43 protein-coding genes are annotated in these 56766 nt (G+C 41.3%); 27 read left to right on the top strand and 16 right to left on the bottom strand.

The window, feature by feature from the left end:
• Positions 1-2: 2 nt before the first annotated feature.
• The 5 genes from ACRD64_RS21215 to metH all read right to left on the bottom strand — a co-directional run bounded on the left by ACRD64_RS21215 (position 3) and on the right by metH (position 8453).
• Positions 3-1415: an LPP20 family lipoprotein gene (locus tag ACRD64_RS21215; protein ID WP_430935839.1), complete on the bottom strand. Its 1413-nt coding sequence runs from the start codon at positions 1413-1415 to the stop codon at positions 3-5.
• A gap of 11 nt (positions 1416-1426) precedes the next feature.
• A complete protein-coding gene (locus ACRD64_RS21210; RefSeq protein WP_430935837.1) occupies positions 1427-1894 on the bottom strand; it encodes a regulatory protein RecX in 468 nt (155 codons plus the stop codon).
• Positions 1894-3264 carry an NAD-dependent succinate-semialdehyde dehydrogenase gene (locus ACRD64_RS21205; RefSeq protein ID WP_430935835.1) on the bottom strand — a complete coding sequence of 457 codons (1371 nt, stop codon included), beginning with the start codon at positions 3262-3264 and terminating at the stop codon, positions 1894-1896. The genes ACRD64_RS21210 and ACRD64_RS21205 overlap by 1 nt, the downstream gene beginning before the upstream one ends.
• A gap of 392 nt (positions 3265-3656) precedes the next feature.
• On the bottom strand, positions 3657-4610 hold the full coding sequence (gene metF, locus ACRD64_RS21200) for a methylenetetrahydrofolate reductase [NAD(P)H] (protein WP_430935833.1): 954 nt from the start codon (positions 4608-4610) through the stop codon (positions 3657-3659).
• A 105-nt stretch (positions 4611-4715) separates the two neighbouring features.
• Positions 4716-8453, bottom strand: a complete 3738-nt coding sequence (gene metH, locus ACRD64_RS21195) for a methionine synthase (RefSeq protein WP_430935831.1) — start codon at positions 8451-8453, stop codon at positions 4716-4718.
• 502 nt (positions 8454-8955) lie between these two features.
• On the opposite strand from metH, the gene ACRD64_RS21190 reads away from it, so the two are divergent.
• The 4 genes from ACRD64_RS21190 to ACRD64_RS21175 all read left to right on the top strand — a co-directional run bounded on the left by ACRD64_RS21190 (position 8956) and on the right by ACRD64_RS21175 (position 16855).
• On the top strand, positions 8956-10428 hold the full coding sequence (locus ACRD64_RS21190; RefSeq protein ID WP_430935829.1) for a hypothetical protein: 1473 nt from the start codon (positions 8956-8958) through the stop codon (positions 10426-10428).
• A 47-nt stretch (positions 10429-10475) separates the two neighbouring features.
• Positions 10476-11984: an MBOAT family O-acyltransferase gene (locus tag ACRD64_RS21185; protein WP_430935827.1), complete on the top strand. Its 1509-nt coding sequence runs from the start codon at positions 10476-10478 to the stop codon at positions 11982-11984.
• A gap of 309 nt (positions 11985-12293) precedes the next feature.
• Complete coding sequence (locus ACRD64_RS21180) at positions 12294-16088, top strand: sensor histidine kinase (protein ID WP_430935825.1); 3795 nt, start codon at positions 12294-12296, stop codon at positions 16086-16088.
• Positions 16089-16150: 62 nt separating this feature from the next.
• Entirely contained in the window at positions 16151-16855 is a 705-nt protein-coding gene (locus ACRD64_RS21175; protein WP_430935823.1) for a zinc metallopeptidase, read from the top strand.
• Positions 16856-17117: 262 nt separating this feature from the next.
• Here ACRD64_RS21175 and ACRD64_RS21170 read toward each other — a convergent pair whose 3' ends face one another.
• The 6 genes from ACRD64_RS21170 to ACRD64_RS21145 all read right to left on the bottom strand — a co-directional run bounded on the left by ACRD64_RS21170 (position 17118) and on the right by ACRD64_RS21145 (position 23965).
• Positions 17118-17318: a hypothetical protein gene (locus ACRD64_RS21170; protein ID WP_430935821.1), complete on the bottom strand. Its 201-nt coding sequence runs from the start codon at positions 17316-17318 to the stop codon at positions 17118-17120.
• Between the two features lie 417 nt (positions 17319-17735).
• Positions 17736-18308: an FMN-binding protein gene (locus tag ACRD64_RS21165; RefSeq protein WP_430935819.1), complete on the bottom strand. Its 573-nt coding sequence runs from the start codon at positions 18306-18308 to the stop codon at positions 17736-17738.
• An 83-nt stretch (positions 18309-18391) separates the two neighbouring features.
• Positions 18392-19585: a hypothetical protein gene (locus ACRD64_RS21160; protein ID WP_430935817.1), complete on the bottom strand. Its 1194-nt coding sequence runs from the start codon at positions 19583-19585 to the stop codon at positions 18392-18394.
• Between the two features lie 336 nt (positions 19586-19921).
• Positions 19922-21211: a nucleotide sugar dehydrogenase gene (locus ACRD64_RS21155; protein ID WP_430935815.1), complete on the bottom strand. Its 1290-nt coding sequence runs from the start codon at positions 21209-21211 to the stop codon at positions 19922-19924.
• 141 nt (positions 21212-21352) lie between these two features.
• Positions 21353-23020 (bottom strand): hypothetical protein, encoded by a 1668-nt coding sequence (locus tag ACRD64_RS21150; protein ID WP_430935813.1) that lies wholly within the window; start codon positions 23018-23020, stop codon positions 21353-21355.
• A 3-nt stretch (positions 23021-23023) separates the two neighbouring features.
• On the bottom strand, positions 23024-23965 hold the full coding sequence (locus ACRD64_RS21145; RefSeq protein ID WP_430935811.1) for a glycosyltransferase: 942 nt from the start codon (positions 23963-23965) through the stop codon (positions 23024-23026).
• Positions 23966-24297: 332 nt separating this feature from the next.
• Between ACRD64_RS21145 and ACRD64_RS21140 the strand changes: the two genes are divergently transcribed.
• Entirely contained in the window at positions 24298-25305 is a 1008-nt protein-coding gene (locus ACRD64_RS21140) for a DUF4097 family beta strand repeat-containing protein (protein WP_430935809.1), read from the top strand.
• A 155-nt stretch (positions 25306-25460) separates the two neighbouring features.
• Here ACRD64_RS21140 and ACRD64_RS21135 read toward each other — a convergent pair whose 3' ends face one another.
• Positions 25461-26279, bottom strand: a complete 819-nt coding sequence (locus tag ACRD64_RS21135) for a prohibitin family protein (protein WP_430935807.1) — start codon at positions 26277-26279, stop codon at positions 25461-25463.
• Positions 26280-26424: 145 nt separating this feature from the next.
• Here ACRD64_RS21135 and ACRD64_RS21130 point away from each other — a divergent pair, with 145 nt between their 5' ends.
• A complete protein-coding gene (locus ACRD64_RS21130) occupies positions 26425-27294 on the top strand; it encodes a DMT family transporter (protein ID WP_430935805.1) in 870 nt (289 codons plus the stop codon).
• A gap of 771 nt (positions 27295-28065) precedes the next feature.
• On the opposite strand, the gene ACRD64_RS21125 is transcribed toward ACRD64_RS21130, so the two are convergent.
• Complete coding sequence (locus ACRD64_RS21125) at positions 28066-29502, bottom strand: MATE family efflux transporter (RefSeq protein ID WP_430935803.1); 1437 nt, start codon at positions 29500-29502, stop codon at positions 28066-28068.
• An 863-nt stretch (positions 29503-30365) separates the two neighbouring features.
• On the opposite strand from ACRD64_RS21125, the gene ACRD64_RS21120 reads away from it, so the two are divergent.
• Positions 30366-30749 (top strand): hypothetical protein, encoded by a 384-nt coding sequence (locus ACRD64_RS21120; protein WP_430935801.1) that lies wholly within the window; start codon positions 30366-30368, stop codon positions 30747-30749.
• A gap of 156 nt (positions 30750-30905) precedes the next feature.
• On the opposite strand, the gene ACRD64_RS21115 is transcribed toward ACRD64_RS21120, so the two are convergent.
• A complete protein-coding gene (locus ACRD64_RS21115) occupies positions 30906-31622 on the bottom strand; it encodes a DUF6261 family protein (RefSeq protein WP_430935799.1) in 717 nt (238 codons plus the stop codon).
• A 521-nt stretch (positions 31623-32143) separates the two neighbouring features.
• Here ACRD64_RS21115 and ACRD64_RS21110 point away from each other — a divergent pair.
• The 4 genes from ACRD64_RS21110 to ACRD64_RS21095 all read left to right on the top strand — a co-directional run bounded on the left by ACRD64_RS21110 (position 32144) and on the right by ACRD64_RS21095 (position 39323).
• Positions 32144-33208 (top strand): toll/interleukin-1 receptor domain-containing protein, encoded by a 1065-nt coding sequence (locus ACRD64_RS21110; protein ID WP_430935797.1) that lies wholly within the window; start codon positions 32144-32146, stop codon positions 33206-33208.
• A gap of 88 nt (positions 33209-33296) precedes the next feature.
• A complete protein-coding gene (locus ACRD64_RS21105) occupies positions 33297-34307 on the top strand; it encodes a hypothetical protein (RefSeq protein ID WP_430935795.1) in 1011 nt (336 codons plus the stop codon).
• A 44-nt stretch (positions 34308-34351) separates the two neighbouring features.
• Positions 34352-34762, top strand: coding sequence for a hypothetical protein (locus ACRD64_RS21100; RefSeq protein WP_430935793.1), 411 nt, complete (start codon positions 34352-34354; stop codon positions 34760-34762).
• Positions 34763-34973: 211 nt separating this feature from the next.
• On the top strand, positions 34974-39323 hold the full coding sequence (locus ACRD64_RS21095) for an acyl-CoA dehydratase activase (protein WP_430935791.1): 4350 nt from the start codon (positions 34974-34976) through the stop codon (positions 39321-39323).
• A gap of 400 nt (positions 39324-39723) precedes the next feature.
• Here the strand turns inward: ACRD64_RS21095 and ACRD64_RS21090 are convergent, their stop codons facing one another.
• Positions 39724-42696: a PEP/pyruvate-binding domain-containing protein gene (locus ACRD64_RS21090; protein WP_430935789.1), complete on the bottom strand. Its 2973-nt coding sequence runs from the start codon at positions 42694-42696 to the stop codon at positions 39724-39726.
• Between the two features lie 129 nt (positions 42697-42825).
• On the opposite strand from ACRD64_RS21090, the gene ACRD64_RS21085 reads away from it, so the two are divergent.
• Positions 42826-43227, top strand: coding sequence for a thiol-disulfide oxidoreductase DCC family protein (locus ACRD64_RS21085; protein WP_430935787.1), 402 nt, complete (start codon positions 42826-42828; stop codon positions 43225-43227).
• Between the two features lies 1 nt (position 43228).
• On the opposite strand, the gene ACRD64_RS21080 is transcribed toward ACRD64_RS21085, so the two are convergent.
• A complete protein-coding gene (locus ACRD64_RS21080; RefSeq protein ID WP_430935785.1) occupies positions 43229-44014 on the bottom strand; it encodes a PhzF family phenazine biosynthesis protein in 786 nt (261 codons plus the stop codon).
• 359 nt (positions 44015-44373) lie between these two features.
• On the opposite strand from ACRD64_RS21080, the gene ACRD64_RS21075 reads away from it, so the two are divergent.
• From ACRD64_RS21075 to hisIE, 15 genes are all read left to right on the top strand, one after another.
• Positions 44374-44565, top strand: coding sequence for a hypothetical protein (locus ACRD64_RS21075; protein WP_430935783.1), 192 nt, complete (start codon positions 44374-44376; stop codon positions 44563-44565).
• A gap of 260 nt (positions 44566-44825) precedes the next feature.
• On the top strand, positions 44826-46241 hold the full coding sequence (locus ACRD64_RS21070) for an anthranilate synthase component I family protein (protein WP_430935781.1): 1416 nt from the start codon (positions 44826-44828) through the stop codon (positions 46239-46241).
• Between the two features lie 78 nt (positions 46242-46319).
• The gene (locus ACRD64_RS21065) at positions 46320-46892 is read left to right on the top strand and encodes an anthranilate synthase component II (RefSeq protein WP_430935779.1); all 573 of its coding nucleotides are present in this window, start codon (positions 46320-46322) and stop codon (positions 46890-46892) included.
• A gap of 41 nt (positions 46893-46933) precedes the next feature.
• Complete coding sequence (gene trpD, locus ACRD64_RS21060) at positions 46934-47929, top strand: anthranilate phosphoribosyltransferase (RefSeq protein ID WP_430935777.1); 996 nt, start codon at positions 46934-46936, stop codon at positions 47927-47929.
• Positions 47930-48006: 77 nt separating this feature from the next.
• On the top strand, positions 48007-48816 hold the full coding sequence (trpC, locus tag ACRD64_RS21055) for an indole-3-glycerol phosphate synthase TrpC (RefSeq protein WP_430935775.1): 810 nt from the start codon (positions 48007-48009) through the stop codon (positions 48814-48816).
• Positions 48817-48858: 42 nt separating this feature from the next.
• Positions 48859-49461, top strand: a complete 603-nt coding sequence (locus ACRD64_RS21050) for a phosphoribosylanthranilate isomerase (RefSeq protein WP_430935773.1) — start codon at positions 48859-48861, stop codon at positions 49459-49461.
• A gap of 69 nt (positions 49462-49530) precedes the next feature.
• A complete protein-coding gene (trpB, locus tag ACRD64_RS21045) occupies positions 49531-50718 on the top strand; it encodes a tryptophan synthase subunit beta (protein WP_430935771.1) in 1188 nt (395 codons plus the stop codon).
• A gap of 4 nt (positions 50719-50722) precedes the next feature.
• Positions 50723-51355 (top strand): LysE family translocator, encoded by a 633-nt coding sequence (locus tag ACRD64_RS21040; protein ID WP_430935769.1) that lies wholly within the window; start codon positions 50723-50725, stop codon positions 51353-51355.
• Positions 51356-51422: 67 nt separating this feature from the next.
• Positions 51423-52196, top strand: a complete 774-nt coding sequence (gene trpA / locus ACRD64_RS21035) for a tryptophan synthase subunit alpha (RefSeq protein WP_430935767.1) — start codon at positions 51423-51425, stop codon at positions 52194-52196.
• A 257-nt stretch (positions 52197-52453) separates the two neighbouring features.
• Positions 52454-53320, top strand: coding sequence for a formyltetrahydrofolate deformylase (purU, locus tag ACRD64_RS21030; RefSeq protein ID WP_430935765.1), 867 nt, complete (start codon positions 52454-52456; stop codon positions 53318-53320).
• 7 nt (positions 53321-53327) lie between these two features.
• Entirely contained in the window at positions 53328-53855 is a 528-nt protein-coding gene (locus ACRD64_RS21025; protein ID WP_430935763.1) for a TlpA family protein disulfide reductase, read from the top strand.
• A gap of 56 nt (positions 53856-53911) precedes the next feature.
• Positions 53912-54511 carry an imidazole glycerol phosphate synthase subunit HisH gene (gene hisH, locus ACRD64_RS21020; protein WP_430935761.1) on the top strand — a complete coding sequence of 200 codons (600 nt, stop codon included), beginning with the start codon at positions 53912-53914 and terminating at the stop codon, positions 54509-54511.
• A gap of 105 nt (positions 54512-54616) precedes the next feature.
• Positions 54617-55342, top strand: coding sequence for a 1-(5-phosphoribosyl)-5-[(5-phosphoribosylamino)methylideneamino]imidazole-4-carboxamide isomerase (hisA, locus tag ACRD64_RS21015; protein WP_430935759.1), 726 nt, complete (start codon positions 54617-54619; stop codon positions 55340-55342).
• Positions 55342-56100, top strand: coding sequence for an imidazole glycerol phosphate synthase subunit HisF (gene hisF / locus ACRD64_RS21010; protein ID WP_430935757.1), 759 nt, complete (start codon positions 55342-55344; stop codon positions 56098-56100). Before hisA ends, hisF begins: the two co-directional genes overlap by 1 nt.
• Before the next feature lie 106 nt (positions 56101-56206).
• Positions 56207-56766: bifunctional phosphoribosyl-AMP cyclohydrolase/phosphoribosyl-ATP diphosphatase HisIE (hisIE, locus tag ACRD64_RS21005; RefSeq protein WP_430935755.1), on the top strand; the 560-nt coding region annotated here is incomplete at its 3' end.

The raw sequence follows: 56766 nt of genomic DNA, 5'->3' as shown, positions 1-56766 counted from the left end.
ATCTAAAGATTCACCTGTTCCATTTTAGGAAATATTTCATCTATAATTTTTTGCTTGGCTTTTTCCCTAACGTTTTTAAGTGCATATTCATAACTTCGGGGTTGCATCCCTCTTAGCCTATCAAAGCCGTCGGCGAAAATTTCCATTTGCGATTTATTATCGGTAACCGTCATATGAAAATCGGCAAACACAATAAATACGGAATACCCCTTACCCTGTCTCTCGCCGCCTTCAATGAACTTAGCATCAATAGAGACAGTGAAATCGGCATTTGTTTTATCCTCGGTAATGTTAAAATAGCTTTGTGCCAACTCGGAACGAATTGATTTGCCTAAAGCGCCATTTGCCGTTTTTTTATCAAATACAAGCTCGTTGATCACAACAAAAGCGGTGGACTTTTGAACCTCAATATTGAAAATGGTTTTAGGTAAATACCCATCATGAAAGAAAGCTTTTAAAAGTACTTTGTCTTCAAGGGTTTCTTCTTCAAGGAACAAATCCAAATTGAACTCAGCGGTAATTTCCTGGCTCTTTCTTTTGGAGATCAACCGGATAATGTCACACCTGGCCTTTCCGTCTCGGTCCGTTGTGCCGGTTTTGGTTAATTCGCCTTTCCCTTTTGTAAATGAGAAGACCAATGGTAAATTCGTAATAGGACGACTGTCTCCTAATTCGTCAGTATAACTGGCCTGAAGCGAAAGAGGGACCTTTATTTCCTTGCTAAACTGCACGACAAACGAAGACTGCGCCGCTTCTAAATTAATTTTCCGGAATGCTTCTTGTATCGCACTAAAAATATCGGATCCCAGATTTAGGTTTCCATTGATATCTCTGTAGGTTAAATCCTCGTTGGCATGCGGTTTAATGGCTTTGATAGCTTGTACATAAAACAGCAAGCCTTCATAAATATTGCCCTTCTCAACAGCTTTTTTACCATCGTAATAATAGGTGGCGCACATCTTTTTCGCATAATCCAGTTTTTGCTTCTTGCGCATGGCATATTTGTCCTTATTCAGGCGAACCATTACCCAATATTCCTTTTTGTTTTCCCATGTGAGTACCTCATAACCTTCCAGTGTTGCCTCTACCGATTCATGTGTGCTTGCTTCAAATTCCTCTTTTACTTGATAGTTGTTTTCGAATTGTCGAAGGATTGAATTGGAAGAAATGGTCACCTTAATTTCAGAACTTAATTCTTTCAATGCCTTGTTTCTGGCCTCGGTGCGATAGCTTGCTTCACCGCCTACTTTTGATCTCATGGCCCTTCCGTAATAGTAATTAGCATCAGTAGGACGCTGCTTAACCCAAGATGGTTTTCTTTTGGCTTCCACCGTGGAGAAGGAGAGAATTGCAGGAAGTGCCATTAGGCACAGCATAATCCTGCCAATAAGTATCTGGGAGTTAAAGGTGTTCATAGGTTAATGTTTTATTTGTTATCATTCATTATTTCTGAATCCAAAACTTGATAAATCAAATCAGGTTCAAAGCCCCGCGATGATGCGTATCGAATTAATGAAGCCTTTATCTTGAATTTGTCATCGTCTTTTATCCTTCTTCTCTTTTGTATCAATAATTGCGCCAAAGCATTTTTATATTCTTCATCATTAATTAGTTCCAGTGCCTTGTCCACTTGCTGCCCGGATAGTCGTTTAGACTTGAGCTGCCATTTAATTTTTATTTTTCCCCAGCGGTTAAACTGAAATTTATCTTTTACATAAAACTTGATGTACCTTTCCTCGTCGATAAACTTTTCTTTGGTCAGCTGGTCGATTACCATATTGGCAATGTCCGCACTTACTTTCCAGTCATTTAACTTTTTCTCGATATCAAAAATACACTTTTCCTGTCGGGCACATATGTTTGATGCTTTTACTAAGGCCTCTTCAAATGTCATTATTTTATATATATCGATTTAATATTGACGAATTCATACAAGCCATAAATGGAGAGTTCTCTGCCATATCCGCTTTCCTTTACTCCTCCAAAAGGCAGGCGAGGGTCCGATTTCACAAAGTCATTCACGAAACAACAACCTGCATCAAGTTCGTATTCTGCTATGTATTTTCCTCGGTCTAAATCAGAGGTGAAAACAGCGGCTCCCAGTCCAAAACTAGTGTCGTTGGCAATTTTAATGGCTTCCTGTTCTCCCTTTGCCTTCATTAAGGAAGCTACCGGGCCAAATAGTTCTTGGTTGTAAGCAGGCATCCCGGCTTGCACATTCGACAAAACCGTAGGCGGATAATAGAACCCTTCAATATCGTAATTAATCTCACCCCCGCAGAGAAGATTAGCCCCTAACGAAACCGATTTATTTACCTGGCTCATCAAATCCTCGCGGATGTTTCCTCTTGCCATGGGGCCTAGCTGGTTGAACTCGTTGAAAGGATCGCCCATCGTTGCCGATTTCATCTCCTTCACAAACTTATGTTCAAACTCTTCATATATTTTCTCGGTGGCAATAAAGCGTTTGGCTCCTATGCAGCTTTGTCCGGTATTTAGCAATCTCCCCTTGATGCACGCTTCTACGGCCAAGTCCAGATCTGCATCGTTTAAAATAATATATGGGTCGCTGCCTCCCAGCTCCAGGACACATTTTTTAAGATAAGTTCCGGATGTTTTTGCCACGGCCTGTCCGGCTTTGGTGCTTCCGGTTAACGTGACGGCAGCGATGCGTTTATTGGCAATCATCCGCTCTACTTTTCTGTTTGAAGTGAGCACCGAACGGAAGATGTCATCCGGAAAATCCGATTCCAGGAACAAGTCTTCGATGGCAATAGAGCACCCGGGAACATTGGAGGCGTGCTTTAAGACCATGGTGTTGCCGGCCAGGATGGATGGAATCGCGCACCTGAACACCTGCCATAACGGAAAATTCCATGGCATGATGGCCAGGATAACACCAATGGGCTGAAACGAAACATACGATTCCGTTGCTTCGGTAGTAACGGGCCTGGGTTTTAGGAACTCATCAATATTATCGCAATAATAATTGCATAACCAAATACATTTGTCAATCTCTGCGCGTGATTCCACGATGGGTTTTCCCATCTCAATTGTAATGGTAAAAGACAGCCCTTCTTTCTTGATTTCTAAGAGCCGGGCTAAGTTTTTTACGTGATCGATGCGTTTTTGTATAGAAGTCTTCCGCCAGGATTTAAACGCGTTTTTTACATCGCGGATAGTATTGTCGATCTCTTCCCATTGTGATTCCGGGTATTCGCGAACAATTTCACCGTTAGCGGGATTGATAGATTTAAGTAACATAGGTGCATAAGTTTTATGCGGTAAATATGATAACTATTACCGATATTCCGGATAAAGTTAATACTAAAAAATAACAAAATATTTAGCCTGGAAAGCTGAACTGATAAAAATTTATTTTTCAACCTATTGCGATAAACGTGTTATGTTAAGCCAAGATCTGTCATATGGAATTTGTCAAATTCAAAAGGACAATGTTGGTTTATAACTTTTCTGCAATTGTCAATATTTTCGCCACTTCGCAGAAGTTAATATGCAATAGAGAATGCATATTTAGGGCAATGTCGTTTAGTTAAGAATCCGGGTTGTACGGAGAATATATTCAAAGAAGAATTAATTGTATAAAAAAACCGACCCGGAATAAGAGTCGGTTTTTCGTATGATTATGTTGTCTTTTAATATACCGCTTCGGCTACTTTTCTGGTGCTTTGTGTAGCCATCATGGTATAAAAGTGAATAATCGGCACACCTTTCTTTTTAAGGTCAAGTGATTGCTGAATGCACCACTCCACGCCTACTTGTTTTACCTGGTCGTTGTCTTTGCACTTTCGCAGTTCTTTAGCAAAATCTTCCGGTATTTCACAGCTGAATATTTTAGGTAAAACTGTTAGTTGGTTAGCGGTTGTAATAGGTTTGATACCTGGAATAATAGGAACCGTAATGCCAATAGCCCTGCACTTATCCACAAAATCGAAATATTTTTGGTTGTCGAAGAACATTTGGGTCATCACATATTCGGCACCTGCATCCACTTTGGCTTTTAAGTAGGCTAAGTCAGAGTCCATATTGGGCGCTTCTTCGTGCTTTTCGGGATAACCGGCTACCCCATAAGCAAACGGGGTATCAAAAGCATCGTTACTAGTGCCATCCAAATAAATACCTTTGTTTAAATCGTTCACCTGCTGCGCTAATTCAATGGCATATTGATTGCAATCTTCGCTTCTTTCAGGATACTTTTCCTTGTGGGTGTCGTCACCACGCAATACAAGGATGTCGTGAATACCCATGAAATTCAGGTCGATAAGCGCATATTCAGTCTCCGATTTGGTAAAACCGCGCGAGATGATATGCGGAATTACCTTGATGCCATATTTGTTTTGGATGGACGCAGCTACGGCTACCGTTCCGGGACGTTTGCGTACTATCTTTTTTTCGACATATCCATTGTCGTTAACGGCAAACTTATACTCCTCGCGGTGCGAGGTAATATTGATAAATTGCGGGTTGAATTCTTTTAGTGTATCGATGGTTTTAAATACCTTATCGATGTTGTTTCCTTTTAAAGGCGGCAAAAGTTCGAACGAGAACTTGGTTTCTTTATCTTTTAAAACTAACTCTGCAGCTGTCATTTATATTTGTCTTATTAATTTTATTTTCTCCACAAACGTTTTATCAATGCAACGGCAAATATATGCCTGTGGCTGCTACCTGCAAACTGATAACTGTTGTTTTGCTTATTTATAACTCAGATTAATAGGAATCCATTTTTCCATTTCTTCCACGGAGATACCTTTCCGTCGGGCTAAATCCTCTACCTGATCTTTACCTACTTTTCCAATTCCGAAATACATGGCTTTAGGATGTCCAAAATACATACCGCTTACGGATGCATTCGGGTACATGCTAAAATGTTCCGTTAGGGTAATGCCTACGTTTTCTTCTACATTCATTAGATCGAACAGTAAGCGTTTCTCGCTATGATCGGGGCAGGCAGGATATCCCAATGCCGGTCGGATGCCGCGGTAACGTTCGCGAATAAAGTTCTCGGTATTGAACTCTTCGTCCGGGGCATAACCCCAAAACTCTTTGCGAACCCTGAAGTGGAGAAGTTCCGCAAAGGCTTCAGCCAGGCGGTCCGCCAATGCTTTTAGCAGGATAGCACTGAAATCGTCGTGGTCGTCCTCGTAGGCCTTTTCCCATTTTTCAATTCCAATACCTGAAGTTACCGCAAATCCTCCGATATAATCTTTTACCCCTGATGAAGCCGGAGCAATAAAATCGGAGAGAGAATGGAAGGCCTTTTTCCCCGGCTTGTCCTGCTGCTCGCGCATTTGATGAAACCTTGTTATTTCTTCGGTCCGGGTCTCGTCGGTATAAACAATTACATCATCGCCATCACTGTTTGCCGGGAACAACCCGAACACAGCTTTAGGTGTCAGCATCTTATCCTGCTCAATTTTGTTGAGCATGGCTTGGGCATCTCTCCAAAGCTTTAAAGCTTCCTCGGCTTTGGCCCGGGCATTTTCTGTTTTGTATTTATTCAGCCATTCATTTTCTTGACCAGCTGTTTCCACTGCTTCAATACCATCGTAATTTCCGGTCAGATTCCAAGCCTGATAAAAGAAAGTCCAATCAATATACTTGCGGATCTCAGCTACCGAATAATCATCGAACACTTTAATGCCTATCATGTTGGGCTTGCTGACTTCATTCTGGTTCCAATTGATCTTATATTTCTGTTCCCTGGCTTTTTCGATCGGAGCAATATTCGCTTGTTTTTTGTTGGCATTCCGCTCTCTTAGTCCGGCATATTCTTCACGGGTATGTTTCGAAAATTCTTCTTTTCGCGTTTTCGAAAGCAAGGCACTTACCACCTGTGCGCTTTTCGATGCGTCTTTTACATGAACCACAGGCTGGTTATACTCGGGTTCGATTTTTACTGCCGTATGTACTTTTGAGGTGGTTGCGCCACCTATCAAAAGAGGAATCTCAAAGTTTTGATTCTTCATTTCCCTGGCTACATTCACCATCTCTTCCAGAGAAGGGGTGATTAAACCACTTAACCCAATAATATCTGCATCCTGCGCAATCGCTTCCTTCAATATTTTTTCGGTCGGAACCATCACTCCCAAGTCAACCACCTCATAATTGTTGCAGCCCAAAATAACGCCCACAATATTCTTTCCGATATCATGGACATCACCTTTAACGGTAGCCATTAGTATTTTACCATTGCTGGAAGAGGCTCCGGTTAAAGTTTTTTCTTCTTCGATAATGGGTTGAAGAACAGCCACCGCCTTTTTCATTACTCGGGCGGTTTTAACTACCTGGGGCAGGAACATTTTACCGTCGCCAAACAGGTCGCCCACCACATTCATTCCATCCATCAATGGTTGCTCAATAATATCCAACGCAGTCGGGTATTTTTCTAAAGCTTCTTTTAAATCCTCATTGAGATAGTCCGCGATTCCTTTCACCAGGCAATGTGTCAGCCGCTCTTCCAGGTTCCCTTCGCGCCATGCTGCTTGTTGGGTTTCTCCGGCTTCTTGTTGGGTGTTTTTGACGGTTTCGGCATAATCAACCAATCGGTCGGTAGCATCCGGTCGTTTGTTGAAAACCACATCTTCCACATAAGCCAGCAATTCTTTGGGGATATCGTCATATACCTGAAGCATAGAAGGATTTACGATCCCCATGTCCAGACCTTCTTTGATGGCATAATATAAAAATACGGAATGTATGGCCTCACGTACCACGTTGTTTCCTCGGAACGAAAACGACAGGTTGCTGATCCCGCCACTGATATGGGCATGAGGCAAGTTTTCCTTAATCCATTTACATGTCTTGATAAAATCAACCGCATAATTGTTATGCTCTTCAATGCCGGTGGCGATGGCCAGTACATTGGGGTCGAAGATGATATCTTGTGGGGGGAAATTTACCTTTTCGGTCAGCAATTTGTAGGCTCTTCCGCATATCTCTTTCCGTCGCTCGAAGTTGTCGGCTTGTCCTTTTTCGTCGAAGGCCATTACCACTACTGCAGCACCGTATTTTTTGATGGTCGCCGCTTGATGCAAAAATGCTTCTTCTCCCTCTTTCAGACTGATGCTGTTCACTACGGATTTTCCTTGCAGACACTTTAGCCCTGCTTCTATGACTTCGAATTTGGATGAATCCACCATCACGGGAACCCTTGATACATCCGGATCCGACATGAGCATATTCAGGAAGGTGACCATCTCCTCCTTGGATTCTAACATGGCATCGTCCATGTTTACATCAATAATCTGTGCGCCGTTTTCTACCTGGTGACGGGCAATGTCGACTGCTTCTTCGTATTTCTTTTCTTTGATAAGGCGCAAGAATTTTCGGGAACCAGCCACATTGCATCGCTCACCAATATTTATAAAATTGGTTTCCTTGCGCATCTGCAATGATTCTAACCCACTTAGGTGTGTAATCCTGGGCGGGTCCACTTTCTTGTGTGCAGTATATTTTTGCGCCGCTTGGGCCAATGCCGCAATATGTTCAGGGGTGGTTCCGCAACAGCCACCTAAAATATTCACTTTGCCTTCGTCAAGCCATTTGCTGATTAGCTCCGACATTTGTTCGGGCGTTTGATCATACTCACCAAACTGGTTAGGCAAACCGGCATTGGGATGGGTACTAATGTAAAAAGGTGCTTTTTGTGCTAACTCGGTTACATAAGGCTCTAGTTCTTCGGCACCCAACGAACAATTTAAGCCGATACTTAATATATCCATGTGCGAAACCGAATCGATAAAAGCTTGTAAGGTCTGTCCCGACAAAGTTCTGCCACTGGCATCGGTAATCGTACCCGAAACCATTACTGGCAACTTTTTGCCCAATTCAACAAACACCTCGTCAATGGCCAATAGTGCCGCCTTCGCGTTAAGCGTATCAAACACCGTTTCGATCATCAACAAATCGGAACCTCCTTTTATAAGTGCCTCAACCTGCTCTTTGTAGGCTGCCTTTACCTCATCAAAAGAGGCGGCTCTGTATCCAGGATTGTTCACATCCGGTGATAGTGACAACGCTTTGTTCAACGGGCCTATGGAACCACATACGAATCTTGGTTTCTCGGGCGTCTTTAACGTGTATTCATCAGCTACTTCACGTGCAATCTTGGCCGATTCGTAGTTGATATCCCAAACCGCTGCCTGCATATCATAATCGGCCTGCGAAATTGTTGTGGCGTTAAAAGTATTGGTTTCAATAATATCGGAACCGGCCTCCAAATACTTGGCGTGAATTTCTTTGATTATTTGCGGTTGGGTGATGGAAAGAATATCATTGTTCCCTTTGATAGACATATGGTAATTTTTGAAACGTTCCCCCCTATAATCCTCTTCCTCGAGTTTATAGGTCTGAATCAAACTTCCCATAGCACCATCTAAAATCAGGATGCGTTCCTGAATTGCCTTATATAACTGTTGTATTCTATCCATATCAATAATCTACTTGGAGACTTTAACCGCTGAGCGTTGCAAATGTTCGCGTTACAAAAATATGACTTCTGTCATTATCAAACGAAAAACGAGGTGCAAAAATAGCAAAATATACTGATTTGTAAGTTATATAAGCAAAGTTTAATGTACTGGAGGGTTTAAGGTGGCACAAAGTAAAGGGATAAGCTTTACGACCAACGTTGTACATTGTATTTTCGGATGTGAATGGGTCTAATAGGGCTTTCGAACATTTTAGTTTTACATCCAGAGGAAAGTTTCTATGGAAAACTGTATTCAATCAAGATATTTCCAGTAAAAGTCTATTCCAATGATTGATAAATTTCTTTCTGTATGCTAAAAAGAACCCAAATAATTAATGGCTCAAAATGCAATTAGTTATTGTGTATTGGGCTTTTTTGTGTATATTTTTCTTTTCAATAATTTCATTTTTTCAAGGAATATTTTGTGTGTATGTTTGCGTAAAATGTAATGAAATGAAGGTATGATAAAACCTCCCAAAATATTTTTATACTACATTATCGTTCTGGTATTATTTGGGGCGTTGGGTTATTTCATTCCTAAAGAAGGAATAGAGCTGGGTGAATCCGGTTATAAAGTCCGTTGGATTTCTTTTGATAATTTGTTAAAGAAAAACATACCTACAGAATCAGTGACAGAGTCAGATCCAATAGAGATAGATTCACTTCAAGTTGTTGATTCCTTGGAGTTGGCCGGCGTTCGAAAAGAAAAAAAGGATTCTGTAAATTTAACTATTGTTTCCAAGCCTGATTCGTTGGCAGAAGATAGTATCATTCAAAAACTTAAACTACAATACCCTTCCGCGTTTAAGAGGATGTTGTATTCCTTTTATCAGGAAATTGAATCAGCGGATGAGCTAAACAGGGTAATTCGAATTATGCACATGGGCGATTCGCAAATTGAAGGCGATCGCATCTCAAAATATTTGCGGGAGAGTTTTCAACGGCAATTTAAAGGATCCGGTCCGGGTTTGATCCCGTTGTATGATCCGAAAAAACAATTTCCTACTGTCTGGATCAATAACAAGGGAGCTTGGAGCGAACATCTGGTGTATCAATATCCCCGGATCATCGAAGGTAATCAATACGGAATCATGGGCAAAGTGGCCAAGATTGATCCGGCAATCGCCGGATCACGCGTCGAGGTAAGTCAATCGTCCATGGCGCAGCCCAGGGCTACAAATTATTATAAGTCGCGATTGTTTTTGAAAAATATTGAAAAGCCTTTGGTTATTGATGCGTATTGGGGGAATGATTTAATTAGTTCTGACTCACTACAAGTAGATGATGGGATTACAGAAATCAATTGGACCTTCAAGCGTGCCCCACGCAGATTCTCCCTCAGTTTTGAGTCTGAACAAAGCCCTTTGTTTTTGGGAATGAGCCTGGACAGTTTAAGTGGAGTGTCAGTGGATAATATTTCTATGCGGGGACAGTCTTCCCCCAGACTCGATAAAACGGATACTTTATTGTACAAATCCATGGCCGAATATATGAACATAGGTTTGGTGATATTGCAATACGGTACCAACATGGTTCCTACTGTGACAGAAAATTATGATTTTTACAGTTTGACTTTTTATCGTCAGTTAGAGATTTTGAAAAAAACCATGCCGGGTGTTCCGGTGTTGGTCGTAGGTGTAGGCGACGTGGGTAAGCTAATTGACGGTAAAGCACACTCGTATAAGCACATATTCAAAATTAAGGAAGCCCAAAAAGAAGCCGCCTTTAAGGCTGGATTTGCCTTTTTTGATCTCTTCGAGGCCATGGGTGGTGAAGGATCAATATTAAAATGGGTCAACGGCGACCCTAAATTGGCAATGTCCGATTACACCCACTTTAGTAAACCTGGCGGCAAAAAAGTTGCCGATTGGTTATATAAAGCCATTATGAGTGAGTATGAGGATTACAAAAAAAACTTACTTTCGACAAAGTGAAAAGGAAAACCATTACTTTTAGTTTCAAATTAACAAGCTAACTACGTTTGGAATATATTATAGGAATATTAAGATATAACCCCAATGCAGGTTTTGTTTTTACACATTATCTGTTTTGGGTTTTCTTTGGTGTGGTGCTGTTGGGTAATGCGCTTTTGTTCAAGCGCAGCGTTTTGCGCAATGCATTCCTATTTGTTGCCAGCATTTTTTTCTATTACAAAGCAGGGGGTTATTACTTTTTTCTGTTGTTTTTTTCGACCATTGTTGATTATTCCATTGGCCTGGGAATTGGGAAGGCTAAAAAGAAGAGCGTCCGGAAGCTTTTAGTGGTGCTCAGCTTACTGGTAAATCTGGGGGTATTAGGTTATTTCAAATACACTTATTTTTTTGCCGACTTTCTATACCAGGTATCAGGAATCCAGGTGAACGTGGTCAATTATTTTTCCATGTTTACCAATGCGATTTTTAATACTAGTCTGGATGCAACGTATATCCTTTTGCCCGTGGGCATTTCCTTCTTCACTTTTCAAACCATCAGTTATTCTATCGATGTTTATCGAAAGCGGATTAAGCCGGTTAAAAATATTCTGGACTTCGGGTTTTACGTTTCCTTTTTTCCACAATTGGTAGCAGGACCTATCGTAAGAGCGTGGGAGTTTATTCCGCAATTGCATAAAAAGTATGTGCTGTCCGAAAAAAGATTTTGGTCGGCTGTATGGTTGATCTTGGGCGGATTGTTCAAAAAAATGGTCATCTCTGATTATCTCTCGGTGAACCTGGTTGATAGAGTCTTTGATGCGCCTATGATGTATAGCGGCATTGAATTGCTGATGGGCGCATACGCCTATACCATGCAAATATATTGCGACTTTTCCGGATATACCGATATCGCTATTGGAGTGGCACTTATCCTGGGTTTTAAACTACCCGATAACTTTAATCTTCCTTATGTGGCCACCTCCGTTACGGATTTTTGGAGAAGGTGGCATATCTCCCTGTCATCCTGGCTGCGCGATTATTTGTACATCCCACTTGGGGGAAACAGGCGCGGGACTATTCGCAGAGGAATTAACCTGATGATTACCATGTTGCTGGGAGGGTTATGGCATGGCGCAGGCTGGTTGTTTGTCATTTGGGGGGCTTTGCATGGATTGGCCTTATTGCTGGAGAAAATGCTGCTTGGAGCATTTAAAAGAATTCACCTAAAAATACCAAGGTTTATCGGGTTTTTGTTCACATTTCATTTTTTGGTGTTTACATGGATTGTGTTCCGTTCGCCCGACCTGGAAACCTTGCAATTGTTTTTTATACGATTAAAAACCGCCTTTTCTATTTATGACATCAAGCAATTGTTTTTGTCATACTCAAATGTGTTGTTTGTGATGTTTTTGGGCTATATGATTCATTGGTTGCCATCCGAATTGGAAAAATTAATAAAATACAACCTTATTAGGGCAAATGTTGTTATAAAGATGATAATAGTAGTTGCTTTTTGTGTAATTATTTACCAATTTAGCCTTATGGATATAAAACCATTTATATATTTCAGGTTTTAGTCCGGTTTCATTGTCTTTCTTTTAACCTGAACTATTCATAAACACACTCAAATATGAATACTGTTCCGGTTAGCCACAAATAGCTGAAGTAAATCTTTGGAAAAAAGTTTTACTGAAATTCAGTCCCTGTCGGAGACAGATTAATTCTTGAATTATTTGGGTTAAGCCTTTTGATGTATCCTCAATACAGATGTTGTTTTGGATGGTTATGGGAAACTGTTTTTTTTATTGGGATTAATTGAGCTGTGTCTTTATACTTTGGTTTTTTATGAGGTTATTGAGATGTGGATTCTGAATGAGTTAACGCATATGAAGTTAAGATTTATACATATTATTTTTATTATTTCAATGTTACCGCATGTCTTGAGCGGTCAACATCACTTTTTCCGTCAATATTCCCTGGAGGAAGGCTTGCCTCAATCTGAGGTGAATGATATTGCCGAGGATAAATTCGGCTATTTATGGCTGGGGACCAACGGAGGAGGTTTGTGTCGTTTTAACGGTATTGACTTTGAAGTGATGACAAAAAAGGACGGGTTGCTCGAGGACCTGGTCATGGGATTGTATTCCGACAATAATTACGATTTATGGATTGGCTCTCCCAAAGGTGTCACAAAATATAACGGAAAGGATTTTAAGTATTACATAAAGTCAGATACCGCCATTTTTCAGGATCGTATGCAGTTTCTTGAGATGATGGATGGTTCGTTGTGGTTGATGGCCAGGAGTGTATCCGGTAATAGAGTGATCTACCATTTTTCGGATCAAGGCGTGCGTGATTTTACCCGTGATAACGCCGAGGTTTTTAAAGACAAAAAAATATTTTTCATGTCGGGATCTGGCTCCAAAAAAATTATGGTGTCAACCAACGAAGGCGTTTATGAAATTGAGAATGGCGAGATTAAGCAATCGGATATCCATAAAAAGTATGGGTTGGAGGATCGAATACTGATTCCTCTGCTACAGGATAAATACAGAAACCAATGGGTGCTTTCCTTCGGGAAGGAAAACAGTAAACAGGATTTGTTACTGTTAGCCCTGGATGGAAAGATAAGAAACATGGAATGGCCTAAGGAGATTTCTTTGGATAGGGTGTTTCGGACCTATGAAGATCGGAACGGTGGGGTATGGATCGCTGTGGCTTCGGGAGGAATTGTTTGGTTTAATGACAACAGAATCAAGCTGTTCAATAAAACGAACGGTTTAAAGACGTCATTGGTTACTTCTTTTGGCGAAGACCGGGAAGGGAATATGTGGTTCGGCACCAGTGGTTCCGGTCTTTTTAAATATGGAGGCGAGAAATTTGTTTCTTTTAATCAGGAGAGTGGGCTGGGAGGAAATATTATAAGAAGTATTTTCCAGGACCGCAACGGGAATGTTTATATGGGCGACGACAACAACACCATTTCGGTTTTCGATGGCGAAAAGGTAGAATTGTTGGAGGCCTCGGCGGAGGCAGATATGGCTCAAGCCCGAAAAATGGTTGAGCTTAAAAACGGCCATATACTTGTTGCAACACTGGGCGGTCTGTTCGAATATAACAAAAAGAGTTTTGTACCTGTAGAAAAGAAATATGGTTTAAAGCCTCGAACCCCGGTTGTTGATATGGTTCAGAATGGAGATACTATCTGGATGGCTATTTACGGAAAAGGCCTGGCCAAGCATGTTTCGGGAAGTAAAAACGAGTGGTTCACACCGCATAATTCAGGACTGACTTCTCCCTTCATTACTAACCTGTTCATCGATTCTAACCAGAATATTTGGATTTCTACTACCAAAGGAGTGTTCAAATACGACAATGAAAGTTTTACGCATTTTTCCGATTTGAACCAGCTCAACTCGTCGTGGGTGTTGCAATCGGCAGAGGATAAAGTGGGCAACATATGGTTTGCCACTTTTACCGGTGGCTTAAACAGGTACGATGGCGAAAAATTCACTTATTTTGATACTTCCACAGGGGTCAGGTCGGACAATATTTATTCTGTCATTGCCGATACGGAAGGAAATATTTGGGCAGGAACCCAAAATGGGGTGGATAAATTAACACTGGATCAAACAGGAGAATTGGTTTCCATCCAAAACTTTGATAAAGATGACGGTTTCATTGGTATCGAGAACAACGGTGGATGTAACCTGTTGGACAGGGAAGGCAGGTTGTGGTTTGGTACGATAAAAGGTGCCATGATGTATAACCCGGATGCCGAGCGGCCCAATTATTTGGAACCGCCCGTATACCTTCGTGAGGTGTTGCTCAATTTTCAGCAGCCCAAGTGGGATTTGGATTCAATTAAGGCAGAATACGATTCTATAAGCCCTTGGTTTTCCTTACCGCAAAACTTAAGCTTACCGTACAACAGAAGTCACTTGTCCTTTGTCTTTGACGGATTGAGTTATACTGTGCCGGAGAAAATAAAGTACAAATGGAAGTTAGAGCCGATAGAGCAGGAGTGGTCGCCCGACAATGATTTTAACATGGCGTTTTACCCCGCCCTGAGCCCGGGAAGATATACATTTAAGGTATTGGCATGTAATAATGACGGGGTTTGGAATGAAGAAGGAGCATCCTATTCTTTTGAAATCAGGCCTGCGTGGTACCAATACAGCATTGTTCGGATTTTAGGAATTCTGTTTGTTGTAGGGTTGGTGCTTTGGTTCATTAGGATGAGGATTGCCAAGGAAAAGAGATTAAAGGATGAACTTGAGGCAAAACTGGTAAAAAACAAGCTGGAGATCCAAAAACAACAAGCAGAGATTAAAAGCCAAACGGAAACATTGGTGGATCAAAAAAAACAGTTGGAGCAGCAAGCCAAGTCGTTAAAAGATAGTAACAAGGATCTTGAGCGTTTAACCAGCATTGGTCAGTTGGTAACTTCTAAACTGTCTATGGACAGGATTTCGGAACTACTGTACCAATCGGTGTCGAAGGTGATGAGCACCGATGTTTTTTTGATTGGAATGTACAATGCGGGCGAGAAGTCGATAGATTTTACGCATAATTATTTGATGGGGGAGCGACAGCCATTTCTCAGGTATTTGATCGAGGACAAAGAACGCCTGGCGGTGTACTCCTTTACCCATGACAGGGACATTCTTATTCGTGATTTTTATAACGAATACAAGCAGTATATATCTGAATTAAGACCTGTCCCGAATGGGGAAGAATCAGAGTCGGCGATATATATTCCACTAAAAACCTCGCATGAGGTGATCGGGGTTATTTCTGTTCAAAGTTTAAAGAAGAATGCCTATACCTCATATCATTTTAACTTTATAAAGAATATCGCCAATTATGCTTCAATCGCACTCGACAATGCCATTAAATATCAATCCTTAGTTCAGGAGCAGAAGGTATTACAGCATAAGCACGAAGATGTTTTGGGAGAAAAAGATGTTTTGGATAAGCAAAAGCAGCTTTTGGAAGAATTGAATGTGGAGAAAAGCCAATTGTTTTCCTTGTTTGTTAAGGGAATACAAGAACCTTTAAATCTATCTATTGGTGATATACAAAGTTTCCTGAAGAAATCCGATAATTGTACCGAGGAGCAAAGAAACTTCCTGAGTGGCATGCTAAAGATTTTAAGGAAGCAGAACGAAGTGGTTAACAAAGTGCTGGAAGTGAGAAATATTGAAAACGACAATTACACCTACCAACCGCAGCGATTTGAGCTGATGCCTGTTCTTCAGGGGATTGTCAATGGTTTAGATGGAGAGGCCCGCGATAAAAACATTCGGGTTAACATTAGTTCCAAAAAGTTTGATGTTTGGCTGGATATGAATTTATTAGTGAAAATAATCGAAAACCTGCTTTCCAATGCCATTCGGTTTTCACCGGAAAACACAGATGTTCAATTAATAGCCATGTCGGATCATAAAAACGTGAAAATTGAGGTACACGACAATGGGCCCGGACTCCAGGAAGAGGAGAAGGAGAAAATATTTAAAAAGTACAGCAGATTGAGGAACATGAAAGATGATGTGCAGCCCACTTCCGGGTTGGGGTTGTATATCGTGAAAAAGTATGTGGATGTCATGAATGGCAGTATTCGCTGCGAAAGTGTCAGTGGATTTGGTACTTCTTTCATTGTAGAGTTTCCTTTGGCATAAAAATTCGGCAGTGGCAAAGTTTTTGAGATAAAAAAAATAGTAAATTTAAAAAAACAAGAGATATGTATGATCCAATCTTATTATTGATATTTGGCGCTTTTTTAGTCTTGAGCTGGATAGTGAGTTCAAGGTTGAAATCTAAATTTAGAAAGTATGCCAAAGTTCCCATGTCGTACGGAATGGCTGGGAAAGATGTTGCAGAGAAAATGTTGAGAGACAATGGTATCTACGATGTGAAAGTGGTTTCGGTGCCAGGTCAGCTGACCGATCATTACAACCCCGCTAACAGAACTGTGAATCTTAGCCCGGAGGTTTATTCCGGTCATGGAGTTTCCTCGGCGGCAGTGGCAGCGCACGAATGTGGTCATGCCGTACAACACGCCCAGGGATATGCCCCTCTTGAGTTGCGTTCGGCGCTGGTTCCTTTGCAAAATGTTAGCGGTAGGGTATTGAATTTTATTTTTATAGCAATGATTTTTGGCGCCTTTTTGCTTCCGGGACTTTTACCGTATAAACTGGCATTACAGATTATTATCGGTTGTTATACCATTTTTACCTTGTTCGCATTTATTACCTTACCTGTTGAGATAAACGCAACCCAAAGGGCCTTGGTGTGGTTAAACAGCAGCGGTGTGGCAACAGGTGCTGTTCACGACAAAGCTAAAGATGCATTAAAATGGGCGGCGTATACATATGTGGTGGCAGCATTGTCATCCTTGGTTACCTTGTTGTACTATGTGTTAAGGTATATCGGTTTGGATGATTAAGTAGTGGCTATCAGAAAACGCCAACAACTGCGTTACGCTTGTCAGGAAAATACGCTTCCCGATGATGGTTGTTATGGGGTGTTCAATAACTGAATGAGGCCTCTTTTTCGAAACGAAGAAGAGGTTTTTTTATGCGTTAGATTAACAGCTCTATAAAGTCTTATCTGGGGTATGGGCATAAAAAAACTTCCCGTCAATTGTTACCTTGAGGGAAGTTCAGAAGTGTGGTTTAGGGCTGAGTAAAATACCCGGATTTGATGGATTAGAATGCGTTAACTTGGTTATGTGATGCATAAATCAGTTTACCTTGGTTAATCATTGAAGTTACATAATTCATCCCTTTGGTTTGAGATATTCTAAGTGTTTTGAATATTTCACCAATGTGAACAGGTTGTTTCTCACTAACAAAGGAAATAATTTTATCCTCTAAGTTAGTCTCGGTTCTCGCTTTTTCCTTAATCATAATGTATAAAAATTTAAATGGTTAATAATAATCTCTATTTTTTGTATACCTTGTTTTCATCATATCAATAATGAGTCCAAAAATTATTTTCACGGCAATTTTAAATATGTTTTTAAACACCTGTAGTGCGCAGGTATTGTACTTAAGTTACAACTATAAAGTTATAATAGAAAGATGCTAAGTCATTATAAGTTTGAGGAGTGTGCAGCTTTTTGTGACGAACGTACGGACGTTAAAAAAACGTTATGGTTGCGTTAAGAAATGGTTTTCTTTAGGAATAGATTATTTGCCCATAATTTTCACATGTTGTAGACATTAGGGGGCAATGTGTGGAATAATAAGAGAGTACGACTATGTTAAGTTACATTTTCGCTACCTATTGATCGCTAGCCATCATATGGAAAAAATCAATTGGAATTAATAGTTGGAAGTACTGACGGGGCTGCTGTTTATATAACTAATCAGCATTTTTGTTTTTTCGCTAATATCTTCCGTAATGGCATGGACCGAAATAGTGGCGCCGGAAATGGAGTCTATGTTTTTTCCAACTTCTAATTCTTTTTGATGGTTAAACCCCCTGAACTGTTTGAGCCACCCTTTTGCCATGACCTCATGTCCGTGAGTGGCTGCATAATTGAAAATTTTTACCAGCTCAATATTGGCATGCTCATCGTAAAATATAAAATAATCGAAGTATTCCGAAGGGCCGTAGGCATCCTGGTCAATAGAACATCCCCCTACTCTGCAACTGTTTACTCTACCAACATACACTATCTTGTTGTCGGTGCCCGGTACTTTAAAAAATTTACCTTGGTAAGGAAGTTCAGCGTGAACGCCAATTTCAATAAGATCATTAATATCACGATTCCACGTTTTTTCTATCTCCTTTTTCAAAGATTTGTGTGCATAATCAATTTTAGATTGACCCGCATTTGCAAAGAAAAAAAAGGACAAGAACAGTAGGGTTAATATCAAATGGAATCTCATCATGATTAATTGTTTTTAATTCGTATAGAAATTTGCCCTGCACATTTTTATTGGGCAGGACAAACTATTTTTCTTCACTTAGTTTTTTAAAACATCAAGCCAAAACCAGCATTAAAGGTTGCGTTTGCTTTGTCATCGGCATCGGTTTTTACAAATTGCAAATCGGTTTTAAAAGCCGCATTTGGAGCAACTTTCCAGGTAATTCCTGTTGTTATTACATTAGCTGCGTAGGCCTTATTTCTTGTGGCGCCTTGTTCAACCGAGTTGTGGGTGTCATATTTCTCAACTCGTACAAACGGAATAAGTTCAGATTTAATTTCACTTATCGTACTGAATACATTGTAACCGGCTTCGGCATAATACCCAAGCATTGACTTGCCAAGGTCCTTTCCGGTAAACTCGTTATATTCTTTTGTGTTCCCTAAGCTATTATAATATAATTGGCCTCTTAACTGTAAACCACTGTTCGAATATCTAACGTCAGCTCCGATCATAGAAATATTTACAACGGAAGAATCTGCCATGGCCATCATGTTTTTATCGTCTTTCTCGATTCCATCATAGAGGGTACTTTGCGATTTTCCGAAATAACCCGATAACCCGATGTTCAGCCCTCTAATGCCAAAATACTCCACCTTGGCAGCCAGGTTGGGCGAGCTGATATATGATTCAGCACCTTTTTGGCGACCTTTTCGGAGCCCATCCTGACCTCTAAATTTACCGCCGCCGTTATCCTCGTCGTAACCGTTAAAGCCGTTCATAATGTAAGCCTGGTAACGGATATTGGCCGGAACAACTACACCTGTAAAGCCAGCTCCTATTTCCCTCCAGGTTGTGGGGGCAATCAACTTGTCCACATGTGGACGTTCAACACCGTTAAAAGTGTTGGGTTCGTGATATTCATTGATAATGCCCATTGGAGCCAATAATAATCCCGCACGTAAGTTTAGTGCGTTATTGATTTTATATTGCAAAAAAGCTTGTTCAACATACACTTCACTAACATGTTCAAATTCAAGTTCGGTGATAAATTGGGTTCTTTCGTTAAACTGGTATCCAAATAACATCACTACACGATGAACGTCTAAAGTACCGTTGTTTTTTATATCCGAATCTAAAGCCTGATTATAGTGTACTTCGGCATAACCGCCAATGGTGAGCTTGCCATCAGTCTTCATCAATCTTTCCGCTGTATTTAAATACCTGTTGTTATCGGAATTTTGTGCGTTAAAAGTAAAAGAGCAAACAATGAATGCCATAAATAGATAAAGAGTTTTCATTCAATTACGTGTTTTATTTATTAGTATTTATACCTGCGTAGGGCGGTGTTAAATTTTATGGAATCAAAGATAGGCCAGGGGGAAGCTTCCGGAAATCCCAAGAATTAGGTATACCTATGCTTAAATGTAGAACGGGTTTATGTAATGTTCGAAAAGTACATGAGGGTGAAATATGTAACGTTCAGGTATACAGTGATGTGTGTGCGTTAATGTGCAGGAGGTGGACTATAAATTATATAACCATATTTAGGGGGGTGGATGTATACTTTCGGTGGCTTTATGGTACAAAAAAAGCCCAGTCAACAACTAGGCTTTAAATGATTTGAATGGGTTCGTTTACAAACTCCAATATTCCAATTCGTTTATTTTTCCACGGAATACACCTTTGATGTCTACAAAGACAGCATTGTGATTGGTGATACTTTTAAAGTAATCCTCGTCAAGGTCAAGATATTCTTTATGGTTGACAGCTAAAATAACCGCTTCGTATTTTTTAGTTATTTCCGGGATTAACGCATAGCCATATTCCTCAAGTAACTCGCGGGAATCGGCGTAAGGGTCCACCACGTCAACATGGGCACTGTACGAAACGAGCTCCTTATATACATCGGCTACTTTCGAATTACGGATGTCGCTTACATTTTCCTTAAAGGTAGCACCCATAATTAATATTTTGGCGCCGTTTACGTTATGTCCTTTTTTAATGAGTTTTTTAATGGTGGTCTCGGCTACGTAGCTACCCATCGAATCGTTGATAACCCTTCCGCCATCAATAATTTTGGAGTGGTATCCTAAGGCATTTGCTTTGTAAGTTAGGTAGTATGGGTCTACACCAATACAGTGTCCTCCCACCAAACCAGGGAAGAATTTCAGGAAATTCCATTTGGTGCCAGCCGCCTCCAATACTTCGTAGGTATTAATATCCATGCGGTCAAAAATTAACGAGAGTTCGTTCATCAAAGCAATATTTACATCGCGTTGTGTGTTTTCAATAATTTTTGCGGCCTCAGCTACTTTTATCGAACTGGCCTTATGGATGCCTGCTTTTATAATGGATGCGTACACTTCGGCTATGATATCCAGTGATTCGGCATCGCTACCGGAAACGATTTTCAGTATTTTGGTTAAGGTATGCTCTTTGTCGCCCGGATTGATCCTCTCCGGGGAATATCCCACTTTAAAGTCAGTGCCAAATTTCAGTCCCGATTCCTGTTCCAGGATGGGTACGCAATCTTCTTCGGTGCAACCCGGGTAAACGGTTGATTCGAAAACTACGATATCTCCTTTTTTTAACGCTTTTCCTACTGTTCTCGAAGCGCTCAGCAATGGGGTCAGGTTGGGTAGGTTATGTTCGTTTATGGGCGTAGGAACCGCAACAACATGAAACGTGGCTTCCTTTACATCTTCAATTTGGTTGGTAAACTCGATATCGCAACCATCAAAGTCTTCTTTGTTCAGTTCCTTGCTGGGGTCGATGCCTTGCCTCATCAGGTCGATTCGATCCTGTTTGATGTCGAAACCTACCACTTTCATATTCCTGGCAAACTCAAGGGCGATAGGTAAGCCTACATATCCCAGGCCGATAACGGATAGTTTAGTCTCTTTGGCTAATAATTTATCTAACATGCTGTAAGGTTTTGTGAAATTTCGTCTTAATTTCGTCTTAATAATTTAGTTGTGCTAACGGGTTTTGAATAATGTACGTTTTTCTTTGACTGAGCTTTGAAAAAATATGATGGACAAATTAAGATTCGTTGATGTCTATGGTTAGAATCCAAAGTTAAGTCCAAAAACAATCATCTTGTTGTCACCAACATAAGGTGGAGGAGTATACAGTTCTTGGTCTTCCCCTGAAATATGATAGTTTTCAACCTCTGCATACGCATAGGCATCGTTTATTATTTGGTATAATACTCTAAGTTGAATAGCGCCCTTTTTGTATTTAACATCTTCCATAAATGAATACCCGGTTCGCCCGTCCCCCCACAGGTTTTCAATGGCTCCGCTTTCTTCCAGTATTTTTTGGTTGTCCTTGCCCTTCCTGCAATACGTGTACGACAGCTGAATATCCAGACCGCGAATGGGTTTGTACCGTGCCGATAAAAATATTTCATCGGCATTGTCTCTTAAATAATGTCCCAAAGTATACCTGTTGCTTTCGTAGGTTAACGACGGAATAAAATGGGTATAGGTAAAGGGGTTGGTTCTGGTGTATTCTGCGGTTAGGCTTAAATCCGGAAGTATGTCCGTCGCCCTGGCACCAAGTTTTAAACTGACGAAATTGGAATGTTCTTCTTGGTTGAACATGTCCGATACCGAAATTTCATCGACAAAAATACTGGCATACAAGTGCGTGTTCTTCAGGTTTCTGCTGCTGATGTCGAAAAACATTTGGGTGTTATGCCCGGCGCTGTTGCGCGAACCATTATAGCTGTGGTCTGCCGATTTGTAAAACAGGAAAGGAATAAGATAGGCGGCATTCACATCGCCATCGCTATATACAATGCTGTTACCGATGGAGAAGTACAGTTTTTTCCAAGGCTGGACCGTGATTAAGTTGGCCGCTATAAATTTGTTGGAGTATACGCGTCGGGTGTCGTTATATAAATTATACGAGGCAGCGCTGTCCACCACTTCTGATGCCAACCAGCCGTGCAGATAGTTGATCTCAAGCCATGTTGCAGGTTTCAGGTTGAATTTAATATGGGCAAAACTTGGCGTGTGCCCGGAAAAAATGTTGGAACCATTGTAATTGTTTCCCCAGGTGAAATGATCCTTTACGACTCCTATATTACCGGTTTTCCAGCTATAAACCAAGCCACCCCTGGCTTCGCTGTAGTCTTTTTTATCTGCCCCTAATTTGTATACGGCGCCCCTGTGTTGCGTTAAATATTCCGGCGATCCGAAGGTGTCGCTTTCGTAGTTGTCCCGCAAACTACCGTAAAACGCAAGGTTTTGGCCAACATAACCAAAAAAACGCGCACCATTCCACCGGTGTTGTTCAAAACCATTTGAGTTGGCATAACCACGGCCTCCGAAAATAGCGTTGACCGATAATTTGAAAGTTGTATCGCTATAATAAAAAACGTCGAATCGTTTATTGAAATCTTTGTTAGAATATAACTCTTTGTTGAAATCTTTCAGGTAAAATCCTACCTCTTCTTTTTGACGGGAAGTAAGTTTGTTGTTGTTTCCGGCTTCCGACAAAAAAAGAGCGATTTGCTTACGCGAATAAGGTTTTACGCAACTGTTAACGTTTATGGTGCCTTTGTTGGCCAGTTCGTCGATAAAATCATAGACTGCCTCATTGTCCAGGTGATACGGGTTGCTTTGTCCATTTAGAGCTTGAAAAAAAAACAAGGAAAGTACGGTATAAAACAATAAGGTTTTAGGACGAATTATCATGGTTTTAATATGACTTGAGATATCTCCCATTTTTTACACATGTTCTTTCAGAACTTCCTGATAAACATCTAACAGACGTTTCGAAATAAATTCCACATCCATGTGTTTCACCTTGTCCCTGCCGTTTGTTCTTTTGCCAAAGTGAAGCGCGGTGTCCAGTGCATTGGCGATTTCTTCCGGATCACTTTCCACAATAAAGCAACCATCCACTTCCCTGGTCATGTCGGCAACGTCTCCCACATCGGTTGAGACGATGGGCAGCGAGCATGCCATGGCTTCTTTAATCACATTGGGCGAACCTTCCCACCTCGACGTCAAAAGCAAAACATCTGCGGCGTAATAATACGAAGGAACCTTATCGATCTCCACATTGTTCACGATGGTTAATTCTACGTCATCGGTTTCGATGTGGGAAAAGGATTCTCTGGCCAACGAGAAGTTCTTTTCTTTTCTTTGGGGATCAGACACCCATAAAACATGTGCCGCCGAGCTGAAACCGGCTTGCCTGCGCGCTATTTCCCTGTCGATAGGTTTAAATCGTTTGAAATTGATTCCGTTAGGGATGATCTTGGCATTTTTAATTTTTAAAGTGTCAAGCATATTCTGAGATTTTACGATGGTACAATCCCAAAACAGATTGGCAAATAATCGGGTAATTCTGGATGCCGTTTTTTCGAGCCTGTAATCAGAACCCATCAATGAAACGATCAACGGCTTTATCCCGGCAAAGGAAGCGGTAAAACCCGAATAGCCAAATTGGGCATGGATTAAATCGTAATTACCTTTTTTTGCAAACTTCCTGAGTTTGCCTATGTGCGAAATATAATTCCACATGCCAACACCGGGTATATCATAATACTCCACGGTAGCACCGGTTTTTGCTATTGAGTTTCCCTGGGTGGTCACCAAATGAGTTCGGGCCGATATTCCCTGACTGCTATATACATATAGAATTTTTAGCTTGCTGAAATCCACTTCTTAACAATTAGATAATTGTAAAAATAACTAATTTACTTATAAAACAAGGGTTTATTGAAAGTTTGAGCTGATTCATACCTTATAAATTTTGATTTTAATGGTCGCATGGAACTTGCAAGTAAATTTTAACCATGCACCAGGGTTCAAATCTTTAATAATATCTTACAAGTTCTGTTTTTTTTTAATAAGGTATGCTTTATATCAATATTAGGGACTTTTCTGTGCTCAAGACTTAAACTACAAATTAAAGTAAAAGTTGAAACTTAAAAAAACACATCGCGTACCAATTTTAAATAAAACCAGCATTATTAATATTATATATGGTACTTATGAGAAAATTTGCAACGGGTATGCTTTGCACGATGCTTTGCATCTATAGCTTTGCGCAGGAAATAGCGACCCAAAAACAAAATGTATTCCGGGGGGTTCATAAAGTGGTGGTGAATGCCGATTTCTGTTCCCTAAAGTTAACTGGGCACCGTTCCGATGTAGTAAATTTTAACGGGGTAATTATATCTCAGGAGAATCTGGAAGCCTACGGTTTTGAAGTTAATCAGCAGGATGACACTTTAAATATTAGGGTTACAAAACCGGAACATTGGAAATCGCATTGGGGAGAAGTAATTTTAAAGTTGCCCGAAGGTATCGTGATTGAAGCCATAACACAGTCAGGGAAAGTTGAGGCGACAAGCGTAAAGGGTATTCGTTTACATGTTCTGTCTAAATCGGGTCATGTTTTTTTGAGCTCCGTAGAAGGAAGCGTTACTGTCACCTCACCGGCAGGAGATCTTAAAGCTGAGGGTTTTTCGGGGGTTTTAAAGGCAAAAACCAAAACCGGGACAGTGAACGTAAAAGGTTTTAATGGGAATTGTGCTATTGAATGCCATAAAGGGCCGATTCATATTGCGGATGCACAGGGTACACTATTTGTTGACGGTGGCACAGGTAACCTGGAGGTGGAAAATGTGAAAGGTGACATTACCTTGAAATCCACCAGTGGTGATACTAAACTGTCTATTGCCAAAGGAAATATATCGGTTAAAACATTCGATGGGGATATGAAACTGTTTAATACCAGCGGGGTTTACACCGTGCAATCTTCGACAGGGAATATAACGGGGACAAGAGTTGTTTTCACCGCACCTTCGTCTTTTGCCTCAACAGAGGGAAATATAAAAGTTCAAATGAATACGAAAGAAAATCTGGCTTTCGAACTAAAGTCGAGCCACGCCTACGTAAGAGCCATGGGGAAATCGAAAAAGAAATCGCTGAAGATAGGCAAGGGCGACATCCTGATTACTGGAACCAGCACCACCGGTAGTCAGGCCTACTACTAACCGTATCGCGGTAACGAATATTTGGTTGAGCCTGGTTCATCGTTTTGCTATGCTGTTTTTAGGCATGCTGCTGACGGTGCACACAGGGCAAGTGACTTTAAAAACAATGCTGAGACACGGAAAAGTTTTTTCTTATTCCGTGCCTCAGTGTTCTTTTAGTTGTTCCCTAGAATCATGGGTAAGCCATCTTCGCCGGAGCCAATGACTACTACTTTGGTGTTCGGCGACTCGGCCAATTTTAAGGTGGCGTCGATGCCTTTTTGCTTAAGAATGTTAGGCGTTAAACTCGCGCTGATAATGCGGTTGTAATTAGAAATTCCTTGTGCCTCAATTTCCCTACGTTCTGCTTCGCTTCGTTCTTTGTCCAGTTTAAACTGATAGGCCAAAGCTTCCTGCTCCTGCTGCAGCTTGTTTTCAATGGCGGCTTTAATCTGTGCAGGTAATTGAATGGAGCGAATAAGTAATGCCCTCATTTCAATGTGGTTTTTCTTAAGTACTTCCGATGTTTCCAGCTCAATTAGGTCTTCAACTTCTTTACGTTTTGTGGAAAACAGCTCTTCGGCGGTGTAGCGTCCGGTTATACTACGCACCACTGAACGTACCTCCGGAATAACGAGTACATTGATGTAATCCGTACCAAATTTTTGGTGCAGCTGTCCGATTCTATCATAAATGGGGTTAAAACGAACGGTAATGTCCATGTTAATCGACATACTGTTTTTGTCTAAAACATCCATGGTTTCCTCGCGGGTCTGCTCTTTTACCTTGTAAACAATAACCTGGTTCCAAGGGGCAATAACTGTGAGTCCGGCCACTTTAATGTTGTCCACATCCAAACCTACGGTGTACGGCTTAAAAATAACGGCACGCTCGCCAGGTTGAATAATATGAAACATTCTGCTTCCAAAAATAACTAATAGAACTATGGCTCCTAAGAGCAAGCCTATGATAATAGGTGATACTTTACTATTCATATTTCTTGTTTTTAAGTTTTCGTATTGCGATTAAACAATTAATTATCAAATCTACGAAATAAAATTAAGCTCTATGCTGAAGTCATCAACTTACTGATGGGAATCGGTAATTTAACTATATTTGTTTCGCAAGTAAAACTCAATTATGCAACAGCTTAAAGGATATTTATTGATTTTGGCTTCGGTTATCTCTTTTGCTATCATGTCTATACTGGTAAAGATGATTCCGCAAGTAAATTCAACCATCACTACGTTTACACGATTTGCCGTAGGAGTGGGGATTTTGGGGATGCTTGCCATGACAAAAAAGATAAAGCTGAATTTTATAAACAGTCCTTTTTTATTGTTGCGAGGTTTTACCGGGGGCTTGGCGGTTTTTATGATGTATTATTCCATCGTTAACCTGGGGGTTGGTAAGGCAACCGTTTATGTGTATTCGTACCCGGTATTTGCGACTTTGTTAAGTGTGATTGTTTTTAAGGAAAAAGTGCGGTTGGTGCAGTGGCTGTTTGTTCTGATGGCCTTTGCCGGGATTTTTATGCTTTCGGTGAAGGAGGGCGTGGATATTACCCAAATTACGGTATTCGAGCTGATTGCAATGGGAGGCGCTTTGTTATCTGCCATATCTGTTATATTGGTGAAGAAATTGCATGACACGGACTCTTCTTATGCCATCTTTTTTGCGCAAAGTATTGTGGGTTTCTGGCTGTTTTTGTTTCCGGCCAATATCTCCAGCCATCATGGCGATTTATCTGTGGGTTATATCTTGATCGCGCTAGGGGTCATATCCGCCATTGGTCAGTTGGTCATGACCGAAGGGTATAAATATGTTCCGGTTTCCCGAGGCTCGTCCATGCATATGATGGTGCCGGTTTTGAATATAATTATTGGGTACTTTTTCTTTGAAGAGGTCTTGAGCATAAAGGAACTCACAGGTGCCGTTTTAGTGGTGTTGGCCTGTGTAGGCGTGATCGCGACTAAAGGGCTAAAGTTTAAATTCTTTAAGCCCTGGTAGGTTTTCTAATGCATATTGCGGGTTTAACAGGGAAAAGAATTTTACCGCAGAGGATAAATGTGGTATATCCAGGTTGCGCCTGTAAAGTTGAGTCCGGTAAGTTGGCTGTTGTATCACCATACCTTTTGAGTAACCGCAGAGGTCGCGGAGATGTTTTGGCTGCGCTAAAACATGTTGTTGACTGTCGTGAGTATTGTTCTGTACGACAAGAGATATGCGAGCCGTCAGGATATTCACCGATTTTGACGCAGTTAAGATCCTCTGTGCACCCAGTGCTTCTTTGTTGAAAGGTGCGGTGATGAATTGATCCACTGGATAACTGTCTATAAATCTTTTGTAGAGATGATAGTGAAAATAATTCTCTGTGTTACAACTTAAGCGCCTTGTCTTTAAAGTTCAGCAGATAAAAAAAGGGCATAAAAAAAGTTCCTACCTCGATAAACTGTTGCCTTTCCAACGAGACAACTTACCTTTATCCGGCAAAAACCTTTTGTTTTCCGATGTAAAAGTAGGTGTCCGGTATTAATTCAACTTCACCTTAAAGTTAAGGAATTGGTAAATAGTCATTTGGGGAGAAACGAAATCCCGTCACCTGAAGTTTAATTTCGACGGGAGCTTACTGGAGAATAACTAGGTTCCGCTTACGTGACGTAGTAACCCCCATCCCTGTCCCTGCGGTGCAGTACTTCCCCCAAGCATCAGGGCTTGAGGGCAGAGCCTGTTTTGCTTGATGCCAGTAGCCACCTACTATCAGCCAACACCCACGGGCTATCAAACCTCCGTTTTCTTCCACCTTCCCTTTTTAAACAAAAAATAGGAGATAGATGTCATGATGGCTTCGGCAATGATGATGGCGAAAAAAGCACCTTTGTAACCCATTGAGGTATGCATGGCCAGGACGTAAGCCACAGGAATTTCAATCATCCAAAACGCTACCACATTTATGCGCGTTGGCGTTCTGGTGTCACCGGCCCCATTAAACGATTGCACCAAAACCATTCCCAAACCGTAAAATATAAAACCAAAGCTTACTATCCTGAGGCATTCGGCCCCAATTGTAACTACGGCCTCTTCTTGTGTAAATAGTTCGATAAAAAAGGTAGGGGCCCAAATAAATACGATGCTCAATATTCCCAAAAATATCATATTGGCACGGGCGGTAAACCAAACCGACCTTTCGGCCCTGTCCGGTCGCTGCGCGCCCAGGTTTTGTCCCACCAGGGTGGAGGCGGCATTGCTCAGTCCCCAGGATGGGAGCAAAACAAATATAATGATACGTATGGCTATGGTGTAACCAGCCACGGCCTCGCTGCCAAAGGATGAAACAATACGCACCAAACCGATCCAGCTGGAGGTGGCTATGAGCGACTGGAATATACCGCCCGAAGCAATGTTCAATACCTGGGCTATTTTTTGCCGGTCCAATCGCAGCTTATCCGGGATCAGCATTACCCTGGCCGAACCTTTAAACAGGATGTAAAACTGGTATAGCACGGCTACACCACGGCCTATATTGGTGGCCCAGGCGGCACCTTCGATGCCTAATTTTGGGAACGGCCCCAGCCCTAATATTAACATGGGATCAAGAATAATATTTAACCCATTGGCAATGACCAGCACCCGCAAGGAGATGGCGGCATCTCCAGCGCCCCTGAATATGGCATTGTTAATGAAAATAAGCATGATGACCACATTACCGCCCAGCATAATGGTTGGGTAACCGCTGAATTGTTCAATCAACATATCGGACGCTCCCATCAACCCCAATATTTGCCTGGCGAATAACAAGCCTGGAATGGCTATCGCGGCAGATATTATGATTCCGGTGATAATGGATTGCCAGGCAATATGCGCTGCCTTTTCGGAACGCTTTTCTCCAATCCTTCGGGAAACAAGTGCGGTGGTGGCCATGCTTAAGCCAAAGGCGATAGAATAGACAATGGTAATGACCGATTCGGTGATGCCTACCGCCGCAACCGCATCGGCACCCAGCTTGGACACAAAGTAAATGTCGACAATGGCAAAGATGGATTCCATCACCATTTCGAGCACCATGGGTATGGCCAGCAAAAAGATGGCCTTGCTTAGTTTAATTTCTGTGTAGTCAAAGGAAGTCCCCATCAAGGCCTGCCACACGTTTTGGCCCAGCGAAACTATTTTTTTCGGTACACTAAGTTTTTGTTGTTGCCTAATATTTTGTTCCTTCATTTCTATGTCGTTCTCATGTGAAACATCGGGATAGGCTGGCTTGTTTAGCCATAGCGAAAAGATAATGTGGAGTACAGTCAATCCCCGCCATGGTGTTTCTTAAATAATGACCTAGGATCTAATTTTTAAGTGTGCATAAATGGTCTGCAAAAACATGATGGCGATGCGATAGGCACTTTGTTTTTTGAAACAAATAAAATCTTAACCGGAGATTTTCACGCCGTTGCAGGGATGCTCGTTTCCCCAGGAGGTAAAATAAACGACGGGCGATATGTGTTTGGGGGTCTTCATAAGGACAATAAGGTAAAGGAGAAATTTTATTAAACGTCATGGTTTGATCCACCAGGGTATTTAAACCCGGATTATGCATTAGAACTTCGTCGTGAACATTGAAAGTGCAATAAAACAAGGCTTTACTGAAAAGAGGCATAGCATCGTTATGGTGAGTTGAAGTGAAGCAGCGGAGTGTCTTGTTTTAAAACAATTTCAATGTGTAATAGATTTTCTAATGCATATTGCGGGTTAAACCTTATCCAAGCTTGAAACTTTGGAAAAGAAACATAAAAAACAAGTAAGCTACTCTGGGCTTTAATCCAACTGAACTTCAAGGTACACCAGAGCTATAGAGCCGACTTATTCGGCTTTTTGTTGGGGTTGCGTCCTTGATTCATAGAGCTTTTAGTCTTACATTTAATGGTATGCCTTTGAATATCATAACGCATATATGAACATCTTATAGGTTTGATTTATCGAGTAGTATCGAAAGTTGCAAAGTGAAATGATATCGAAAGGCAGGATCGTGAAGTAATGTGGTTTCCGTTTGTGTGGGGAGACGCTAATTGTTAAATGTTAAATCATTGGTCATGAAGAAGTTATTCGTATGTTTTCTGTTGTTAATTGGCTCATTTACACTTGTGGCCCAAACACCCACCCTCCAATCCCCGACTAAACAGGATTACTTGCGAAAGAGTAGAGGTCAAAAAGTTACCGCTTGGATACTGGTGGGTGCCGGAGCTTCCATGATTGCTTATGTTTCGCCAGGGCAGGTTTCTTTAGATGTTCTGCCGTTTTTTGCTATCGGAGGTGCTGCTTCCGTTTTGGGCAGTATTCCCTTGTTTGTGGCAGCTGGTCGAAACAAACGAAAAGCCTTCAGTATGTCAACCTCGTTAGGCTTGAATCATTATCATAACTTCCCGGCGAATAAAATAGTGACATCTCCAACCCTGACCATTAGGCTGCGTTTCTAATGCAGTATTTTTAGGATGTAATAATACCGATTCGTTAACGCAGATCTCATGTAAATACAACAGAAGATAAACCCAAGAAATATAAAAAAGCCCCGGGTGACCAATCCGGGGCTTTACTAACCTAACAAATTCAAAGTATGAAAAAAGCCCTTCAGCTTATTCAATTTCCTGTGTTGTTTTCTTCGTTCTTCTTCTTACGTTTTCGTTGTTGGCGGCAATTAGTTGGGCAACCGTACGGGTAAAGCTGCCATAGGTGTCTTCGTTGACTATGGCCATCGCTTTTAGGTAAATCACCAATTTGCCATTTATAAGTTTGAGAATCTTGTTTTTTATGGATGTGGCATTGGCATAGGTGCCTTCCTGTGCTTTTTTTTGCTCAAAAGACAGGTGGCTGGTTTCAAAGTCGTTCTGCGCATTCCGCAAGGCCGCAATGCTTTCCGCAGCACCTGAAACAAGTGCAATAGGCTCTTGCAATTCAGGTTTCGCCAGTTCGGTAAGTAAGGAGTTAACTAAAGAACTCTCGGTGGCATAGCTTTCGTTCACTATTTGCAGTCCGTAATTGTCGATAACAGACATGATTTTTTGCGCCGCGTTGGTAATGTTTTCATCCGGGTGGTGGGTAAACCCAAGGATCAAATAATAAAAAGACCGTACTGAGTTATCCCGGTCTTCGTCCTTTTCTTCCAGTTCCGACTCGCTTTTAATACGGTTAATGGCTTGGTTAAGATTTGCCGAAAGAGGCTGGATACTGGTAATGATACCTGAAAGGTTGGAGTCGCCATAAGGAGAAGAACTTTGGTAGGCAGCAAGAATTTGGGAAGTAACAGTGTCGATCTCTGTAATACGTGTTTGCGTCATGATTCTGTCTATCATAGCAAAAATTTTAAAGGGTTAGAAATATAGATTTTTAAAATAATACATTCAATATAACGAGAAACATAATTAATGTCAAGTAAATTGAAATTTTCTTATAACATCAATTAAGCTATGAGTTTGGGCTAAAGCATTCCGTGGCCAAACCCCAATGGTATAGGCCGTGGTTGTTTAACCATGGCTTCCTTTTTTGCTTGGGGAGGCTTTGGTTGTTTAACCACGGCTTCCTTTTTTGCTTGGGGAGGCTTTGGTTATTTAACCACGGCTCCCTTTTTTGATGGGTGAGGGTTTGGGTGTTTAACCACAGCGCCATTTTATATCAGGGGGACCGACGGTTAAAAATCAAGGCTTCATCTTCGGATCATCATCCATCCACACAGAATTTTTAGAATAGTAACATGTTGTGTACAGCACAATAACCATCTCTCCCACAGAACCAAATAATTGTATGGCTGTTTGATTATTAGGACAGCAATATACTTTTATTCGCAAAACATGTATTCTAATAAGATTTCAACATTATGCAGGACACTGTTACTAAACCGAAAATATATATATCATACGCCTGGAACGCCGAGAGCGAGACCGTCGCAGAGAATATTGAAAAAGAGTTTGAAGGAAGGGGCCTGCATGTTATCAGGGATAAGAAGGACCTGAAATATAAAGGGAGGATCAGCGAATTTATGAAAGATATTGGAAGCGGGCAATATGTAATCGTGGTCGTTAGCAACAAATATTTGCGGTCGGAGAACTGTATGTACGAGCTGATTCAAATTTTCAAAAACCAGCACCTGTACGAACGCATTTTCCCCATCGTTCTGGACGGGGTAAAGATTGCCAGGGCAACCGATAGGCTGGACCTGATGAAGTATTGGGAAAACGAGGTGGAAAACCTGGACCGTAAGACCAGGGAATTGAAAAGCCTGGGCAATATTCAGGGCGTAGCGGACGACCTTAACCTGTATGCCGAGATAAGGAATAACATAGGGCAGCTTACCCATATCCTCAAGGATATTAATATGCTCCATGCGGATCAGCACATTCGTACCGATTTCAAACAGCTGTACGAAGCGGTAAATGCTAAAATAAAAGATGACTTTGGTACTATACACGGAGGAGGTAGGGTTAAAAAAATACTTGGACAAAGCATATATATTTTTGTGGGTGTATTGGCCCTGGTATTTGCGATACAATTTTTTAACAGGAGTAATGTGCCAAATCAAGGTGTAAAGGAAGAGTCGGTAAACATACCGGAGCCAAAACAGGAACAGCATGAACCGGTTCGGGGTTTATCGGATTCCACATCTATGCAAATGGGCGAACCGGTTAAACACAAGAATAAACAGACTATACCGAACCCAACCTATGATGTTATTTTGGTGGTTCCTTCCTTTATGGCAAAACAGGATGTGTATGTCGACAACCGGCTTGCCGAAGTGGTGGATAGAAGTCTAATATCCATAACGGTGCGCGTGCAGGGAAAAACCGGCAGTCATCATTTCGAAATTAATAACGGCGCCCAACGCTGTGTTTTGGATCAGCAGATTACAAAAGACTCGCTGCGGTTAGCCATGCTGTGCGAATAGTACTTTACCTCCTTTGTTTTGCCAAAAGAAGGCACTGTGCAGGGTGTAAAAGGCCCATTCGAAATTTTAATACCAATTCTTGAAACGCATGAGAAACAAATGGCAAATATGGGTTAGCTTAATGCTATTTCCCCTAACAGGTATTCTGGAGCCGATGGCCAATGTTAATGCCCAGGGATATGAACCAACACATGTGTACGTGTGGGATTTTGGTGTGAGCCATGCGCACCTTGGCAAATACGCAACGGTGTACCGGAACGACTTTGAAACCGAATTGATCAAATTAAACAGGTTTACGGTACTCGAACGCAGGCGTTACGACAGGATCATGGCTCACCAGGATATGGAAAACAACATATCCGACATTCGCAAATTGTCACCTAATTCCCGGGATAGCCTAAAGGCCAACAAGGCTGACGCTGTTTTTTTTGGCGAATTAATATACCATGACGAGAGCGGGAAATATCAGGTTAAGGTAACGTTTCAACATTTAAACGGAAACATACTGAAACAGGGCGACATCCTTATTGACAAAGCTAAAATTGATGATATTGAACTGAGCAAGGTTTTTATGCGGAAGTTATTGGGAGATTTGTACGCCGGCGAAGTGCTGGCGGCCCGGAAAAAACAATACGACCATGTTTCGTCGCTGCTCAGATCCTATTTGGCCAGTATAAAAGATGTTAGCATCGCCTTTGGAAGTATTGCCGATTTTGCTTTCAAGGATGAGAAGTATTATAAGGAACTTGAACAGACCGTATATAATTACAACGATTTATGGAGAAACCTGGATAGCAACAGGGGTAAATACCTGACGGATTTTGAAAGTGTCTGGGGCCCACCTTACGCAAGGCGCTTTGAAAGCATCTATTCCGAAATAATGGACAATATACACGTAACGGAAATTTTGCCGCTGAATAAGGTGAGGGAGGATATCTGGAATTACCGGGAGCGTGCGTTGAAAAAAAAGGAGAAGGAAAGAATGAAGAAGAAGATTATGGAAAACGTGGATGATATGGTGGATGACCTGCAGGAAGAAACGATAGAAATAAAAACAAGGATAAATTTCTTTCTGGACGACCTTAAAAGGGAAATGTGATACCTGGTATGACTATTGGAAAAATATAAACTTGAAAAAACGTGATGATGAAAACTATTGATGTAATTAAAAAATCGACTTTAATACTCCTGGCATGTGTAATCATGGCCTGTGGTTCAGAAACAGTCATTGCTACCGTTTTTATCCCGGCTTTTGCAGCTACCTGGCCGGTGGTGGGTGACGAGAATTATGAGATCGACCTGCAGCCTGATGAGGATAACAAAGGTGTGGCGTCGGGGGTTTTTAATGGTGCGGAATTCCACCAGACCGATCCCGACAGAAATGGCAATGACTTAAGCGGAAGTTTTGATGGACTTGACATTGAGTTTACCATTGTAAGGCCAAACGGTAGTGTTCGGTATACCGGAAAAATGATACCTGTCAGTGATACTGACCATACAATTGTGAGAATAGAATTGACCTCGTCGGAGGGAGATTTGATATTGGGATTTTGAGGTGGATGCAAACAAGGATCAGCTTTTCATTTTTTTCAGAAAAGTCATTTGCAATACCAATGATTTTAAAATTGAAATTATAGGCGCAAAAGCACTTATTAAGGTTTAAAAGCCGTACCTTTTAGATAAATTACTAAAGTTTTAGCGTTCATTGGAAATATAGATTGTCATTCTCATTATATGACCACTGATAATTTGGAGGGAGGAAATTGTGAAGAACACGTATTACCTTGGGATTGATGTCGGTTCGGTTGCGGTTAGCACTGCCATAATTGATGAGCAAGACAGGATTATAAGTACGCGTTATACCTTTCACAAGGGGCAAATCGTTTCAAGCCTGGAATCATTACTGAAAAATATTAAAATAGAGGAAATCAAGGGGATCGGGTATACATCCTCAACCCCAAATGTAATCCGGGACGGAACATTGGTCGACACGAGAGGCGCATATATCAATGCGGCAAAACATTTCCACCCTACACTCCGCTCGCTGTTAATCATAGGGGCGGAGAAATTCGGACTTATTACCTTTGATAAAGAAAATGAATACCACCACTACAAATCAAATTCTTCATGCGCGGCCGGCACCGGGAATTTTCTGGATCAACAGGCCGAACGTCTCCATTTGAAAAACATACAGGAATTCAGTAAGATGGCTTATGAAAACACGGGTAGCATACCGAAAATTGCATCCCGATGTGCCGTATTTGCTAAAACCGACCTTATCCATGCCCAGCAAGAAGGCTACTCGTTAAGTGAAATATGTGACGGATTATCCTATGGCCTGGCAAAAAATATGGCAAACACTGTTTTTCAGAAAAATACTTTTTCTTCTGTGGTTGCTTCGGGAGGTGTGGCATTAAATAAGGCGGTAATCAGGCATTTGGGGCAAATAACCAATCTCAAAATTTCAGTGGATAAATATGCACACGTGTATGGTGCATTAGGGGCGGCCATGGAATGCAGAAAGGATAAAAAAAAGCACATTTCCTATAATTCCGTTGAGGATATTATCCTGCCCCCCATACAAGCGAAAAAATATTTTTATCCTCCGCTGCAATTGAAGCAGTCTGATTATCCGGATTTTAAATCACATGAAACATATACATTCAAGTCGGTTAGCTATCCCGGCTTTCAGGTTGTTGAGGTGGATGTTTATGTAAAAACGAGGAACAGTAGCTTAGGTAGTATTTATATGGGTATAGATATTGGTTCAACCAGTAGCAAGGCAGTAATCATTGATCGTAAAAAAGAGGTTATTGCAGGATTTTACACCCGTACTTCCGGTCAGCCGTTAAAAGCTGTGCAGGTTATTCTGGAATCAATTTGTAATTTTAAGGAAAGGAAGAAACTTCATTTTCATGTAGCAGGTACCGGTACTACCGGATCCGGAAGGAAATTTATCGGAAGAATCATCGGCGCCGATATTATACTCAATGAAATAACGGCGCATGCCAGGGCTGCCGTTGAATTGGATTCCGAAATAGATACCATTATCGAGATTGGCGGACAGGACTCAAAGTTTACCATTCTGCATGATGGCATGATCACTTTTTCGGCCATGAATAATGTATGTGCCGCCGGTACCGGCAGCTTTATTGAGGAACAAGCCAAAAAACTCGGATGTCCTTTGAATGACTATTCCGGCCGGGCTGAAAAAGTGCGTTCCCCGCTGGCTAGCGACAGGTGCACCGTATTTATGGAACGCGATATCAACCATTATTTAATGGATGGCTATAAGCCGGATGAAATCCTGGCTGCTGTTTTGCATTCAACCCGCGAGAATTATCTGGCTAAAGTAGTGGGGAAAAGTCATATTGGGGACAAAATTTTTTTTCAGGGAGCAACCGCAAAAAACAAAGCACTGGTTGCTGCTTTTGAACAAAAGCTTAACAAGCCTATCATGGTTTCAAAGTATTGTCATTTAACCGGCGCTTTAGGTGTAGCGCTCGAAATACGCGATGCAAATATCGGAACCACAAAATTCAGGGGACTTGACCTGTATAAGAAATCAATCCCAACCCGATCGGAGGTCTGTGATTTATGCACGAATCATTGTAAACTTAAAGTTGCTGAAATAGATGGTCAGGTGGAAGCATATGGTTTTTTATGTGGCAGAGATTATAATGTAAAAAAATATGTGAGCAATAAATCATCTCATTTTCAGTTAATGCGTAAACGAAAGGAGCTGTTCAGATTCAAGGCCACGTCAAACAAGGATTCGCCGATCATAGGAATTCCTGCCGGCTTGCACCTGCACGATGAAGTTCTGTTCTGGCAATTTTTTTTCGACCTGTTATCCTTTAAAACGGTCACAAGTGTAAACTACCATACGCCGGTTAAAGATGGGAAAAATTTTTGCGGTGCCGAGTTTTGCGCCCCAATGACGGCAATGTATGGGCATGTAGATTACCTTGAGAAAAGAGCCGATTATATCTTCCTTCCTGTTTATTTAAAAGATACCAGGGGTTCTAACATGAACGGGCAGTACTGTTATTACACACAGTTTGTATCCTCCGTTATTACGGCACAATCTACATTTAATTCCCGTAAAAAGATACTTACCCCATTATTGAAAAGCTCACATAGTGAACTTCATACCCGGCTGGAACTTTACCGCATGTTAAAATCGATAGGATTAAATGATATAGGATTCATTCATATTAGCCAGGCCTATGAAAAAGCAAAAAAGCATATTCAAGCACTAAATAAGCAATGGAGTAGTTTGTATCAAAAAGAAACGGAGGCTAATGATGACATTCACATCATGTTACTAGGCCGGCCTTATACTGTTTTATCCACTGCGATGAACAATAATATTCCTGAGATTATTGAGCAAATAGGCGTTAAGGCTTTTTACATGGATATGCTGCCCTCCCGGCCATCCGAAATTTCTAAAATAGAAGAATTGCTGAAAACAATAAAATGGAAATTTGCCTCGAAAATCCTTGATGCAGCTGAAGTGGTTGCCACAACAGAAAACTGTTATCCGGTGCTGATTACTTCATTTAAATGCACACCCGACTCTTTCGTTATTGAATACTTCAAAGATATCCTCGAAACCTACGGAAAACCATATTTAATTTTGCAACTGGACGAACATGATTCCACCGTAGGTTATGAGACACGAATTGAAGCCGGTGTTCTGGCGTTTCGGAATCACCGCAACAGGCTTTTGTCAAAAAAGGAACCTAAAACATTGATAGAGCCATCTTTCAGGGAGCGTATGGCATCAAATCAGGAATGGCAAACAATCATCAAATCACTTGTTCGTGATGCTTCAAATATTCTTAAATCCCATTCCATTGATTTTAAATATTTCAGCAGCTTCATACAGCAAATTGAAAACCAGGAAAACCTGTTATCCGGGTCAGTATTATCCGGGATGAAAAACATTAAGAATAAAACACTGTTACTGCCATCGTGGGACCAATATGTAGGGCCGCTGTTGGAAGCGGTGCTTCAAAACAGTGGTATTGATGCGCGCCTGGTAGATAACCGGGATGATTCGATACGACGCAGTCTTAGCTTTAATACCGGACAGTGTCTGCCTTTGAATATAATAGTGCAAAATGCCATTGATTATATGGAACTGAACCGGCTCAATCCTTCCGATACGGCGGTATGGATCATGAAGTCGAATCTCTCCTGCAACCTTAACATGTTCCCTCTTTATATGCATAAGATACTGAACGATTACGGTAAAGGTTTGGAGGAGGCTTCCGTTTATGTTGGTGATGTTGTATTCTACGATTTTTCTTTACCTACTGCTATAAATGCTTATCTGGCCTATATGTTTGGTGGATATATTCGCAGGATTGGCTGCAGTATCCGTCCCTATGAAAAAGTTAAAGGAAGCACGGATAAGGTATTACAGGAAGTGTTGTTAAAGCTTAAAACAGCCTTTAGGAATTCAAAACCGGAGGAACAAGTCCTCAGGGAAATTATGAATGATTTGGCAGCGGTTGAAACGGTCATGGAAAAGCGGCCGAAAGTAGCCATTTTCGGCGATCTGTATGTGCGGGACAATGATTATATGAACCAGGATCTTATAAAAACGATTGAAGAGAACGGTGGTGAGGTGATTACGACTCCGTTTAGTGAGTACATGAAAATAGTGGTGGATCCACAATTGGAAAGAAGCTTTATGGACGGGCGTTATCTTAATTATGTGAAAATTAAGTTTCTGAAATCGTTGATACCTCTGGTGGAGGAAAAATATAAAAAATACTTTCGTTGGTTTAATGGTGAGGAAGTAGTTATCACGCCCCAAGAAACAGACGAATGGTTAAATCAGTTTGGGTTGAACATCATGCAACGGGGCGAATCCTTCGAAAACATCCTTAAAATCCAGCGACTGATTAAACAATACCCCGATCTGGATTTATTGGTGCAAACGAATCCCTCCTATTGTTGCCCGTCTCTGATTACAGAAGCTATGTCATCAAGAATTGAAGAGTTAACGGGTGTGTCGGTTGTGACAATTGAATATGACGGAACGTCGGGGAAGAAGAACGAAGATGTGATTCCATATTTAAAGTATCGGCAGAAAAAAGCTTAGCGATCTGCTTTACATGGGGAGCGGAAGGTTAGAGAAACACCAGGTGTTGAAGGGGTTGGATTGCGTAACAGGATTTCAACCCGCAATATGCATTAGAAATTCTATTACCCATTGAAATTACTTTAAAACAAGACACTTCGTTGCCTCACTTCAACTCACCGGAACGATGCTCCCGAAAGTAATCGGGACAAGTGATGCCTCGTTTCAGTAATGCCTTGTTTTATTGTACTTGCCATGCTCATGACGAACCTCCAATACATAATCCGGGTTCAATGCATATGGCGGGTTAATTATATCATGGCCATTTTGTTATCGCCATGAGCATTGACGCAACGCCAATGACGCATTTCTTCCAAGTGAATGATGGCCGGTTATCTTCTGCCCGCGCGGGTAGCACCGTTTATTGAAAGCTCACCACCGCTTTTTGCCGCTTGCCATCCATTAAAATCTCCAGTGCATTATCAAACTCCACGTGCGTAAAGTATTCGGTTTGGTGAATCACCTTTTGTTGTTTGAGTACTTCGAAATTAACGCGTTCGGCAGCTTTGTTGTGATGCACCGAAAAATAGCCCACGTTCATAGCCGTCACATTATGGAAAAAGTGGGAACCCAGCGAAGCATCCAACGGAAAATCCTCCAGCCCCATCTCAACAATAACCTTGGCATACGATATCTGCGACCAGAGCACGGGAATGCCGGTAAACTTATCGCGCGTGCCCCATCGGCCCGGGCCTATCAACAGGTATTCTTTTCCGATCCGTTCCATTTCCTTGTTTAAAACAGCCATTTCTTTGGCCATTTCATCGGTTTTGGTGCGGCTAAACTTTTCGGGGTTCATAAAAATAACATCTTTGATGTACTCTATCTTTCCATTGCCCATTCCCTTTTCCGAGGTTATTATTACCTTCGATTCATCAACCTGATTAAAGTTAACTTTTACATTGTTTTCAACCCGTATCATTGGTTTAATTTGAAGTAAGTAAAGAATGGGATTCTGGTTTTCCGTATTCAGTTGGACTGCAAACTCAATCTCTACGGGTGCGCCCATGGCCTCCTTAAAAAATTTAAGCAAGAATTCCAGGCTCTTGGCTAAAGGAAAATAATCGTACTTAAGTATGCTGGCAAAGTTGATGATGCGCGGCCCTTTTTTGTCGAGGTTATTGACGATTCGGTCGTAACTGAAGTCGTACACGGAGGCGCATAGCCTAAGGTTGCCATCTTCCTCGGCCTCCTTGACGGGTAGCTTTTGGATAAAGGAGTCCTGGTGATATTGCTTCACATCAAATTCTCCCAGGTTCAGGTCCAGCGCATAAAAATAGGTTTGCGAATCTTTCATTTGATCCTGAATTGAGTTGAGTTCCAGGTTCGGGTATTTGGGGCAGAAACGCCATGCCTTTTCTCCGCCAACCACGTATTTGCCGAGTCCGACCCCTAAGACCGCAAAGCCATCTTCCGGTTTCATGTACGAAAAAGGGTAATAATTGTAGCTTTGGGCAATTCCGCTGATATGCGGGTAAAAACGGCTGTGAGCCTCTTCACCAACGACTTTTTGAATGATGATAGCCATTTTTTCCTCCTCAATTTTATAATTGACAGCCTCGAAATAGGCTCTGGCCGAAGGACTGAACATGGAAGCATAAACGAGTTTTACGGCAGTGGCCAACTGTTGAAACCGAACCTCTACATCGGGATGGTTGTTGGGCAGCATAAATGTTTCGTACACACCGGCAAAGGGTTGTAGCAGCGAATCTTCGAAAAGGCCCGAAGAACGCACGGCCAAAGGTTCGCTGATTACTTCGACGTATTTGTGAAGTTGATTTTTAATGCGCTCGGAAAACGAGGATCGAAGGAAAAACTCACGGACACTATCGTACTCTTGCTCGACGTAAATTTTATGATAAAGCTTGTTTTTTTGTATAAAATTGGTGAACTCATCGGCACCGATAATGGCTGTGGTAGGTATGCGAATGCCAATCCCGGGCAACAAGCTTTTAAAATCAATGTTTTCCACAAAGTGACTGAGAAATGCCAATCCCCTGCCCTTGCCACCAAAGCTGCCTTCCCCAATTCTGGTCACGTATCGGTCGCTGTCGATGAGCGAAGATTCAAAGAGTATCACACGACCCCGCAACCGTTCTATTTTTACTTCCTCAAATATATTCAGAATAGCCTGGCGAAGTTTATGTGAACTGTCGAAATCTTCGATTTTATAGGGTCTTAGCCTTTGTGCCATATTGATTTCGCCGCGCGCCATTAACCAGGTGCTGACTCCGTTTCTTTTGGCATGGTATAAAAGCGATTCTGCCGCAACTTCTTGAATACATCGGGTAAATTCCTTCAGGTTGCGTGCCACAGCAACTTGTATGCCCCTGGAATTTTTAAACACAAAATTTCCAAACCCCAGTTTGCGATGAATAAAGTCGAAAATGTCCTGGGAAAGTGATTCGGAGTTTTTATCAATAAAGTCAGATCCGATTTCGTTGGCTTTGATCGCATTTGCAGGGTTTGATGACTGCAGCAGGGTGGGAAGGCTGGTCAGCGATTTGACATGCTTAATGAGCTCCACGCCGGCGTTTTCGTCATCTACACCATTGCGTTTGTATTTTACATCCGAGATTACACATATCAGGTAAGATTTGTATTTTTCTATAATCTCAATCGCATCTTCATAGTTGCTGACCAATAGGATTTTTGGGCGGGCACGCATTTTCAATATCTTATGCAATTGATCATGTCCTTCCTCTGCCAGCACTACTTGTGTTTGTTTCATGATGATGGAATATAGCATGGGAAGATAACGCGTATAATATTTTTGCGAATCTTCGACCAAAAGGATTACCCTCACATCGCCAATCTTGGTATCATTGGCCACGTTCAATTTATCCTCCACATATTTAATCATGGCCAGGAACACTTTTGAATCGCCGTTCCACACAAACACCTTGTCGATATATTTCACGTTGGGTCCGGATTCATCAAAAAACCTCAGGTCGCTGTTGTTGTTGACCATAGCCAACAATGGCATTTCCGGCGCTTTCCGCTTGATGATTTTACTGGTTTTGACGGGGGTTGTTTTATCCAGTCCTACCATTAATATCACCATGTCAAAGTGGCGTTTCCCCATTAATTCCAATGCTTCTTCCGCATTGGATACCGAAGTCACACGAGGAGCGGTATAAAGGTTGAGCTGCAGGAATTCACCATAGATGCGGTCAAAAAAACGTCCTTCCCTTATAATAGAATATGCGTCGTAGTAGTTGGCTATCAGCAAAACCTCTTTTACCTTAAACTCCATTAACTCGGTAAAAATATCCTGGTCGCTCTTTTTCCGATTGTAAATGCTACTTAATCCCGATGGGGTATTGGTTTCCATTGTCTCCTGCTTTTTCGTGACTCGAAGTTACTAAGTTACTAAAATAGGTTAATCCTACCATGATAGATGTTAGTCCGGAAAATAACAATTTGCCGGATGTATTGTTAAATGGATAGATAGCAGAAGAATATGGAAAGCAAATTAATCCAACCAATTTTGTTTTATGACGGCGATTGCGGCCTCTGTAGCTTTGCCGTGCGTTTTATTCTTAAATACGAGAAGGCGAGTAATCTTACATTTGCCCGTTTGCAATCGGATGTGGCCGGCAGGCTGCTGCCCGGCGAATTAACCGGGGAATTGGATTCGGTGGTACTCATGGAGAACAAACAACTGTATATAAAAAGCAATGCCTTGGTTCGGATATCAAACTACCTTAAGTTCCCTTATAACTTATTAACGGTATTAAAGCTTATTCCAAGGCCAATGCGGGACTGGTTGTATGACTTGGTGGCCAGGAACAGACATCGCCTCTTTAAACAAAGTTGTTTGTTGATGAATGAGGAAATAGCAAACCGGTTTGTCAACGAATAAATTAAATAAAGAGTTCACCCTTTAAAAAGGTCTTGCAGGTGCCCCCAATAAATACGCGATCTCCTTTTAATTCACAAGTTAAATTTCCACCTCTTCTGCTTAGTTGAGCAGCTGTAAGGCTGTCTTTTTTCAAACGCTTTGCCCAATAAGGCGTCAGTGTTGTATGGGCAGAACCGGTAACCGGATCTTCGTTTATGCCTGTTTGAGGGCCAAAAAAACGGGAAACAAAATCTGTGTTTTCTCCCGGAGCCGTAATAATCAGTCCTCTGCAATCCAATTGCCGGATCAAGTCGAAATCCGGAACGTATTCCGCTATGTGCTTCTCCTTTTTAAATACAAACATCAAATCCGTTTTTCCTCTATACACCTCTTCTACCAGATATTCGGTATCCAGCTTCTTCAGTTCGGGCAGTTGGTTGACTTGTTGGATGGTGTCAACAGGAAAATCCAAGGTGAGATATTCAAAATTGTTATCTACCTTTAGTATTCCACTTTTGGAGTGGAAAATTACCTGATCCCCTTCGAAATCTTCGTGGGTAAATAAAATGTGTGCTGCAGCTAAAGTTGCATGACCACATAAATCCACTTCCGTAGTCGGAGTAAACCACCTTATATGAAGTTTGTTATCAACAGGTGCAATAAAACCGGTTTCGGCAAGGTTATTCTCGCTTGCGATTTTTTGCATCAAGTCTTCGTCCAGCCATTTGTTAAGTTTGACAATAGCGGCCGGGTTGCCCTTGAAAAGCTCATCCGCAAAGGCGACTACAAGATAAATTTGGGTATGCATAAGGTTTATTTTTTTTTACCCGGATTGCGTAATAGAAAAATCTTTAAAACGTTATACGATAAGTAACTTTACCTTTTAATATCTATTTGCAATGGGGATGTCGGGTTATTCATATTTGTAATATACAATAAAATAAGAAAATCTCAAGAACATCACAGCAAAAAAAACATACATCAAAACAAAGTAACCTTTTGCGAATAATACACGTTATAAAAATTAGGTATGGCTTAGCTTAAACACAATTATTTGGAATGAAATTAATTAAACCACTAATAACATTCTAATATGAAATGTTTAACGTTGCATATGCACCTTTGTACGCAGAAAAGCCAAGCGATTTTTAATCAAAATTGTTGACTATGTTAGAGCATCAAAAGAAAGTTTTACTGGGGGTGGCCAAAAATCCTCGACGTTTTAGAAAAGAGATAGTTAAGTCTTTAAGCTGGCTTAGCCAGGCGGAAGCCAAAGAACTATACGAGTGGGTTAAAAAGGAATTTGGAACATACTACTCACAAATGTTAAGCGAGGTGTTTTTCGGAATGTCCGCGTAAAACAATAAAATCCTGTCAAATCAATTTAAAAGCAAATTAAATTTTGATATTTCAAAAAATATCTTAAAATTTGCCGTTGCTAACAATTTATAAGCAAATGACAAAAATAATGAACAATACATGGTGGTGGCACTGGCTTTTTCTAATCTGGAAGAGGTGAGACGCTACGCTATGATATAAGATATATAAATGGCTTGCCGAAACCTCGGTAAGCCATTTTTTTTTCAATGAATTCAAACCGCAAAAAATTAAAAAGACGAATGAAGTCGATAAATATTAAAAGTTTAGCAAAAAAAGTTCCGGCCAATATAGCTGACATCATAACGCCGGTTAGCATTTATTTAAAACTTCGCGATTTGTACCCCAATACGATTTTGTTGGAGGGCTCCGATTACCATGGAAACAACAACTCTCAATCGTTCATCTGCTTTCAGCCCATAGCGGAATTCAAAGTGAGCCACGGGGTAGTAGAAACAACCTTGCCCAATGGTAAAATTGTTAAAGGAGAAAACCCGGAAATAAAGGATGTACCTGCGCAATTAGATGCATTTTTGAATTTATTTAAAGTGGAATTACCGGATCATGCGCCAAAAGTCAACGGTTTGTTCGGCTATTCGTCATACGATGCGGTGCAATACTTTGAATCCATTAAGTTTAAAAATGAGGTAATAGAAGAGTACGAGATACCCGAAATAAGATATAATTATTACAAGTATGTTTTGGCTTTCAACCATTTCACGAACCAGTTAAATTTAATCGAGAATCTGCCCGTTGGCGAGGACAGTGAATTGGACGAGATACTGGATTTGCTGCACAACCGTACGGTACCCAATTTTAGTTTTCAGCCTGACAGTGATGAGGTTTCCAATGTGACTGACCATGATTTTATAGAGATGGTGAAAAAAGGCAAAGATCATTGTTACCGGGGCGATGTGTTCCAGATTGTGCTTTCGCGACAGTTCAAGCGCAAGTATTCCGGTGATGAGTTTAATGTTTACAGAGCTTTGCGCAATATTAATCCATCGCCTTACCTATACTTTTTCGATTACGGGAGTTATAAAATATTGGGTTCGTCGCCTGAGGCCCAGTTGGTAATTGAGAACGGTGAGGCAACCATTAATCCCATTGCCGGCACATTTAAAAGGACCGGTGATGATATAAAAGACAAGGAGCTGGCCGAGAAGCTGAGTAACGATCCCAAAGAAAACGCCGAGCATGTGATGTTGGTCGATTTGGCCCGAAACGATTTGAGCCGTAACTGCGAGGATGTAAAAGTGAAGACCTACAAAGAGGTACAGTATTATTCCCATGTTCTTCACTTGGTGTCTGATGTTAGAGGTCAATTGCAAAAGGATTCCAATACCTGCCGGGTCATGGCCGATACCTTTCCGGCAGGAACCCTTTCGGGAGCGCCCAAGTTTATGGCCATGGAGCTGATTGATAAATATGAAAACCAAAACCGCGGATATTATGGGGGGTGTATTGGTATGTTAGGTTTCGACGGCTCCTTTAATCAGGCCATCATGATTCGCTCATTCCTATGTAAAAACAACACTTTATATTATCAGGCCGGAGCCGGAGTGGTTTCCGAATCCGTTCCGGAGAGTGAGTTGGCAGAGGTGAACAATAAGCTGGGAGCGTTGAAAAAGGCAGTGGAATTGGCGACCGAGTTTTAATTTTAATTTTTTTTTGAGCATTGATATACGAATAGAATAAAATCTGTATCTCCGTGTTCTTGTATAGATATTTTAAAGATGAAAAAAATATTAGTCTTCGATAATTACGATTCATTCACCTACAACCTGGTACATTACATCGAGGAAATTGTTGGTTATAAAATAGATGTGATCCGTAACGACCAGATTCCGTTGGACGAACTTGAGAAATACGATAAAATACTGCTGTCTCCCGGGCCGGGCATTCCCCGTGATGCTGGAATTTTGATTCCCTTGATTCAAAAATATGGGGCAACAAAAAGCATTATGGGCGTGTGCCTCGGACATCAGGCCATCGCTGAGGCATTTGGAGGTTCTATCTCAAATTTGCCCAAGGTTTATCATGGTGTCGCAACTCCCGTATCAATAATAGCGGATAGCGAAATCCTTTTTAAGAACATTCCTAAAGAAGTAAATGTGGGAAGATACCACTCATGGGTAGTGAACGAGGAAGATCTGCCGGATTGTTTTACCGTCACCTCGCGCGACAAGGAAGGGAGAATAATGGGCATCCATCACAATACATATGATGTGCGCGGAGTTCAGTTTCATCCGGAATCCATACTGACGGAACACGGTAAAACAATGATGAAAAACTGGTTGGACGCATAAGTGTCCCGAATTGATTATCAAACGTCTAATAATCTTATAAAATGATTAAAGATATTCTTAAAAAGCTCTTTGAGTATAAAAAACTGACCCGAACGGAGGCCAAGGAGATGTTAATTAATATAGCTGCCGATAAGTACAACGGCTCGCATGTGGTGGCGTTTCTCTCGGTTTACATGATGCGACCCATCAGTGTGGAAGAATTAAGCGGTTTCAGGGATGCCTTGTTGGAACTTTGCCGAAAAATAGACCTTTCGGAATTTGATGCAATAGACATTGTGGGTACCGGGGGTGACGGAAAAAACACCTTCAATATTTCCACTTTGTCGTCGTTTGTGGTGGCCGCCGCGGGATATAAGGTGACCAAGCATGGAAATTATGGCGTGTCATCGGCAAGCGGATCATCAAACGTAATGGAGTATTTAGGGTACAAGTTTACGAACGATGAGGATGCCTTAAAAAAACAGACCGATAAAGCGGGAATCTGCTTTTTGCATGCGCCACTGTTTCATCCTGCCATGAAGGCGGTGGCCCCTTATCGCAAGGAACTGGGCTTGAAAACATTTTTTAATATGTTGGGGCCGTTGGTAAACCCGTCTTTTCCTAAGAGCCAGTTATTGGGTGTTTACAGTTTAGAACTGGCAAGGTTGTACCAGTATTTATTTCAGGGCACAGATAAAAACTACGCAATCATTCATAGCTTAGACGGGTACGATGAGATTTCCCTGACAGGTGATTTTAAGTCCATCACCAACGGGGGAGAACAGTTGATTTCTCCGGAACAATTGGGCTTTGAACGCATAAGTCAGGAAGCTATTTTTGGAGGGGACACGGTACCCGAAGCAGCCAAGATTTTTACCGATATATTGAAGGGTGACGGAACCGAAGCGCAAAACTCGACTATTTTCGCCAATGCGGCAACAGCCATCCAATGTATAGATAAGTCCAAATCCATGGAAGAAGCAATAGATCTGGCCAAGGATTCTTTGCTTTCAGGAAAGGCTAACCAAGTGTTAAAATCATTAATAGAAATAAATTAGATAAGGGGAGGTTTTGTATTTTGAAGCTGCAAATCGTCTCATGTCAGGATACCTACATATCGATACTTTAACAGGAAATGAATATTTTAGAGAAAATAGTTGCTCAAAAAAAGATTGAAGTTCAGCGGCAACAAGAGTTTACTAGTGTAGAAAAACTTAAAGGTTACGATTCCTTTCAAAAGGAAGTGCCTTCATTAAAGGCTTTTCTGCAAGATAAAAACCACAATGGCATCATATCCGAATACAAAAGAAAATCGCCGTCAAAGGGCGTGATCAACAGTATGTCAACAGTGGAGGATGTAGTGCCTTTGTACGAAAAGGCTGGCGTAAGCGGGATTTCGGTTTTAACGGATTCCGAGTTTTTTGGCGGTAACAAAAGCGATTTGGTAGCCGCGCGCAGGGTCACTACCGTTCCCATCCTCCGAAAAGATTTTATGATTTCACCTTATCAGGTATATGAGGCCAAAGCGATTGGGGGAAGTGCTATTTTATTGATCGCTGCCATATTATCATATCAGGAGGCGGAAGAATTGTCTAAATTAGCCAAGGATTTAGGGTTGGACATTCTGATGGAAGTTCATAGCAAAGAAGAGTTGGATATTGTAAATTCGCTGGTAGATGTGGTTGGCGTCAATAACCGTAACCTGAAAACTTTTGAGGTCAGTTTACGACAAAGCATCGATTTGGCACAAGCCATGCCTGATGAGATGGTGAAAATATCGGAAAGTGGGATTTACACACCCGAGGATATCTTCCTGCTTCGGGAACATGGCTTTCAGGGATTTCTGATAGGAGAGAATTTCATGCGTACCAAGAATCCGGGTCAGGCCTGTATCGAATTTTCGGAAGCCATTAAACAAAACGGCGTGACCCGAACGGCAAAATAAATGTTTTACATGATATATCCACCTAAAATAAAAGTCTGCGGAATGCGCAACAGGGAAAACATTGATGCCATTGCCGCATTGCAGCCAGATTATATGGGCTTTATTTTTTACGCCAAATCGCCTAGGTATATCGGAACGGATTATTCTCCGGAGAATATTCATCATTTGCCGGAAAGGATCAAGAGAACGGGCGTTTTTGTAAATGCTTCGGAGCAGGAAATAGCCAAAGCAGTTACCCGGTACGAGTTAAACGCGGTGCAATTGCATGGTAGTGAGTCGGTGGAGCTTTGCCTGATGGTAAAGCAAATGGGGGTGGAGGTGATTAAAGCATTTCAGGTGGATGAGGATTTTGAGTTTTTCGATTTGAAACCATATACAGAGGTCTGCGACTTTTACCTTTTCGATACCAAAACCAAAAACTATGGTGGAAGTGGGCATAAGTTCGATTGGAAGATTCTGGACAGATATGATAATAACAAACCCATTTTTTTAAGTGGAGGAATCACCAAAGATGATGTAGAAGACATCAGGAAACTTCAGCATTTGAATATTTTTGCAGTGGATATCAACAGTAAATTCGAAACCGAACCGGCCATGAAAGATGTGGAGTCGGTTTCCGATTTTGTAAGTAAGGTAAGAAGCTAGTCAGCGGTTATGAGAAAATAGAATTGCGCAGCAATTTCGATTATTTATGAATAGATAAAGTAATACACAATGAGTTCAAAATATAATGCAGATGAAAAAGGGAACTACGGCCGTTTTGGAGGTGCATGGGTTCCTGAAATGTTACAACCCAATATTGACAACCTGAAAAAAGTTTATCTGGATATTATCAATACCGAAAAATTCCAGAAGGAGTATGTTCAATTGTTAAAGGACTATGTGGGTCGTCCTTCCCCGCTGTATTATGCCAAAAGGCTTTCGGAAAAATATGGGACGCATATTTATTTAAAGCGCGAAGACCTGAATCATACCGGTGCGCACAAAATCAACAATACCTTGGGCCAGATATTATTGGCAAAAGAAATGGGTAAGGAGCGTATTATTGCCGAAACGGGCGCCGGTCAGCATGGAGTGGCTACGGCAACGGCATGTGCGTTAATGGGTTTGAAGTGTGTGGTGTATATGGGCGCTTTGGATATTCAACGTCAAGCACCCAATGTGGCCCGCATGAAAATGCTGGGGGCTGAAGTAATTGCGGCAGAATCGGGAAACCAGACCCTGAAAGATGCAACAAACGAAGCCTTACGTGATTGGATCTGTAACCCGGAAGATACTTTTTATATCATTGGATCAGTTGTCGGACCGCATCCTTATCCTGATATGGTGGCCCGTTTTCAGAGCATCATAAGCAAGGAAATAAAGGAGCAGTTTAAGGAAAAAACAGGAAGCGAATATCCCGATTATGTGGTGGCCTGTGTGGGAGGCGGAAGCAATGCCTCAGGTACTTTTTATCATTTTTTGGACGACAAACAGGTAAAACTGGTAGCGGTTGAGGCCTCAGGATTGGGAATAGAATCCGGAGAAACTGCCGCGACAATAGCATTAGGTGATGTGGGTATCATTCACGGTAGCAAAACGTTTTTAATGCAGGATAATGACGGCCAGATTACAGAACCATATTCGATTTCGGCGGGACTGGATTATCCGGGGATAGGGCCACAACATGCCCACCTAAAGGATACCAATAGAGCTATTTTTCTGGATGCCACCGACCAGGAAGCGTTGGATTTTGCATTGGAAGTAACCCGTTTGGAAGGAATTATCCCGGCCTTGGAATCGGCCCATGCTTTTGTGGCATTAAATAAACTAGATCTTAAAAAAGATGAATCGGTAGTGATCACATTATCAGGAAGAGGAGATAAGGATATGAGTACCTATATGGAACACTTTAAATTGTAGAATCGTGGAATCAGGGGCTATATTATCATTTTTGGGAGCGGCCATATTGCTGACCCTTATGCCCGGGCCGGATAATATTTTTGTGCTTACGGAAAGCCTTACCAAAGGGCAACGCAATGGAATCGCTATTTCTATTGGGCTGTGTTGTGGAATCATGATTCATACCATCGCTGCTGCAACCGGTGTTTCCATTATTATTCAAAGATCGGCAATGGCATTTTCCATTGTTAAATATTTGGGTGCGGCATATTTGTTCTATCTCGCTTATCAGGCTTTCAAAGAGAAAAGGAAACGGATTGAAATAGAGCCGGTAATAAAGAATGAAGCCGAGAAGAGCTTCTTAAAGTTAGTACGCACAGGCCTGTTGATGAATGTGCTGAATCCCAAAGTTGCTTTATTCTTTATGGCTTTGTTGCCTCAGTTTGTATCGCAGCAAGGGATTCCGGTGGCCTGGCAAATGATAGTGCTGGGAGCTGTGTTTATGGTTCAGGCCTTGGTGATATTTGGCTTAATTTCAGTTCTGTCAGGAAGATTGTCAGGTTATTTGAATAGCCGTAAATTCTGGAAAATCACAAAGTATAGCAAAGTCGGTGTTCTGTCATTGCTGGGCTTAGGGTTGGTATTGGCAAAAAAGTAAATAATACGTTATAAATTTTAAAAGCGAACGCAGAGTCTCTGTGTTCGTATGGTAAACAATGTTCGTTATGAATCGCATAAAACAATTATTTCAAGATAAAAAAGATATACTATCCATCTATTACACGGCAGGTTACCCAAACCTGAGCGATACCGTGCCTATTCTGGAATCGCTTGAACAAGCCGGGGCAGATCTGGTTGAGATCGGCATACCCTTTTCAGACCCATTGGCCGATGGGCCAACCATTCAACATAGTGGCGAAACAGCACTAAAGAACGGAATGAGCCTGAAGGTGTTGTTTGAGCAACTTGCCAATGTTCGTTCAAAGGTGAAAATGCCGCTGATTTTAATGGGATATATCAATACCGTGCACAAGTATGGTATCGAAAACTTTGCTGAAAAATGCAGCGAAGTAGGGGTAGATGGAGTAATTCTTCCTGACTTACCATTTCAAATATACTTGGATGAATACAAAGAAACATTCGATAAATACGGTGTTAGCAATATTTTTTTAATCACGCCACAAACGCCTGATGAAAGAATCAAGTTGATAGATGAAAAGACCAATGGCTTTATTTATATGGTTTCTTCTGCTTCGGTAACAGGGGCCAAAAAAGGGTTGAGCGAAGCTCAGCTGGCTTATTTTGACAGGGTGAACAAACTGAATTTGGACAACCCCGCCTTAATCGGTTTTGGAATAAGTGACCACGCTTCTTACAAAGAAACCTGTAAATATGCCGATGGCGCCATCATTGGAAGTGCATTTGTTAAGCTTCTGGGTGAGCCTGGTGATATGCATGCGAATATCAGGTCATTTATAAAAAGCATTAAAGGCTGTTAGGATTCGGCGCATGATAAACAATTTAGCTTAAATAGCGAAATTCGCGGTTGAAAATTAAATGGAATGACGCAGCAAATTCTGTTGTGAAAACGGAAATTGAAGTTTTATAGGTATGTCAAATATCAGCTAATTGTTTTTCATCTTACAATAAATAGCTATTTTAGCGGGCTTAAGAAATAATTATACTGGTAATACCGTCTTAACGGGGTATAGGAACGAGTATGATTTTCGAAATTTTTTGAGAAATTTCTAACAGAATGGAAAATAACGCAAATACTGCAATTGTTAAAATACACTGTCCCGACCAAAGCGGAATTGTGGCTCGGGTGACAGATTTTATCAATCTTCATCACGGAAATATTATTAGTGTGGATCAGCATGTCGACCACGAGGAAAACCTGTTTTCAATGCGTGTATCCTGGGACTTAACGGATTTTAATATGCCTCGTGAGGAGATTAGGCCGATGTTTCAAAAATTTCTGGGCGATCCGTATCAAATGAAGTGGACCTTAAATTTTACGGATGAGATACCTCGAATGGCCATTTTTGTGTCAAAAGCTTCGCACTGTTTGTACGATCTTCTAGCGCGTTATCAAAGCGGTGAATTTAAAGTGGAGGTGCCGGTCATCATTGGAAACCATGCAACACTGGAGCCTGTAGCCAAGCAATTTGGAATCGATTTCGTACATATACCGATTACTGCAGAAACCAAGGCTGAACAGGAGAAAAAAGAGCTTGAAATATTAAAGAAATACAAAGTCGATTTTGTGGTGCTGGCCCGATACATGCAAGTACTTTCGCAAGATTTTATTAATCATTTTCCAGAGAAGGTCATCAATATCCATCATTCGTTTTTGCCTGCGTTTGCAGGAGCAAAGCCTTATCATGCGGCGCATAAACGCGGGGTTAAGATTATTGGTGCAACCAGTCATTATGTTACCTCCGATTTGGATGCAGGGCCGATTATTGAACAGGATATCAATCGAATTTCGCATCATGATTCCATTAAAACCCTGATTCAAAAGGGTAAGGATGTAGAAAAGATTGTGTTGTCGCGGGCGGTAAAAGCACATATCGAACGTAAAACTTTGGTGTATAAAAACAGAACCATCATTTTTAATTAGTTGGATAATGGTTAATAAGATTTCATTCGTACTATTGCTGAGCATGTTCACACTTGTGTCGTGCGCCACAAAAAAAGAAGACGATAGAGGTTATATCGTAAAGGTTGGTGATCAAGCTCCGGATTTTACCGCTATTTTGGATAACGGTAATACCTTTCGGTTATCAGACTATAAAGGCAAGGTGGTGATGCTGCAATTTACTGCAAGCTGGTGTGGTGTGTGTCGTAAAGAAATGCCGTTTATAGAGAACGAAATATGGCAGGTTCACAAGGATAATGACTTTATATTGGTAGGGATTGATAGAGACGAACCCATAGAGAAACTGAATATATTGTCAGAAGCTACAGGAATTACCTATCCCTTGGCTCTGGATCCGGGTGCAGGTATTTTTTGTTTGTATGCACTGAAAAAAGCAGGTGTTACCCGAAATGTTATCCTCGACAGAGATGGTAAAATAGCTTATATGACGAGGCTTTTTAATAAGGAGGAGTTTGATGCGATGAAAGTCAAAATTGAAGAGCTTTTAAATCAGTAGTTGGAGGTCTTTGCTAAATCTTAAATTGATACTCACATCTCGATACTTTTAAATGAATGAAAATAGCGATCATAAAATACAATGCAGGTAATATCCGTTCCGTGAGTTTTGCTTTGGAACGATTAGGTGTTGAACATACCGTTACGGCTGATCCCGAAGAGATAAAAAAGGCCGATAAGGTGATCTTTCCAGGCGTTGGCGAAGCCAGTTCGACCATGAAATATTTAAAAGAACACCAATTGGATGAGTTGATTGTAAGTCTGAAACAACCTGTGTTAGGTATCTGTCTGGGGATGCAGTTGATGTGCAGCCATTCCGAGGAAGGCAATGTGGATTGTTTGGGCATTTTCGATGAGAGGGTAAAAAAGTTTGAACTGCCCAAACCCAATCCTGATTTAATCAAAGTGCCGCATATGGGTTGGAATGCTATTACGAATGTCAATAGCCGGTTGTTCGACGAATCCCTGGAAGGGCAGTATGTATATTTTGTTCATAGTTTCTATGTGGCTTTGGGGGAGCATACCGCAGCAACAACCAACTATATCTTGCCCTATAGCTCGGCGCTGCACAAGGACAATTATTATGCAACCCAGTTTCATCCCGAGAAAAGTGGGGATGTGGGTTCCCGGATATTGGAAAACTTTATAAAACTGTAATGCCGATTGTAATTTAAAGGGTCGTATTCGAGTATTGCTTTGCGCACCAATTAAATTTAACCCGGCATTGTACGTATAATATTATTAATATATAACTTGTAAAACATGGCTTTGATAGATATAATTCCGGCAATAGATATTATCGATGGCAAGTGTGTAAGGCTAAGCCAGGGCGATTACGAGCAAAAAAAAATATATAACGAGAATCCTCTGGAAGTGGCGCAAATGTTCCAGGACCATGGAATAAAACGACTTCATCTGGTGGATTTGGATGGAGCCAAGGCCAGTAAAATTATCAATTATAAGGTGTTGGAAAAAATTGCCAGCAAAACTAGTTTAATCATAGACTTTGGTGGTGGGTTAAAGACCAATGAAGACTTGCGGATTGCCTTTGAGAGCGGCGCCCGGATGATTACCGGGGGAAGTATTGCGGTAAAAAACAAAGAAGTATTTACAGGATGGATCGAAAAATACGGTTCCGAAAAAATAATACTTGGAGCCGACGTAAAGAATGAAATGATTGCCGTTTCGGGTTGGACAGAAACATCGGACCTTGAATTAATACCATTTGTGCAGGATTATATATCAAAAGGAATCTCAAAAGTAATATGTACTGATATTAGCAAGGATGGTATGTTACAGGGACCGGCCACTGAACTATATAAAAAGATGCTGGATGAGTTTCCCGAATTATATTTGGTAGCAAGTGGGGGACTGAGCAGTCTGGAAGATATTGACCGCTTGGTTGAAGCTAAAGTACCTGCGGTTATAACGGGAAAGGCGATTTACGAAGGAAAGATAGGATTGAAACAATTAGAAAAATACGCATAATGCTGGCAAAAAGAATCATACCTTGTTTAGACATCAAAAACGGCATGACCGTTAAGGGAATTAAATTTGTGGGTATTAAAGAGGTAGGCGATCCCGTTGAATTGGGGGCACTATACGCCCAACAAGGTGCAGATGAACTGGTTTTTTTAGATATCACTGCCAGTCATGAGGGGCGAAAAACCTTTGTGGATCTGGTGAGGCGAATTGCACAGCATATCAACATTCCCTTCACTGTAGGTGGTGGAATCAGCGAACTTAAAGATGCAGAAGCCTTATTAAATGCGGGAGCCGACAAGATTAGTATCAATTCATCAGCAGTTAAAAATCCGCAGCTTATCAACGATATGGCACAGAATTTCGGTAGCCAATTTGTGGTGGTGGCCATCGATGCCAAGCATTTTGATGGTGATGAATGGATTGTAACGGTTAATGGAGGACGTATTCCTACAGAAAAAAGACTGTTCCCTTGGGCCAGGGAAGCGGAAGAAAGGGGAGCTGGCGAAATATTGTTTACCTCCATGGATCACGACGGGGTAAAAAAGGGCTTTGCCAACGAGGCTTTAGCTAAAATGTCGAGTGAGTTATCCATTCCGATTATTGCCAGTGGAGGTGCCGGCAGTATGGAACATTTTAAAGATGTGTTTACGGCAGGCAAAGCCGATGCAGGTCTGGCAGCCAGTATTTTCCATTATAAAGAAATTGCCATCCCCGATTTGAAAGGTTATTTGTACCGGGAGGGAATAAACGTAAGATTGTAAAAAAACAGCGTATCAATATTGAGATTTTTAAAGAAAACAATAACCCAGCGTCTTTGTGTTCGATTGTCTTGATACTTGATACTTTTATCTTGATACTTAAAACAAAATGAAAATAGATTTCGATAAATTAGGAAATGGTTTGGTGCCTGCTATCATTCAGGATGCCAGTACCAGCAAGGTGTTAATGCTTGGTTTTATGAACCAGGAGGCATTTGATAAAACCCAGGCGGAAGGTAAGGTGACTTTTTATAGCCGGACTAAAAACAGGCTGTGGACGAAAGGAGAAGAATCCGGGAATTTTTTAAATGTGGTATCCATCATGATTGATTGTGATAACGACACATTACTGATAAAAGCCAACCCTGCCGGGCCTACCTGCCATACCGGATCCGACACCTGCTTTAATGAGAAGAACGATACGGATATCGCATTTTTAACACACCTGCAAGATTTTATTGACAAGCGCAAGGCCGAAATGCCGGAAGGTTCGTATACAACATCCCTATTCAAAAAAGGAACCAGAAAAATTACGCAGAAAGTAGGGGAAGAAGCCATAGAAACCGTAATTGGAGCCATGGCCAACGACGACGAAAATTTCCTATACGAAGGAGCGGATTTGCTTTATCATCTGATTGTGCTGTTAGCGCACAAAGGGTACAGGATTGA

The sequence above is a fragment of the Saccharicrinis sp. 156 genome (assembly GCF_050589685.1).
Lineage (GTDB): Bacteria > Bacteroidota > Bacteroidia > Bacteroidales > Marinilabiliaceae > Saccharicrinis.
The sequence above is the reverse complement of the archived record's forward strand: the minus strand, read 5'-3'. Positions and strand labels throughout refer to the sequence as shown.

Excerpts from the sequence above, each read along its gene's own strand:
- ACRD64_RS21215 (WP_430935839.1), bottom strand. The coding sequence starts at position 1,415 with ATGAACACCTTTAACTCCCAGATACTTATTGGCAGGATTATGCTGTGC.
- ACRD64_RS21210 (WP_430935837.1), bottom strand. The coding sequence starts at position 1,894 with ATGACATTTGAAGAGGCCTTAGTAAAAGCATCAAACATATGTGCCCGA.
- ACRD64_RS21205 (WP_430935835.1), bottom strand. The coding sequence starts at position 3,264 with ATGTTACTTAAATCTATCAATCCCGCTAACGGTGAAATTGTTCGCGAA.
- metF (WP_430935833.1), bottom strand. The coding sequence starts at position 4,610 with ATGACAGCTGCAGAGTTAGTTTTAAAAGATAAAGAAACCAAGTTCTCG.
- metH (WP_430935831.1), bottom strand. The coding sequence starts at position 8,453 with ATGGATAGAATACAACAGTTATATAAGGCAATTCAGGAACGCATCCTG.
- ACRD64_RS21190 (WP_430935829.1), top strand. The coding sequence starts at position 8,956 with ATGATAAAACCTCCCAAAATATTTTTATACTACATTATCGTTCTGGTA.
- ACRD64_RS21180 (WP_430935825.1), top strand. The coding sequence starts at position 12,294 with ATGAAGTTAAGATTTATACATATTATTTTTATTATTTCAATGTTACCG.
- ACRD64_RS21175 (WP_430935823.1), top strand. The coding sequence starts at position 16,151 with ATGTATGATCCAATCTTATTATTGATATTTGGCGCTTTTTTAGTCTTG.
- ACRD64_RS21170 (WP_430935821.1), bottom strand. The coding sequence starts at position 17,318 with ATGATTAAGGAAAAAGCGAGAACCGAGACTAACTTAGAGGATAAAATT.
- ACRD64_RS21165 (WP_430935819.1), bottom strand. The coding sequence starts at position 18,308 with ATGATGAGATTCCATTTGATATTAACCCTACTGTTCTTGTCCTTTTTT.
- ACRD64_RS21160 (WP_430935817.1), bottom strand. The coding sequence starts at position 19,585 with ATGAAAACTCTTTATCTATTTATGGCATTCATTGTTTGCTCTTTTACT.
- ACRD64_RS21155 (WP_430935815.1), bottom strand. The coding sequence starts at position 21,211 with ATGTTAGATAAATTATTAGCCAAAGAGACTAAACTATCCGTTATCGGC.
- ACRD64_RS21150 (WP_430935813.1), bottom strand. The coding sequence starts at position 23,020 with ATGGGAGATATCTCAAGTCATATTAAAACCATGATAATTCGTCCTAAA.
- ACRD64_RS21140 (WP_430935809.1), top strand. The coding sequence starts at position 24,298 with ATGAGAAAATTTGCAACGGGTATGCTTTGCACGATGCTTTGCATCTAT.
- ACRD64_RS21135 (WP_430935807.1), bottom strand. The coding sequence starts at position 26,279 with ATGAATAGTAAAGTATCACCTATTATCATAGGCTTGCTCTTAGGAGCC.
- ACRD64_RS21130 (WP_430935805.1), top strand. The coding sequence starts at position 26,425 with ATGCAACAGCTTAAAGGATATTTATTGATTTTGGCTTCGGTTATCTCT.
- ACRD64_RS21125 (WP_430935803.1), bottom strand. The coding sequence starts at position 29,502 with ATGAAGGAACAAAATATTAGGCAACAACAAAAACTTAGTGTACCGAAA.
- ACRD64_RS21120 (WP_430935801.1), top strand. The coding sequence starts at position 30,366 with ATGAAGAAGTTATTCGTATGTTTTCTGTTGTTAATTGGCTCATTTACA.
- ACRD64_RS21115 (WP_430935799.1), bottom strand. The coding sequence starts at position 31,622 with ATGATAGACAGAATCATGACGCAAACACGTATTACAGAGATCGACACT.
- ACRD64_RS21110 (WP_430935797.1), top strand. The coding sequence starts at position 32,144 with ATGCAGGACACTGTTACTAAACCGAAAATATATATATCATACGCCTGG.
- ACRD64_RS21105 (WP_430935795.1), top strand. The coding sequence starts at position 33,297 with ATGAGAAACAAATGGCAAATATGGGTTAGCTTAATGCTATTTCCCCTA.
- ACRD64_RS21100 (WP_430935793.1), top strand. The coding sequence starts at position 34,352 with ATGATGAAAACTATTGATGTAATTAAAAAATCGACTTTAATACTCCTG.
- ACRD64_RS21090 (WP_430935789.1), bottom strand. The coding sequence starts at position 42,696 with ATGGAAACCAATACCCCATCGGGATTAAGTAGCATTTACAATCGGAAA.
- ACRD64_RS21085 (WP_430935787.1), top strand. The coding sequence starts at position 42,826 with ATGGAAAGCAAATTAATCCAACCAATTTTGTTTTATGACGGCGATTGC.
- ACRD64_RS21080 (WP_430935785.1), bottom strand. The coding sequence starts at position 44,014 with ATGCATACCCAAATTTATCTTGTAGTCGCCTTTGCGGATGAGCTTTTC.
- ACRD64_RS21075 (WP_430935783.1), top strand. The coding sequence starts at position 44,374 with ATGTTAGAGCATCAAAAGAAAGTTTTACTGGGGGTGGCCAAAAATCCT.
- ACRD64_RS21070 (WP_430935781.1), top strand. The coding sequence starts at position 44,826 with ATGAAGTCGATAAATATTAAAAGTTTAGCAAAAAAAGTTCCGGCCAAT.
- ACRD64_RS21065 (WP_430935779.1), top strand. The coding sequence starts at position 46,320 with ATGAAAAAAATATTAGTCTTCGATAATTACGATTCATTCACCTACAAC.
- trpD (WP_430935777.1), top strand. The coding sequence starts at position 46,934 with ATGATTAAAGATATTCTTAAAAAGCTCTTTGAGTATAAAAAACTGACC.
- trpC (WP_430935775.1), top strand. The coding sequence starts at position 48,007 with ATGAATATTTTAGAGAAAATAGTTGCTCAAAAAAAGATTGAAGTTCAG.
- ACRD64_RS21050 (WP_430935773.1), top strand. The coding sequence starts at position 48,859 with ATGCGCAACAGGGAAAACATTGATGCCATTGCCGCATTGCAGCCAGAT.
- trpB (WP_430935771.1), top strand. The coding sequence starts at position 49,531 with ATGAGTTCAAAATATAATGCAGATGAAAAAGGGAACTACGGCCGTTTT.
- trpA (WP_430935767.1), top strand. The coding sequence starts at position 51,423 with ATGAATCGCATAAAACAATTATTTCAAGATAAAAAAGATATACTATCC.
- purU (WP_430935765.1), top strand. The coding sequence starts at position 52,454 with ATGGAAAATAACGCAAATACTGCAATTGTTAAAATACACTGTCCCGAC.
- ACRD64_RS21025 (WP_430935763.1), top strand. The coding sequence starts at position 53,328 with ATGGTTAATAAGATTTCATTCGTACTATTGCTGAGCATGTTCACACTT.
- hisH (WP_430935761.1), top strand. The coding sequence starts at position 53,912 with ATGAAAATAGCGATCATAAAATACAATGCAGGTAATATCCGTTCCGTG.
- hisA (WP_430935759.1), top strand. The coding sequence starts at position 54,617 with ATGGCTTTGATAGATATAATTCCGGCAATAGATATTATCGATGGCAAG.
- hisF (WP_430935757.1), top strand. The coding sequence starts at position 55,342 with ATGCTGGCAAAAAGAATCATACCTTGTTTAGACATCAAAAACGGCATG.